This window comes from uncultured Stenotrophomonas sp. (assembly GCF_963519925.1).
Taxonomy (GTDB): Bacteria; Pseudomonadota; Gammaproteobacteria; order Xanthomonadales; family Xanthomonadaceae; genus Stenotrophomonas; species Stenotrophomonas maltophilia_AE.
The window spans coordinates 1-57103 of the sequence record NZ_CAUQPH010000001.1 but is presented as its reverse complement, the minus strand read 5'-3'; the positions used below and the strand labels follow the sequence as shown (position 1 = coordinate 57103).

The following is a 57103-nucleotide window of genomic DNA, read 5'->3' as shown; positions in this document are numbered from 1 at the left end:
GATCGAAGATGGGCTTGAAGTCCGCCTTCTTGCCATAACCCAGGATCTGCGCCAGCTCGATTTCCGTGCGCACGTAGGCCAGCAGGGCGCTGAGCTCCTCGCTCTGTTTGGCATTGCGCTTGCCGGTCTCGGCCAGCTTTTCCGCTTTTGCCATCGCGGCTTCGGCCCGTAGCACGGGCAGAGGAAAGGCGACCGAGGTCCTCACCAGCGTGTTCAGCGCTCGGGCGAGCACCGCCTTGGCATCGTCAATCTTGCCGCTGTCGATGAGCCGTGCGGCCGAATTGATCGCTGCCGGGTACGTTGCCATCGGCAGGTTGTCGGTTTCGATCACGATTTCGCTGGCAAGATTGGCAATAATGGGCCGTGCCTTTTGCACCTCGCCATCATCCAACAACTCCCGAGACAACTTGACCGCTTTCTTGACCGATTCCACGTTGGCGTGGATATCGTGGGTGATGACGCGTACATCGACCGGCGCCAAAGCAAGTTTTGGGTCACGCGCCAATACCAGTTCCAGCTTTCCGCTGGCCAGTTCCAGCGCAGCGAGCGCCTCCTTGGTCTTCCTTGCATCAAGGAGGATCAATGCCTCATGGGTCTTGGCCAGCGCAGTGATTGCATCTTGGGCGAGTTTGGCGCGCTTTTTATCGGCTTCCCGGGCGGCCTTGTCATCTACCTGTGGCTGCGCCGCTTTGGATGCGGCAGAGGGTGCTGCAGCACCTGGGCTAGAACCTGCCGCCGATTGGGCCAGAGCCGGTCCGCTCAGTCCGACGACGACCGCCAGGGCAAGTGCGGAGAAGGTTGATTGGGGCTGTTTGATATTCATGATCTTGGGTTCCTAGTTAAAGTTAGTTGACTGAGATTTCAATCTGTTTCGGTTTGGCTTGCTCGGCCTTGACAAGCCGCACTTCCAGCGCGCCGTCTTTCATCGAAGCCGTCACCTTGGTCGGATCAACGTTGTCAGGCAAGACAAAGCTGCGCACAAAGCGGCCATACGCACGTTCGATGCGGTGGAACTTCTTGCCCTGCTCCTCTTTTTCCAGTTTGCGCTCGCCGCTGATGGTGAGCACACCGTTTTCCGCGCTGACGCGCACGGCATCCTTGGGGACCTCCGGCAGATCCAGTTTGAGGATGAATGCGTTCTCATCCTCGCTGATGTCCACCATTGGTGCCCAGTCCGCCGTGGTCATGGCTTCGTTGCCGGTACGGGCGCCCTGTCGCTGGGGTGTCCGTCCCAACATCGTCGCCAGGCGGTTTTGCAATTCATCCAGTTCCCGGAAGGGGTCCCACGGAGTCAATGCAGACATATCGGTTCTCCTTGAACAATTCCGGCGAATTGGATGACGCACCGAACAGAGCCGCCGGCTCACTCTGAATAGCGCCTACTACTTTTCGTTTCCATCAAGAACAAGTCCTTGGGTCAATTGAAGGATGTCGTTCTCGTCGAGCGTTTCCCGCGCCAGCAGTTCGCGCGCACAACGCTCCAGCACCGCGCGGTTGGTGTCGAGAATCCGGTAGGCGCGCTCGAACACGCCCATCACGATGTCGCGGATGGCCTGATCGATGCGCGCCTGGGTCGATTCCGCCACCCGGCAGCCGCCGCTGGCCAACTCGGGCGTGTCGAGGAAGCGCGGCCGCTGCGCCTCGAAGGCGATGTAGCCCAAGCCTTCGTCCATACCGAAGCGGGTGATCATGTCGCGGGCGATGTCGGTGGCCCGCGCCAGGTCGTCGGCCGCCCCCGTGGAGAGTTCGCCAAACACCAGCTTCTCGGCCGCGCGTCCGCCCAGGAGCACGGCGATCTTGTGTTCCAGATCGCTGCGCGTCATCAGGAAACGGTCTTCGGTCGGGCGCTGCAGGGTGTAGCCCAAGGCGCCGATGCCACGCGGGATGATGGAAATCTTGTGCACCGGGTCAGTGCCCGGCAGCGCCAGCGCCACCAGCGCATGGCCCATCTCGTGATAGGCCACGGTCTCGCGCTCCTTGGGGTTGAGCACGCGGTTTTTCTTTTCCAGCCCCGCCACGATGCGCTCGATGGCGGCGGTGAAGTCCTGCAGCTCCACGGCCTGCGAGCGGCGGCGCGTCGCGGCCAGCGCCGCCTCGTTGACCAGATTGGCCAGATCCGCCCCCGAGAAGCCGGTGGTCAGCGCGGCCACCTGCTCGAGGTCGACCTCGGGTGCCAGCGTGACTTTCTTGACATGCACCTTTAGGATGTCGAGCCGGCCCTTCTTGTCGGGGCGGTCCACCAGCACCTGGCGGTCGAAGCGGCCGGCGCGCAAGAGCGCCTGATCGAGGATTTCGGGCCGGTTGGTCGCGGCCAGAATGATGAGCCCCACGGAGGCATCGAAACCGTCCAACTCGGTCAGCAACTGGTTGAGCGTCTGCTCGCGTTCGTCATGACCGCCGATCGGGCCGCCGACGCCGCGCGCACGGCCCAGCGCGTCGAGCTCGTCGATGAAGATGATGGCCGGCGCCTGGCCGCGGGCCTGCTCGAAAAGGTCGCGCACCCGCGCCGCGCCCACGCCGACGAACATCTCGACGAATTCCGAACCCGAGATGGAGAAAAACGGTACGCCCGCTTCACCGGCGACCGCCTTGGCCAGCAAGGTCTTGCCGGTGCCGGGCGGCCCCACCAGCAGCACACCCTTGGGGATGCGCGCCCCGAGACGGCCATAGTCCTGCGGATTCTTCAGGAAATCGACGATCTCGACCAGCTCCGCCTTGGCCTCATCCACCCCCGCGACATCGGCGAACGTCACACCGGTGTTCTTTTCCACGAACACCTTGGCGCGGCTCTTACCGATGTTGAGAAACCCGCCCATGCCCTGCTTCTCGGCGAAGCGGCGGAACAGGAAGAACCAGACGCCAAAGAAGGCTACCGCTGGCAGGATCCACGACAGCACATCGCGCAGCCAGGTGCTCTCCAACACGCGGGCATAGGGCACGTCGTACTTCGACAGGCGATCGGCAAGATCGGGTTCGACCCTCGTTGCCACGATCGTCGTCTTGCCCCGGCTGTCCGGCGACTTCAGGCGCCCGGTCACCGTACGATCCGACACCAGCACTTCGGCCACGCGACCCTCGGCCAGCGCCTTCTCGAACTCGCTGTAGGGCACCGGCTCGACGGTGTTCGCCGTCTGCCAGTAGCTCTGCAAACTCAACAACAGCAGGACGGCAACGATCCAGTAGCCGGTATTCCATTGATTCTTTTTTTCCATGGGCCGTGTTCCTCGAAAGTCGAGTCGCCAGAGGATCAGGTGAACAGACGGGCCGCGCCGTCACGCAAACGGATGGCCAGCGAGCGGGAGGGCAGTGCCGCCGCTGATGAGCAGCCCCCACGGCGTGGCCGACCGCGGATCACGCTTGTAGACGACCGCGTGACCCGCGGCCACGACCGCCACCGCGATCGAGGCCAGGGAAGCTGCCCATGCCAGGCCGATGGGATCGGACACGGCAGCCTCTCCCAACATTAAGACGCGTCGCTCGCCGACTTCTTCTTGCGAGAGCCCTTACTCGCGTCGCCATGCGGCGCCTCGGCCGCCTTCGCGGCATCCGGCTGCTCTGGCTCGGCCGGAGTCTGCGGTGACTCATGGCGTTCGAACACCACGCGTTCGGCCTTGTCGTCCCAGCGTGCGCTGGCGTGATCGCCCTTGCCGATTCCGCCGCCGAGCATCTCGCGTGCCAGCGCGGTTTCCAGCTCGCTGCGGATCAGGCGCTTGAGTTCACGCGCACCGAACTCCGGCTTGTAGCCTTCCTCCGCGAAATGATCGATCAGGGTCTGATCGAATCTGAGCGTCACGCCCTGGCTGGCGGCGCTGCGTGCCACGCGATCAAGCTGCAGGCCGACGATGTGGCGAATCTCCTCCTTGCCCAGCGCATGGAAGACGATGATCTCGTCGATGCGGTTGATGAACTCGGGACGGAAGTGGCCGCGCAGCACGTCCATCACCTCGGCCTTGGTCTTTTCGTACTCCTCGCCGGCCGCCCCGCGCGCCTTCAGCCGTCGCTGGATGATGTCCGAACCCAGGTTGGACGTGGCGATGATGATGGTGTTGGTGAAATCCACCACCCGGCCCTTGCCGTCGGTGAGGCGGCCGTCATCGAACACCTGCAGCAGGATGTTGTAGACGTCGGGGTGTGCCTTCTCGATCTCGTCGAGCAGCAGCACACTGTAGGGCTTGCGCCGCACCTTCTCGGTGAGCTGACCGCCTTCGTCGTAACCGACATAGCCCGGAGGCGCGCCCACCAGCCGCGCCACGGTGTGGCGTTCACCATATTCCGACATGTCGATGCGCAACAGGGCGTGCTCATCGCCGTAGATCGATTCGGCCAATGCCTTGGCGAGCTCGGTCTTGCCCACCCCGGTCGGGCCCAGGAACAGGAAGGTAGCCACCGGTTTGCTGCCTTCGCGCAGACCGGCGCGAGACAGCCGCACGGCATCGGCCACGGCACGGACCGCCTCGTCTTGTCCCACCAGGCGCTCGTGCAGCCGTTGCTCCAAGTGCAGCAGCTTCTCGCGTTCTTCCACCGTCAGCTCGTTGACCGGAATGCCGGTCAGGCGCGAGACGATCTGCGCGACATGCTCGGCTTTGACTTCGGCACTGCCCGAGGCGCGCTCGCGTTCCCATTCCTCGACAAGCTTCTTGAGTTCGGCCTCTTTGGCCTCGATGTGCTTGCCCAGCTCGGCGGCCTTGTCGTATTGCTTGCGCGAGGCCACATAGCCCTGCTCACGCCGCAGCTGGTGCAGTTCGGACTCCAGCTCCTGCACCGCCACCGGGCGGGCCGTGGCCGACAGCTTCACGCGTGCGGCAGCCTGGTCGAGCAGGTCGATGGCCTTGTCCGGCAAAAAGCGCGCGGTGATGTAGCGGTCCGACAACTCGGCGGCGGCGATGATCGCATCCTCGGTGATGCTGACCTTGTGGTGCGCCTCGAAGGTGTCGCGCAGGCCGCGCAGGATCATCATGGTCTGCGCCACGGTCGGCTCGGGCACCATCACCGGCTGGAAGCGACGCTCCAGCGCGGCGTCCTTCTCGATGTACTTCTGATACTCGTTGAGCGTGGTGGCGCCGATCAGGTTCAGTTCGCCGCGCGCCATCATCGGCTTGAACACGTTGGCCACGTCCAGCCCGCCTTCGCCGCCACCCTGGCCGGCACCGACGATGGTGTGCACCTCGTCGATGAAGAGAATCAGCTCACCCTGGTGCTCGGTCACTTCCTTGAGCACCTTCTGCACGCGCTCCTCGAACTCGCCGCGGTACTTGGCGCCGGCCACCATGGCATTGATGTTGAGTTCCACCAGGCGCTTGTCGCGCAGCGTCTCGGGCACTTCGCCGGCGACCATGCGCTGCGCCAGCCCTTCGACGATGGCGGTCTTGCCGACGCCGGGCTCGCCGATCAGCACCGGGTTGTTCTTCTTGCGCCGGGCCAGCACTTCGATGGTCGTCTCGATCTCCTGCGCGCGGCCGATGACCGGATCGAGCTTGCCCTCGCGCGCCATCTTGGTGAGGTCGCGCGAATACTTGTCGAGTTCCGGCGTGTTGGTCGGCGTCTCGGCGCGGCCATCCTCGGCCCCTTTGCCGACCACCTTGCTTACCTGCTGGCGCAGCGCTTGCGGCGTGAGGCCGTAACGGCGCAGCAGGTTGGCCGCCAAACCTTCGCCTTCCTCGGCGAGCCCGATCAGGAAATGCTCCGGCCCGACATAAGAGTGGCCGAGTTCGTTGGAGGCCACGAAAGCACGGCTGAGCGCGTCCTTGACCCGGGGCGACACGCCGATCTCGCCCTCGAACGGCTTATCGCCGCGCTTGGCTTCGGATTCGATCTGGCGCTTGAGGTCATCGACCTTGATCTTGAACTGCCCCAGGATGGTCTTGACCACGTCGCTGTCGGATAGCGCCAGGAGCAGGTGTTCGGTATCGACTTCGGCGCGCCCGAACTCTGCAGCGTGTCGGGCGGCCTCCTGCAATAGGGCCTCGGACTGTTCGCTGATACGGCTGGCGAGCCCACTGCCGCGACGGCGCGCGGTGCCCGTACCGGCCGGGGCGGGTTCGCCGAACGAGGCATCGACGACCTCGTCGGTATCGGCCGCCATGGACGGTGCGTCGTCACCGATGCGGAAGAAGTCGCTGCCAAGGAAGTCTTCGAACAGCCCGCTGCGCGAGCCGAACAAGGCTTCCAGCGGTGAGACGGTGCGCTTTTGCTGGCGCACCAGTTGGCGATAGTGATCGTCACACAACAGCATGGTGCTGTGGCGACCATTGAGATTGGCTTCCACCCGCACCGTGGCGGGCTGGCCGCAGACTTGGCATTGTTTTCTGGCCATGCTGATGCTCCTGTAAAGATTGATCTGACGAGGCACCGCCGATCACGGTGCCTCATCTCTTTGTGGTTTTTGAGAAAAACGCGCTGCCCCGCGTCAGCCGTTGATCGGGATCGAGCGCCCCTGCTTGGGCGTACTGGCCTCGCGCTTTTCCATCGTGATCGTGAGCACGCCGTTCTTGAAAGCGGCCTTGATCGTGTCCTGGTTGGCATCGGCCGGCAGGTTCAGAGCGCGCTGAAAGCTGCCGTAGGAGCGCTCCACCCGGTGGAAACCGCCGTCTTTCGTTTCCTGCTCCTGACGCTTTTCACCGCACACCAGCAGCACGTCGTTGTCGAGCGTGATCTGGATGTCTTTTTCCTCGATGCCGGGTACTTCCAGGGCGATCTTGTACTGCTTGTCGGTCTCCTGGATGTCCAGCGCCGGCTTCAGCATGCCCGGCCAGTCCGACGGCCAGCGTGGCATGGCCAGCGTCGGGAAACCGAAGCCTCGAAACGCGTCGTCGAACAGGCGGTCGATCTCGCGATGCAATTGCAGGATGGGACTGACGGGTCCACCCGCCACCGGCAGGTCATTGCGCTGCACCGGGAGCGAGGCAGTGCTCTGTTGTTCTTCCTGCTCCTTCTTGAACCAGTTCCAGGGAGCCAATTTCTTGAAATCAATGTCCATGTCACACCTCCAGACGAAAAATTGAAGACTCTCGCTCACTCCGTTTGCCTGCGGCGACGGACAGCGCGCCCAGACGACACGGAGTGTTCCGCTGACTTTGGCTGCTCATCTGTGCGTATCACCTCCTTCTTTCTGCCTGCTTGGATCTGATCATTGATCCATCGATCGATTTCACTTTGACGAAACCGCCACGTCCCGCCGACCTTGAAGGCCGGAATCTCCCCGTGCGAGGCGAGCCGGTAAAGCGTCCGCTTGCCGACTTTCAAGTAGGCAGCCAACTCGTCGAGTGTGAAGATCGCCTGCTGGCGCGCTGTCATACCACCCCCACAAGTTCCGTCGTCACGCGGCCTCGCCTGAGGAAGTTCTTGCAAGACTTTGCAAGATATTGCGCCTAACATGCCGAAAGTCAAGAGGCAACATCTCGCGATCTGCTGGGCAATTGATGTGACTTAAATTTCCAGAGAGGGTGTTCTGGGGCAGTCCGATCCGGCGATAGGTAAAGGTTTGATCGGGAGCCTACAAGTGCTGCGGGCAGCCGCAGCCAAACGCCGGTCCTCACGTTGTAACCGAGCGCCCGCAGCCCCTTGTTCGTCCGCATGTTCCTTGGTGGAAACTCATCCGGGCGCGCCCAGTCGACGATTTCCCCGAGGCTGCTCAGGCCAACGTGCGGAATTGCCCAGTCGTCGCTGCGGATCGCGTTCCAGAGTCGGGCCGAAACACTTCCGTTGCCCCAGACAGCGTAGTTCAACAGTATCCGTCCGGCCAACACACCTTCCCGACACCGCCGCCGAAGGCCATGGTGTCCACCTAATTTAAGTGGACACCATTTCTGGCCCATCAAGCGGATTTTCCATGCCCCCTCAGCGCCGTACCTACAGCAAATCTTTCAAGGCCCAGGTCATTCAGGAGTGTTCTGAACCCGGTGCCTCCATCGCAAACTGGACCGGCCAGACTTCCGTAGACATTCATGAGCCGCTTTGCGCGTAGCGCCGTTCAAACTCTACAGGGGCCAGGTTGCCAGCGAAACCATGCCGGCGAATTGGGTTGTAGAACATCTCAATGTAATTGAATACATCCGAGCGTGCCTCGTCCCGGGTGGGGTAGATCCGTCGCTTGATCCGCTCTTTCTTCAGTGCACTGAAAAAGCTCTCAGCCACCGCGTTGTCATGGCAGTTCCCGCGTCGACTCATGCTTGGGATCATGCCATGCTGCTTCAACAACGATAGCCAGTCGCTGCTCGTGAACTGGCTGCCTTGGTCAGAGTGGATGATCAAGCCCGCAGCAGGCTTTCGCTTACATACCGCAGATACCAGTGCCTGTAGCACAAGGTCGGTGGTCATCTGGGACTGCATCGCCCAGCCCACCACCTGCCGTGAGTAAAGTTCGACGATCACTGCCAGGAAACTCCAGCCCTCGTAGGTTCGGATGTACGTGATGTCGGTGACCCATACCTTGTTTGGTGCAGTGGGCGAGAAGTCGCGATTGACGACGTTTTCAACCATCCCAGGCGGACCACCTCGATGGCGCGGCTTGGTGCCGTAGCCAATTTCTGCCCTTATGCCCTCTGCCTTCATCAGACGTCGAACACGATGGTGGCTGCAACGTTCACCGGCCTCACGAAGTTCCCGGGTGATCTTGCGGTAGCCGTACACCGTTCCGCTTGCCAGCCACGCGTGCTTGATAAGGCCGCGCAGACGATCATCCTCACGACGACGCGGCCTGCCCGAATTGCCCGCCCATGCGTAGTAGCCACTGCGGTTAACCCCAAGCACTCGACACATGGCCGTCAGCCTGAACTCGCCCAAGTGCTCACGCATGAAAGCGTACTTCGCCGTCACCCCTTGGCGAAGTACGCCGCGGCTTTTTCTAGGATGTCGCGCTCTTCAGTCAGACGTTTCACCTCGGCCTTCAACCGACGCACCTCGGCTGAGTCCTTGGGCGTCGGCAACATCGACCCCTCTGGTGTGCCCGCCAAGGCCTCGCTCTTGGCCTTGCGGAGCCATTGGTAAAGGCTGTGGGATGAGACCCCCAGCCGCTTGGCAACCTCGGCTACAGCAAAACCTCTTTCGGTAACCTGCTTGACCGCCTCGGCCTTGAACTCATCCGTGTACTGCTTGCTCACCATAGACACCTCTCTCGCTTCCATTGATTATGGCTCTGAGATGTCTACGAAATCCTGGCCGGTCCACACGCCTCTTGAACTCCTCCAGCGCGTCACGTGCGGCCGCAAGATCATCCTGTCCCATGTGCCACTCAATAATGTAAGTGATGAAGGACGTATTGATTGGCTGGTACGCGTCCATGGCCTTCAACACTTCTCCAAAGCGGCCCTTTTCGGTTCGGTAGGGATTGAGGTCGTACTGCATCTGTTGAGCCGTTAGTGCCGCCTGGAAGATCTCTGCAGCTGGCTTCTTGCTCATGACGATACGGTAGTACGGGCGGATTGCCGCCTTCTTCTCGTTTTCAATTTTGAGTGCTGCGTAGTCCATACCACGATGGAAGCTGGCCTGATTGAGCAACCGCGTGTTGTACATCTCTAGCATCTGCTCAAAGATGCTTTGAGCATGAGCCTCAGACATGCCAACGGCCAGGACCACCACGCGGTACTCACCTCCAAGTCGTTCGCGGACGAACCACTCCCAGGCGATACCTCCGTTCTTCTGCCACGCAAAAACACCGCGCCCGTATCCCGCGTAAAACGGCACACCCTCCCCGTCCACATGCAGCCACGCGTAGTTCTTGGTGCAGTGTGGACCTGACATCCACTGGGTCTGTGTCACGCACGCATCGTTGCTGTACGACGCGAGCAACGGCACGTCCACGCTGATCTTGCTTACGCCCGACGCTTTGGCCTGTGCAATCAACTCTTCAACGTCAACGAGCTTGAACGTCACTGTCCGTCTCCCAATGCGTACACCTTGAGCACCTTGCCGGTTTGGACGTCCACGACCGCAATCTTGAGCAAGCGTCCTTCAATGAAGTGCTGCTCGTCCTCGTAGTGGGTTGGACGATCAATAGTCGGGTATTCGCGTTCAGTGTCCTGTGTGATGAGTGGCGGGACAACTTCGTACTGGAACACCTGCGTCAGACGGCCCTTGTAAGAGCGAGCGTCTGCGGGTTCCATTTGAAGAATGGCATCGACGGTTTCATAGTCCGTTTCCAAGCCCTGTGTATGGGAGACAGCAGTGATGAGTGCTTTTTGTGGTAGCGCCACTTGGTAGGTTTGCCGCTCAGTTTTGGGGATGCGCGCACTCACACCGTAGGCATTGGTGCCTATGTAAGAACTCTCACGCCTCTTCGTCTCCTTTCCATAAAGGGGAGCGTAGTAGCCACCCACACGATGCATCTTTAGATACAGCACATCCCCTTCGTACTGCTTCTTCTCAGCGTTGTACTTCCACGTGTTGTCCAGCGCCCTAATCACCATGCTTCCAGCGCACAGTTGGCCCGTAGCGATGGCCGCAGGAAGTGCAGCAACCGCGCCCTTGGAGCGTGTGGCGTGATCTGCCTCACTCTCAAATTCGTCCTTCCCAGGTATCGACTTCAATGCGTTGTACACCGCCACCATGTCGTGCCCAGCAAAGGTCGGTGGGAGCGTCGCCCCCTCTTCCAGCGTGCACGCCGTTGAGAGCGGCAAGGGCGCGGCGGACAGACTTCCACACCCCATCAATGCTGCTACAGCGAAGATCCTTTTCACTCGTTTTCCCCTGTGGTGGCCTTAGATATCTTGGATTACGGATAAAGATGGGTGAGCTACCCTTTCAGATCATCGGGTATGGACTGAACCCCAAACGACACGGATCGGGCACTATCTTTTTCGGCACGCTGCACTTCAGCTCGATGCATTGCAAGGCTCAGGTACACGATTGCAGAACGTGCCATAGTCAAGACACGCAAGGCTTTGGCTTGGAACTCGTCAAACGTCATCTGTTCCGACAGTCGGTCGTGGTGCATTGATGTTTCGTCACACTCGGAGCGGGTCCAAACAATCTTGAAGAACCGATGCTCCAAGGCATTACGTACGACGTGCAGTTCTTGAGCGTCCGGAGATGCGTATTGTCTAATGTCCTCGTTGAAGATATCTTCGGACAGGCTGTACAGCGCGTGCAGCCATATATTTTGACTGCCTTCAAACTCCGGGCGAATGGTTGTCTCTGTGCCCTTCTTGGGTTCAGTCCGCCACAGTCGTGCGAAGTCAGCCGATTTGCGTTTAGCACCAATCTCCCAGCGGTCACGCACAAAGTACGCAACCTTGTCCAATAGCGAGTAGGCGGCACGGAACGCGGACTTGGTCTGCTCAATTGCGATGCTGTAGCGCGCACTGTCGGCGTTGGACGACAACATTACCTCGCGGTCGGCCGGGTGCGTTGCCTGTCCATCTTGCCCAGCGAACAAGCACCAGCGGGCGTAGATGTACTCCTGCTTGAGTTGGTTGAACGCTGCGAGGTACGAGATCCCAACACCATCCGCACGATGGGTCGGAAGCGCAAGGGAGTCGGTTGCGGCCACAGACCGTGTGTACCCATCGTTCATCGGGTTGAGGAACAGCCTGTTGTCCAGGCACCAACGGCGATACTGCTTCTCCTGGTAGCTCCTGCCAAGTGAGAACTTGTCCATCCAGGCGAGATCCGGATTGCGGTCAATACCATACTGATCCATGCGCTTCTCAACTGTTTCCAGCATCCATTGGAAGCGTTCTGCGGCCTCAAAATATGTAGCGCCATGCGCTCCAATGGCAACGGCCCCGCGCAGTTGGGCGCGGCCCTCAATGCAGATCCATTCGCTGTGCCCCGAGTCATACAGGTTGCGGGCATAGAACAGCAACGCGCCACCCATATTGCCTTGCGCCATCGCCAGCATCGGGTCAAGAGTCAGGGCTTTTCGCCACTGTTCAAGTGCGTCAAACACGCGACCAGTCTTGTTGAATGCGTTACCCAGGTTGGAGTGGATCTGCGCACGATACTCAGCTGAGTGTTCCGAATAGCCCTCATGCGCGATAGCCGAGCGCAATTGATAGATCTGAGCGGTGTTGTCCGGCTGGTTCCACGACAATGCGTTGTCATCGGTACGACGATGTATGTACAACCATCCCAAAGCGTTGGCGTGGAAGTAATGCAGCATGCACCCATGCCGCTGGTGGTCCAACTCGCCAAACTCTCCGATCACCTTAACGCAACGCATCAACAAATCAAGGTCTTTGCTTTCACCCGCTGCATCGATGAGCGCGCCCAGTTGATCGATCTGTGTGGACGTAATCGAGCCATCCACTGCCCGAATGGACAGTTGGTCAGCAAGCGCAAACATCTGTTCATGGGTCAAAATAAGCGCGGTCAATGCGTTCTCCGAACGTCAGCGTGTAGCATGGCTTCCTAGTCTCCATTACACACCGACATGAGCCTAATTTCGACCGTTTTGCTTCTGGCGGCTGTTGGGAACCCCTCGCCCCCAGTTCCCGTGGAGTCCAGCGTGCTGGTTGCTTCGTACGCGCGCGACAGTGCCAGCGCTGACAAGAGGTACAAGGGCGCGAGGCTTCGCGTGAGGGGGGTCGTAGCCAAAGAGCCTGATCTCTACAGGCGCTCGCCCTCCGTGGCGCTTGAAGGCTCTGAGATCTACAACCGGCCTGTGGCCGTGTTGGACCCAGCCCGTAAGGATGAGCTCGCCGGTTTGCGCGCTGGACAGTCGGTCACCCTCGATTGCCCGGGCGACGGCCACGTCTCCGGCACGCCGATGCTCATAAAGTGCACGATGGTTCAGCCTGTGCCCGACCACAGCCGCTAGGGTTGTAGGCCACTCCACAGCCGAAAACTTAGTGGTTGGTTGCTTCACTACCACCCAAGCATCCACTGATGTGCTGTTTAACGGCTGCTTGTGCGCGACTTTTTTATCGCATATACCTACATCGGCCCCTTCCACGGGAGACGACGATGGCTAAGAAAACAGTACCCAAAAAGTTTCATGACATTGACGAACGCTTTATGCACTCCATGGCACGGATTGCCAAGGATCATGAGGACGGTGCAAGCCTCACCAATATCGCAATGACTTGCAACAGCAAAGCGAAAGGCATTGACATTGATGAGGAGTTCTTGGAAAAGGTGCTGGCATTGCGCGAGTGCAATCGCACGCACACCATCTACACAATTCGCGACCAAATGAACACACAGCGCATCATCAAGGAAGTGAAGTCGGAACCCGCAGCGGATCTGCCGACGTACTCGGAGGACGAACTGGACTGCTTCACCACTGTCTTTGAAGACTAACGTCCCTATTAACCAAAAGCCCGCACAATGCGGGCTTTTCTTTAGACGTTACATTCGCCGTTTTACGCGACTGGGTTCATCCTCTAATCCTACCGCGTCGGCCAACAACTTACGCTGGTGCTCAGCCACAATTCGTGGAGCACGATCAGCAAGATCACGCCACACAAATTTACGATCCCGGTAGACCATGTACTCATCGGATGTCTTCATTCCGTATTCCGGGTTTTTAATCGTTGGATCTGCACCAAATTGAACAAGCATCTCCTGCATTCGGCGTGACTTGGCCAAGTACAAAAGCTCGCCGTCAATTTGGAAATTCCCCCGAAGCATGCGCTCAAGCAAAACCCTGGCGTACTCACAGTTGTCATCCATCACCGTGACTTCCAGAATTCCACGATCAAACGCCCCAGGCTGGTTGAAGTACGAAACGTCCGCAAGATCTTTGAAAATCTCATACCAGTTACAGAAGTAAGCCACCCACAGCGGATGCCTTTCTAGCAATTCACCGTCGCCGTCGCGAAAATCAAAACTATATGAATAGTTCTTAAGCAGGAAACGGGCAATATTCGGTTTTCTCTTGATAATTAAAAAGGATAGAAGCGGATAACCATTTTTAAACATCATATTTACATCCGCGCCTTGAGACACAAGAAGCTTTGCCATCGCATTTGACTTCGTACACAGAAGCGGACAGATCTCGGTTTCGTGCACACTATTCGGATTTGCTCCCGCTGCTAACAGGATTTTTGCAATAGCAATGTTGTCGTTGGTCGCTGCAACACACAACGGCGTGCTTCCATTGCTATCCACCGCACTGTAATCAGCTCCAGCTTTAATCAACAGTTCTACGAGGTCGATCCTGCCAACTTGGACTGCTGAGTGAAGGGGTGTCTTATTCAAGGACTCATACTCTGTAGGTTCACCCAAACACTCAAGGCCAACATTTGGATCTGCGCCGTGTCCAATCAAAACGCTCGCGAATTCATACGCCCCATCCTTAATGCACTCGTGCAACAAAGTGGCGTTCTTACAATGACTCTTGTCGCTGACGACGCCGCCCGATTCATAGTTGACGTCACCGCACGCCGAAACGATCTGAGTAAAGTCTTCAAGACTCTGACGCAAGTACGCGTCACGCGCCCAGTAGACACCCACTGATTTACGCTCAGATTGCTCTATTGCCTTGAGAACATACACCACATGTTCGTCCTGGACAGCATCCTCATCGATTGACTCAGTCTTTAATCGACTTTCCCCCTTTTTTCGAAATCTGTAAAAGTAATATGCGGTATAGCTACACGCACCAACAATAAATCCAAATACAGAGAAAGTGATAAATTCAATTATTCCCATGAAACCCCCTTGTTAGTAGTAATGAATTCAGGGAAACATGGAATTCAACATTGTCAAGCTATGCGCAAATTGTTTTTCAGCAACGCAACTCGCACTACGTTGACAGAGTCAATTATTGCTGATGTAGCTGGCGAAACGGACAGGGAGGTATACATATGAACTTACTCGAAAGCACCGGCCGAACCATTATCAGCAGCGGCCAGGACACATCCAATCTGCTCAGCGAAGCAACGCAGCGCGCTGCCCATGCCAACGAGCTTAAGAAGATCAAACTTGATCAGCAGGAGGCACGTCTAAGTGATCTTCAACACCGCAATGCAATGGAGAACGTACAGAAGATCCAGCAGCAATCTCGACTGATCGAAGAACTGCAAAACAAGTTGCGGCGTTCCGAGTACAAAAGAGAAGTGCTGCGCGATCTGGCCGCAGACGTGATCATTGATCGTGCAACCGTTTCCCGCAGCATTCAGACCTTGAAGCTCAAATGGTCGCGGCCAGAGCAGCACGAACAATTTCAGCAGGATTACGTGACCGCGCGCAATGAAGAAAAGGTAAGCATTGAAGGTGACGCGTTACGCCAACATAAAGCCTATGACCTTGTGGATGACGTCGCCGCAAGCTGGTCCAATCCTGAGTCTGTTCGCCGCCGCCGCCAGCCCAAACTGCCAGCATCTACGCCTCCTCCCATCCCTACGTCCAACACCTAAAAGTTTTGGCTCTGTTAGCGTTGGGTGTTGGTTTTCAAACGCACGCAAGAAAAAGGGCTTGATTCCAAGCCCTTTTCAAATCAGATAGTTAGGCCAAAATTCTCTACTTTCCAGGGCGCTTTTTGGCTTTCTTCGCAGCGGATTTCCGTAGCCCAGCCAGCCAGGTTTCCATCAAGGCGTCGGCGTCCTCACGGATCTTATCGACAAGCACGCCTCGCTTCGTTGCGTCTGCTTCCTCGTGGGCAGCCTCGACCTCTCTGGCAAGGTCAACATGGGACTGATTGGCCGGGTCAAACTTCGGCAACCGCATGTGCTTGAAGATGTCGCCGACCTGGATGGCAACATTGTGGCTCTCGACGAACTCAGCCACCGTCGTCGAGTTCAAAATGCCGCACAGGTAGTGGGCTTCTACCTTGTCGTCCATGGCCACAAAGAAAATCTTGTGATCCGGAACATACGGGCGTTTTCCAATCAGTGGGACATCGGCACTACCAGCCACTGCAGCGCTGAACTTGCCGGACATCTCCGCCCAGATGACCTTCCACTTCTTGAAGGTGAAGTCGCCGACATTGTAGATGGCGTAGTAGGGGGCGCCCATTGCCAGCATGCGGCCACGGTAAGTGGAGCGCTGTTCTAGTAGTTCGTTTCCCTTCTTGTTGAAGTGATCAAGATAGCCCTTCGTCTTCTTCAACGACTGGTATTCAAGTTTTGCCTTCTCAAAATCCGCCTTCTTGATCCCCTTGTTGGGAACGATCGCAAACAGTTCTTCGACGGGCTTCAAGTAGCAAGGCTGGAAGTCGGCGGCACCCTTGATTAGTGGATAGAGCCAGTCTGGCTCTATCCACGCCTTACGAGCAGGGCCAATATCTGTTCGTCCGGCTTTCGGCCTGGATTCGATCTGGACAAGTTTGTCGTTCTTGTTCTCGTCGAGAACCCTGACGAAATAGATGCCGTTGAGGTCAACAGTGATCCCCTTGCGACCCTCAACCCAAGGCAATTCTTCCACTTCGGCCATGGGCTGCAAAATGGCAAACCGGCCGGCGGGCAAGATTGCCCATGGTGATCCTCCGCCAGAGATCGGATCGGCGGCCATGTCGGTGCGAACCGTAAGACTCTTTACCTTGTCTAGCGTCAACGCGGGATTGATCGACCGGCTTTCCCGCTTCTTGCGTCCGTGCGTGTCAACCTCGTCCTTTTCCTTGGCGTCCCAAACACAATACGGAACTGGATACTTCGGTGCGCGCTTGGTCTTCTCAAATACGGCCACCGCAGTCTTGTTGGCTGCGTCCGGGAAAGGTTTCAGGGCCTTCAAGTCGTCAACACTGATAGGCACGAGATTGCCTGTCTCATTGATCCGGAAGTTGCGGAACCCAGCCGAGGACGGGTTCTGGAACACAGCCTGGGTGATAACGAACGCCAGTTTGCCGCCATCCTTCAGCCACTTGTCGCCCGTGGTGTAGGTGATCATGGCGGAGATATCCAGCTCGTTGCCACCGTGATGTTTGGTCTTGGAAAAGATGTCGTAGCCTTCGCAAACCGACTTGACGCGATTGCGGTAGGCCTCCGGAAGACTGGACCAGCGCACCCAGGGTGGGTTGCCAACAATGGCGTCGAACTTCCCAGCAGTGGCAGACCAGAAGAAGTTGCGAACGATCCGGAACCAAATGCCATTCCAGTTCTTGCGATGAAGGTTGAGCACCTGATCATAGGTTTCGTGTAGCGGCAGCGCCCATTCCTTTCCTTCTTCGTCCGAGACAAGCCCCGAGGACAGCAGCAATGCCTGGACGGTATGGAACTCCTGGTCTTGCTCGACTTGCTCCCCCATCACTTCAAGCACTTCATCCAAGCGCTCACGATTGAAAGCAAGTGCTGCGGGAAGTTTGATCTTCAGGTTGGCTTCACTACTGCCGATCTCGTATGGCACTACCTTCTGCCCGTCGATTGGATCGGGCGCGGGCGAATAGATGGCGTCCGCGAGCAAAACGGGGATTTCAACCGGGGTGCCTGGCGCTTGCTTGAGTAGATCGGCGATCTCCATCAGGAAGTTGACGCGCGCGGTTTGGACCGCCAGTGGGTTGAGGTCAAACCCCCACACTTCGCTACAAAGTGCTTCGATTGTGGGCAAAACACCAAGGCCTTTGCTCATTGCTTCCTTCTTCTTGCGCCTCAATACCGAAATCAGGAAAGCACCGGACCCGCAGGTGGGATCGAGATAACGCTTACCGAGCCAGTCTCCGTCCTTGACTTGATCAACGGTAAAGTCAACCAGCCAGTCGGGGGTGTAGAACTCGCCCAGACTCTTGCGCAGGGTTTCGGGCACCAGATCTTGGTAGAAGTCGCGCAGCGTATCGCGCTGGCGATCCAGATGATCGGTGCGATACAGGGACAATTTGCCCAGCAGCGCCTTCAACGACTGAACCAAGTTCGCTTGAAAGCGCTTGTCCTTGCCTGCTTCCAGATACCAACTGAAGATGGCTTCTTCGACGAACCCATTGATGTTTGACGCACTGAAAAGTTGACCGCCTTCGATGTCCGTTTCGAGTTTCTGGAGCAACTTGTCTGGCGTGAGCAGGGCGCACATGGCTTCAGCGGGGGCTTTCTCCGCAGCAAGGTTGTGCGCAGAGACGATCTCCGCAGCAAGCAACTTGATCAATAGCGAGTTATAGGAGTGGATAACGAATAGTCGCCCCGACAAACTCTGTTCTGTCGGCCCCGTCCAAGTGAAGTTCAGGGTCTTGTTGATGGCTTCCTTCTGGTCTGTCGTCAGGTCCGCAACCTGACCGTAGAGGCTCTTCCATTCCTCATAAAGCATCTTGATCTTCGAACGCTTGGAATCTTTTAGAGCCGCCGAAAGTGCGTCGGCAAACACTTGCATGACATCGGTTGCCACGGGCGAGCCATGGCCAAAGTCCCGGATGAGGTTCGCGGATTCAACTGCTGGGCGAATGCTGTCCAGGCAAGCGTCAACTACCAGACCAAAGGACTGGATCGAGAACGGCAGGAGGTGGCCGGCGTGGATGGCACCGTCCCGCACCTGGGTAAAGCAGATATGTTCGCCGTCGATGGCAATGCCGATGAAGTCGGCCTCGGGAAGTCCTTGCTGGGCGGCCAACTTCGTGATGTAGGGCAACAAACGCTTGTCTGTTGCCTCAATGAACTTGGCGCTCTTGTCGCTGCCCTTGAATAGCCCTGGGCCTTTGAACTCGATGACCACATTGTTGTAGCTGCTGTCGCGCTTCTGCCGTTCGGCGTCAAAATCAAGACCGGTGGCCTGTTCCAGCGCGCTAACCCAAGCCAGCCGAACTTCCTCTTCCCCATGCCAAGGCTTTCGCCGCTTGCGGTCGATGTCCTTGAACGCCTTCAAGACAGCCGCCGGATCGGCTACGAGTGCGACAACAGGTTTTCCAGCCATGGGGGCTTCTCGGTAGTGAACTCTCATCTTTCTACCGGAAATCTGGCCAGTGTCAATGGCCAGGACTAATCCCCTAGCGCCCCCGTGAGGAACTTGCGAGGTGTCGGGCGGTTTTTCGGCACATCCAAGTAGCGGTGCCAACCCAGATAGTTCGGCAGGTTCTTCGTGGCCACGCCCCGGAACCGAAACATCCAACGCTTCAAGCGGCTGTCGTAAGCGTTGACATTCTGGATGTGGTAGACCTCGCCCTTGCGCTTCTTCTTGGGGTTGGCGGGCACGCAGCGCAGCTCAATCTCCATGGCCTTGGCCAGCGTGCGATAAGCGCTGGCGTTGTCCGAACACAACACAACATCCGTAGCCAGAACGGGAACCAGAGCCTTGCCAATATCCTTGGCCGTGCGCGAGGGGAGCACCTTGGTCAAGGTCTTGCCGGTGGAGCGGTCGCGAGCGACCAGCACGGGGATTTGCTCACGCGACAGGCCTCGCTGGCTGGCGGGTTCGCCACGGTGTTTGGCCGGACGGGGCATGTCCTTTCTCCGGCCCTTGAAACTTTCCTTGAAGAAGGTTTCGTCGGCTTCCACGATCCCAGACAACTCGACAGGGTTCATCTGGCTCATGGCTTCCAGGAACCGATGACGCCAGCGGAAGGCGGTAGGAACACTCACGCCCAACCGTTTCGCCGTCTCGCGAACCGTCATCCCTGCCACCATGCATTTCGCATTGGCGATGTGCTTCTCGCTATGGCGCAACCCGACAAGTGGCGTTCCCGTGATGGGGGAAAAGGTCTTGGCGCAATCGTGGCAGCGAAAGCGCTGGTTGCCCTTATAGCGTCCCCACTTCTGGAAGGAGACGCTACCGCAGTGCGGACAGCCCTTGATGTTTTCCGCACGCTTTTGGAGGACGACGGAGCCTTCCACCTGGCTTTCCCGCGCCTTCAACGCCTGCTTCAACTTCGAGCACTCTTCCGCCGTCAGGTTGCCAATGGCCGGAAGGATCTTTTCAACTCGGGACTTCTTCGGCACTTGCCTTTTCCCAGCCCGCAAAAGGGGCAGGTTGAAAGTCTATCAACTCAACTCACAACCAACACTGAACGCTAACAGAGCAAAAGTTTTAGGGACACGGGTTACACACACACGCACTCCCTTGCGCGTATAGATTTGCCAGCGCTCAGCGCGCTGTCAAAATCTCATCCCAACGGGTCGTGAAGGAACGTGACAAGTGCTCTTGGCGCATCGCCCAGGCTGCGGTGGTGTCTGGCGCTGTGCTTGATGAAGCAAACGACATGCTGCCGCGTCCAAATTTCTGGTTCGCCTGATCCAGCACGGCCATCAACCGTTCGGATTTGGGGTTGCGCACCTGGGCGAACAAATCGGCTTGCTGGACGTGCTCGGCGCTCAGATCCACAAGCCCTACACCGGCCTTCTTCCACGCGATGTTTGGACGGTACATAGCCGCTGTTGCGGCTTGCGCTGCTTCCAAAATGGTCCGCGAGTCGGACGTAGGCATCACCAGCCGAACCGTACGGGATGGGTGGTACTGCTGCGCATTTCCAAATGGGTTGGTGTGCAGGAACACCCACACCCCGTGCGCTGTCAGCTTGCGGGCTCGCAACTTCTCTGCGGCACGCTGAGCGAACGTAGCCACTGCTTGCGCCAGGTCGTTTTGGGAGTGGATCTCGGAGCCAAAGGAGCGCGAGACAACGATCTGTTGTCGTTCGGGCTCAGCGTCCTGCAGCTCGGCGCACCGCACTCCGTTGAGTTCGGTTTGCGTGCGCACCAGAACGACTCCGTAACGGTCTTGAATGGCTCTAGGATCGGCTGCAACCAGATCAGCTGCGGTGGTGATCCCTTCGGCCAACAGGCGTGCTGCGAACTTGCGGCCAACACCCCACACGTCGCCAATAGGGAACTTGCCCAGGTCGGTGCGGCGGACGTTCCACACGCCCTGCTCCGTACCTTTGGCGATCTTGTTGCCCATCTTAGCCAGCGTCTTGGTGGGCCCGATCCCAACACAGCACGGAACCCCGACCCATCTCAGAATGCGTGCGCGGGCTTCTGCGGCCACCTTGCGCCTGTCCTGCGCGCGGATGCCTTTGAACGATACGAAGCTCTCGTCAATGGAGTACACCTCCACGTCGGCGAACAGGTCGCGCAGGATCGTTGCAATGCGTGCGGATATGTCGCCGTACAAGGCGAAGTTGGCGCTGCGCACATGCAGTTGCTTACGGATATGCGGTGGAATTTGGTGGATAGGTTGCCCCATGGTGACACCAAGGGCTTTCGCTTCGTTTGAACGGGCAATAGCGCAACCGTCGTTGTTCGACATCACAAGCATGGGGACGTTGCTCAACGATGGATCAAAGATGCGTTCGACGGAACAGTAGAAGTTGTTCCCATCGACCAAGCCAAATGGAGACGGCGACGTACTCATTACATCTTTCTCTTTGGTTTAGGGGTGTCTTCGCTCTGCACAAGACCATCGTCCGCAAGCGCTTGGGTGATATTTGCAGCGTCACGTTCGGCAATACGACGTTCGCCCTCATCTATTTCAGAATGGATGTATGCAACCGCACGAATTCCTTGCCCGTTGTATTGGTGCGATGGACGCTCGACACACACCCCCCACTCGATCAAGTCTGAAATCAACCCAGTGCAGTTGTTGAAAAAAAATGTCTCGGGGGCCACAGGAGGGCCGCCATGGAAGTTGCATCCATTCTCATACATGATTCGAAGAACGTCATGCACTGCCTCCGCTGGCGAGTGTGTCAATTGGTCAAGCAGCATGGTGTAGCAAAGATCACTACACCGATGAATAATGGCGACTATCAACTGCTCAATACGGGCGTGACTGCTTTTGTTGAAGGCGAGGTACGATAATTTTGCAAGAACGTCGCCTATATCAATGCGGCGATCAAGAACCCCCATGCCAACCAAGGATAGGGCAATGTCAACATTCTTTTCAAAGTCAGGACGATCTGGATCCAGACTGCGGAGATGCATGATAAAGCAATGCTCATTCGCGTTTGCGGCCAGATTTAGAATTTCCAGACGGTCACCGTATTCCAAAGCAGTCTTGAAAACCCAGGCAACCTCCCACCCGTTGCATTTCAACAGCCTCCGCCTGATTTCCTCAATGTCGTTTTCGCGCACAAGATCATCTACTGACATGCTCGCAACAGGCTGCTGATTACACTTAACAACCAAAGGGGCATTGGCAACCCCACCAAAACCTGCGCCAGTCAAAAAATCCTTAATTTTTTGAAACACCCCCATATCAACCCCCTTTTATTTGCCTTGAATACACTCAGGCAAACACAGAAGCCAATATTGTCAAGCGTGCCGGGTAAACGACCACGTGACCACGCCCCACACATCCAATTCAATGTCGGGCGGCACGATGATGGGAGCAATGTCTTCTGCGGACGAATGCAATTCAAATTGTCCGCGTCGCTGAACCAACTTCTTCACGGTGAACCCACCTTCCCAGTTCACAAGGACGATGTCCCCATGCCGTGCGGTTCGCGAACGGTCCACCACCAGCGTGTCCCCAGGATGGATGCCAAAGCCCACCATCGACGTGCCGGTGTCCGCGTGGGCGAAGAACGTAGCGACCGGATTGGAGATGCAGTGGCGGTTGAGATCCAGCCCGTCTCCGTCGCCGTAGAAGTCCTCAGCGGGGCTCGGGAAGCCACACGTCACATTGACAGGCAGGACCGGGGCGCAGGCCTCAGCGGGCTGCGGGTGGGCTTTGGTGTGAGTGCTGGTGGCCATGCTCGTGCCTTGGCTGTGGCCCGGTATGGTACAGCCATCGTTAGCAGCATTACTAACGGCTTGGCCTGAACGGCTTCACATCCGCCCGCTTGGGCGCTCTCCTACTTGGCCCCTAGACAACCGCCTACTCTTTATCGAACGCCTGCGCGCCATACGGCGTCTGTGCGCACAACGCCGCAAACGCCTTGACCATGATGTCCTCCAATGAGGGCTGGTGCACAGCCTGCTCATACGCCGCGAAGACACCCTGGTCGAACGTCAAAAGAAGATCCGTATCCCCTGCTGCAATGGTCTTGATCGCGCGCGTGTAGACAGAATGATCGAACCACAGCCCCTTTGCGTAGTCCACAAGCGTTTCGCGATTGCGCGTGGCCTGGCCCTCCAGCTGGTAGTTCAGATGCATGTAGTCACGTTCACCTGAACCCTCACGCTTCAACTCATTGCGCAAGATGGCAACCACACGTTCCTTGCCCTGCTTCAACTGCGGACTCTGTTGGAGCAACAGAGGCGGATACCGACCACTGGCGGTCTTGAACTGTGTGGAGCGCAGAGTGTCGTGAAAAGCAGAGCCGACAATCCACTTGTCAATTTCGGCGTTCAGCTTTTCGTCCGCGCGCATGGATTGCGCGGTCTGATCAACAACCGACTGATCACCTGACAGCTTCTCAAATGCGGCCCGTTTGGCCTGCAAAACACACCACAATTGAATGACCTCCTCAGCATGGCGCGGCCCCTCTCGCAACAGGCAGCGCTCCCAACCCTCAGCGGCAACTCGGTGGCGAGTCTGCGCCTCGATATCCAAGGTTTGGTTCATTGAAGAACGTCGCTGGATCTCGGCGGTTCGCGCACGCGACCGCAACAAGAACAGCGACACCTGTGTATCCATATCCGGCACGTGCGTCACTGTCATCTCCTGTTGAAATTGTATGAAAGGGCGGGCCGACATGATCCGTTGAGCAGCCGCGCCACCGCTATGAGGTTGGTGATGCCATCATTGATTGGAAAGCCTTTTGATCATCTGCACCGTCATAGAAACCAAAGCGCTCCAGTGAGATGCGAAGCGCAATGCCGCAAAGCTGCTGAGCAACCTGACGCAGTTCTGCAAAAGATTTCAGCCTGTCCACGTGGTTGCCGTGCAGAATTTGAGAGCGGCCATACTCGTAAATCTCTTCCACCAATTTTTCCAACGTCTTTGGCTCCGGCCACCTCGTTACAATCGCACTGCCATCTGCGCCTAAAAGACAGCATACAGTTTTCAGAATTCCAGCTCTTTTGCCGCCACCAGACAGGACGTCCAGGGATGTACCTATTTTCGCGACCGCAACCGCATCATCGGTTTCGCGGCAACCTTCTGCAAACCAATGAAGCGCCATAGACCAGCGTGCGCACAACTGGGGTTGCGCAACATCAGGATCAGTCAAAACCGCCTTGACCACTTTGGAAATGGAACTCCCCAAGTCGCTAACGCGCTCCAAAACGGCCACCAACCTTGCGCCCGCAAGCATAGGCCTTAGCTTTCTGTTTCCGGCGATATTTAGAAATCCATCGATCTCGCTTAGCGTACGCGTCTCAAGTGGCTGCACTCGATCTTCAAGAAGCCCCTGAGTGACGAAAGTATCCGGCGTTTCATGAAGCAGCGAGAGGATGTCGAGGCAATTCTTTGATGCGATGTGCGCGAGTTTTCTTGAGAACTCCCCCTCAAAGCCCTCTATCGTCACGATGACAACAGCGTTGCATGTCCCCACAGCCTCCTCGACCGCATCAACCAAAAGGGATGCCCGCGCATCATCAGGTTTTGGGACAAGCCCTTGTACGGCTTGCTTCCATGAAGCGTCCATACAGACATCATCCGGGCCGGAATAGATCTCAACAGTCTTCAACCAATCCGACACAGCCAACACCTTCACCGGCCCAAGAAGCACAGACCCTTTTCGCTCAAGCCCACTGGTCCAAGCTGGAAAAACGTGGGTGATAGGTGCAGCAGCCTGCTTGATTCTGTCCTCAAGCCGTTCAAGCAACACGCGTTTGCCCGCGCGTATTGAAGCTTTGTCCCCACGAACCAACAGCCCGTCAGCGTAAGCATAGGCCGCCACAGTGCGAAGCATTTTGATCAACTCAACGGACTCAATGCGTGGCACTGACACCGATCTGTTGCCGTGGATCAATCGTCCGATCTTGGTCAGGCTCAACTGTGCTTGGGTGGAAAAGTGGCACTGACCACCCGGCACAGTCACGAAATTCGGGAATTCGCTCTCGGTACTCCAATCGAACTCTTCGGAATTCACCCGTTGCAACTGCGCAATCAAGTTATCAATTTCGTCGTCCATGCGCGCACCCTCACTCAGGCAAGCGGGCTTTGTACGGAGCAAGCTTCACGAAACCGTCTTGATCCAGCCCAACGATTTTTGATACGAGCGCGTACTGATTGAGATAGATCTTAACTGGACGATCCTCAACAGTTGCCCATGGGCGAGCAACCCCGTAGGCAACCGCATCCTTCTCACCATCGGTACGGAACTCAAGGCGGTCGTGTCGGTAGTGCAACCCCAAGACCTCGGCCTCATCGCTGCCCCCACAGGCCATGATCAACTCGCGCTCGGAACCCGCGCTGAAAGACTTGAAGTCATCCAGGGCGAACGGCGGCAGTTCGTCAAACCACTTGACCCGTCGTTGCTCACGGGTGAGAAGCACACGATCCGCAACTGCGTCCACCACCTGTCGCAGCGCGGCAATCTCTCGACTCTGCTGACCGGACTGTTCCCGCAGTTCACCGATCACCCTGTCCCTGGACGCTGCAACCTTGAACAAGACCACGAGTACAAGCACCAGAACCACGAACCCAACGGAACCACCCATAGCGCCCCTCCCTTGAGATGCCAGTCTAGCGGCTTAGTGCCCGAAGACTGTAGCCCCAGATATGATGAGGACTGGCGCACGCGCAGTGGACAAGGATTGTGCAATGAATACCGAAGATCTGACGGATAGACAATTGCTGGATCTCCATTGCACCGTCATGGATGCACTGCGGCAGCGGGGGGTCATACGCTCTTCGAACAACCCAGTGGCCGACTACACGGAGACATTGGTGGCGCGTGCACTCAATGCCACCTTGGCGGTGGGATCTCAGGCAGGATTTGATGCAGTCGGCCAAGATGGAACACGGTATCAGATCAAAGGCAGAAGACTGACCGCCGCCAACAAAAGCACGCAATTGAGCGCGTTACGGAACCTTGCATCAGGGCCATTTGATCAACTCGCCGCAGTGGTCTTCAACAGCAATCTGATTGTTGAGTACGCTGCATTGATCCCGTTGGATGTGGTTCAGAAGTTAGGGCGATATCGCGCGCATACCAACAGCCACACGTTGTATTTTCGGCGCTCACTTTTCGAAGAGCCAGGCGTGACCAACGTTACGGACTTGATCATTGCAGCCACAACAATCACGCACAAACCACAATCAATATCAATTTGATCGATCTGTCACGATTGTAAATATTGGCGTAGAAATCATGAGACATCATTTCACAAAGATCATTGAAAACAAGGCGCGCACAAAGCAGTCCGAATTGCAGAACTACCGGATGACCAACACCATCGTTATCACGTACAAAGATGCGAACACACCAAGCCCAAAGTATTTCGTACTGGCGTGCTTCTTGAACGCCGACACGATGAGCGACGCCGCTGCCGAAGCAGTCGAGCGAAACTTGACCGTACTGCAAGTTCTAACGCCCGTGTTCGATGCTATGTTTCAAGACACAACATATCGTCCTGCAACAATGGTCAGATCCGTTCATAATAGTTTTGAAACAGGCATTGAACTCTGCGAGGATGTTGCAAGTTTTGAAGACATCCCCACAGACGCTCGATATACAGGCTTCATGGGATCGTGCTATGGACGTGAGTACATCCACTTAGTCTACAAGTTGCTGCACACCGACATCGAGAAAATTTCAGCCACTGTCACAGTCTGAGCATTGTGATCGAGGAACGAAGCTGGCTTACGAAAACACTGTCGCCCCTCGATCCTTCACTTGACCACAAAGGGCTTCTTGATTGAAGACGGCCCCAGGCTCCTGAGATCACCATTATTGGTGTTAGAACTGGTGGATGCCGAAGGTTGCTGCCCGGCCAGATCGAACACTTTCAAAATTAGACCAGTGCGAACGTTGATGACAGCAAACTTCTTGAGGGATGCGGTTACCAGCGTCTGTTTTTCTTCCGACTCAAAGGGCCAATCAATTTTCGGGAACTCATACTCAGAGTGGCTACCCACATACGGGCGAACAACACCGTACAAATACACTACATCAATATCATCCTTTTGAGCGCGTGCATCAGCACCACTCATTTCCACGTCAGCTCTCAGTGAAAGCTCCTTGTACGAAAGCCCTGGAAGCTCTCCGGCCTCCACCACTGATTGCTTGTCAAAGGCCACGTAATAGGCGTCCCGCTTCTTCTTTGTGACAGACACCGACACCCCATAGGCGTTGCTTGCGTCGTAGACGCTTCTGCGAACGTTTCTTTCACCCCCGTAGACCTTGGCGATATCGTGGTATTTCTCGCCATCAAACCATCGGCTGCTGTACGTACCAAGTGTGCGCACCCGCAGCACTTGTGCGTCCGCATCGAAGTCATCCGTCAAACGCGCACCGGCACTGATCACACATAGATGATCGTCACGCAAAGCAGATGGCTTAGTGGACAGCACATTCTCCGTGCGCATCTTGAACTCATCGTTGGTTTCGTACTGATCTTTAGGCGGGATATTTCCTATCGCCGCAACCACCGCCATGACCGAATGCCCCTTGAAGTTGGGACCGAGCGTCATCCCCTCCTCCAACACGCAGCCTTGTGTCAAAGGCATGTACCCTCCGGCTGGGCCTTGGGCATTGGACTTAGGCGCACCAACACCATCGGGAATTACAGCCATCCCGATGCACAACAGCATCAAACGCTTGAACACTGATAACTCCTCGATACACTGCCCGCTTACAGCTGACTGTGCTTAAGCAGAAAAATTAGCCAAGGATAAGGTAGGCAATTCCAACAACGACTGCACCGATGGCAAAATAACGCCAAAACGTTGCGCCTTGGCCACCTCGTCCCTCAGCCACAAACTGGTTGAACGTGGACACGCGAAAGGCGTACATCGAGTGGGCAATCATCAGGATTGCCGTCACGTAGGATTGGTCACTGTCAAAGCTCGATTTGTACTGCATGTCTTTGAGCAGCAAGTTGACCGCCGCCCCGGAAATTGCCTTGGACTTGGCGTCGTTGACTTGCTGCATTGACAACATCGTGAAGGCTTGGGACGCATCTGCGGCGTCCTTGAAAGAGTAATTAAACTCTCCACGATTGTACGAAAGCGCGACACTGCTCAACCGCCCTGCAAAATACTCAGCGAAAGCATGGTTGTGTGTTCGCACAATGCTTTGGCTGGCAGCGAACGCAGCTGCAACAGTGTGAGGGTCCGCCCCAGGCTCGTTTGCCTTGTCCATCAACGGTTGCAGCCGCACAAGATCCTGTGCCAGCTCCGGCGTCATCTTCATATGGTCGTCCTTGTCCCCTAGTCCGCTCATGATAGCCCAGAGCAGAGGAACCAAGCCGGTCACACCGCCTCAAGCGCATACTGCGTCACCGGTAGCACAACACGTACGTCTGGCTGTGGTGGGCTTTGGTCGGTGACAGCCATCGTCACCAGTGCTTTTAGCTCCGTAATCTGGACTGCATCACATCCTACGCGGCCTGCTTTCAGCGGCCTTAGCGCTGCGGACAGCGCGTTCCAATAGGATCTTTTGGCGCTGCTCAGGCGTGCTTTGAGCCAGGGCATCTATGTACGGCCACAGCAAGCGGATGGGTTGGACCTGGCTCTCCAATGGGTGCTCACCCACGTCAGTTCCCATCAAACGGTAGAAGGACCCCGCCATTGCGTTTGCCAGATCATCCAGTTTTGCGGTTCTGCCATCGACGGAAAAGAAGACATAGCCGCAGGCACGGCGTTGCAAATACCGTCCGATCAGCCGATATCGCACATCGTCGAACGAAAATATCTCATCCCAAATCGCATCGTTCGATTCAGAAATCGTTCGAAGCGTTTCTAAAGTGCTCACATTCGCCGAACCTGCACGGCCCGCTGCACATCACCGACAGACTGAACTTCGTTTACGCTTTGGGAGATCCGCAAGCGCTGGAATTCATCATCAAGATTGTTGACAACAGACACATAGTCGGCGATGGAGTGAACGGGGATTATGGAGTCAGAGTCACGCTCCATGAAGTAATAGGGTGCAGGATCTTCTAGGACCGTCGGACCCTTGTAGTCGAATTCTGCGAACTTACGCGTGCATAAATAATAACCGCCAGCCAACTCTTGAAGTTGGCATGCACCAACCATTTCAAAGGTCAATTCAGCATCACGCGCTGTAGAGGGAATGACTTGATGATCAACAGTGCACCCCAAATCATAGATCCGCGAGTCGATTGCGTCCTCGAAAGCGCTGCTTACGCACTCATACAGATAGTCGCTGGCCATATCATCGTCCATAAGAGAGTCTGGACCATCAAAGTGCAGGCCCCGATCATTTAAGACTGCCTCAAACCATTCCACGCACTCGTCGCCGTCATCATCAAGGTACTCGACTTTACAGACAGCACTCAACTGCTCGATGACGAATTGATCCTCATAATCTTCATCGAATGACATTGCGGGATTGAACGCGACGACGGTCAGCCACTCCCTATCACCAGACCCCTCGATTTCATTCGCTTCATGTTCATTACTGACCATACGACCTCCTGATTGATTGATATACAACCAATCAAACACGGAACTCAATATTGTCAAGCTTGAAGTTCGCAAAGGAATGGATTTGGATCGGTGAATGAGTGTTCGCCCCTTACGCTTGAAGCGTGCTGTCATTGCCGTCGTGCTCGGAACGCAGCAACGCAAGCAAGTGCAAATGAACTGTACTCACCAATGATGCGAGCACAAAAACTGCTGCAAATACCAGATGACCCAGCTGCGGATCGATGAGTGCGTTGCATGCGACAACTGCAAACAATGCAACCAACACTGCTTGCTTAAATAGGAAGTAGCGACCTTGGGCTGCCATAGCCAGAATGGAAAGCGCGCAGACGGCGTTTGTCAAAAGTAAAGCCAGAACATCACGGGGCTGCAAATATGAAAAGGCATTGAAGATAGATACGACTTGAACGAGAACCCCAAGAAGAGGTGAAAGAACAGTAACGAACAAGAACAATAATGGTGGAACCCGACTTGACTTAGCATTCATACAACCCCCTATTTGATTGGTGTACCTCCAATCAAACACGGATGCCAATATTGTCAAGACAAAAAAAGGACGCATTTCTGCGTCCTTTTAATCCATCCCACTTGAGTACGATCAATACACCACCGTAACTTCTAATGAGCCGCTGTACGTTCCGCTCTGAGGAACCTTTTGGGCACCCTGTGACATATCCATATTGAACGCAACTTGGAATTGATGCATCTGGCTTTGACCATTGCCGACTCCTGCGATAGCGCCACTGTTTGCATCGGTACTAAAGATTGCGCCACCTCCAGGCAGAATGCCCTGGGTGATTTTAACTGGATACGATTTACCGGTATTGTCATCCGTTACAGTGATTTCACCAGCGGCAGAAGTATCAGCTTCCAATTTGTAAGGCAGTTGGTCGTTGCAAGTGACAAACACGCTCCCTGGTACGGATTGTCCACGCTGGGACAACGATACGTCGATAACAGTTGCGCCGTTAAAGTTCTGAATGTCACACTCAGATGTCACATTGACAGTGACAGGAATTGAAACACTTTGTGCAGCGTAGGCCGAACCAGAAGCAGCCAACAGCAATGCAGACGCCAAGATAGTTGATTTGTACATTTTTACCCCCTTAAGAATGATTGAAAAAGTATAGCGATAATGTTCGCTCAACTCATTTAATCAAAAACATATAGTCTGTCAAGCTTATTTACACTCAATATCAGAAATAGAATACAAATCTGCATCGACCACCAACTCCGCCTCGCACGATCCATCAGGTGTGACGGCGACAACAACAGAATTGGCCTCAGGGTTATCCAAAACAAAGTAGCCTTCGCTCACCCGCACATCGCTGCCTTTATAGGCCAATTTATCAACCGCGTATGGCGCACCATGACGCACAATTTGGTATTGGCGCATCGTGTTGTTGCGTGTCGGGAAATCAATCAACGCACCACCTCGGCGTGGAGCCGTGAAGCCAACCTTGCCGCTTTCTATGAGAACGTCGTCAGGAAGTGTTCGCTGATCCAAAAACGCTGTGTTGCGGTGCAGGCCAACCAAGTTGCTGAGTACAGCCGTGCCGTTCTTGTTTGTGATCGCTCGTTGCCCTGCGGCGGTCAGGCTGACGTTGCTTTGCCCTGGAACGCGCACAACAGCCCATGATCCGTAAGAACGGCGGGTGGGTACGAAACCGCCCTCCCCGATCCATACCGCACCGCTTGCGCGCGCGTGCCCCATCGGCGACGCCCCTACTGACGCCCCTGCCGTCACGTCTGCCGTTTTGAACTGAGCAGAACCCGATGCATAGGTAGTCCTGCCCGCGCCAATGTCGGTATTAGACGCCTGCCAAGTGACCGGCACACCGGCAACCACACCCCTTCCATTGAGTTGGCCATTGATCGTCAGGTCGGGGGCGGCGCGGGCTATCACGTTGCTTGTGGTTGTTCCCCATCGATGACGCCACGACAGCATCACATCCTTGGTGGAGCTTGCAGGCTCGTACCGAGCGTACAAACTCAGTTCATCGCTTGTCGAAATCCTGTAGCGAAGCCGTGCGGTGAAATATTCACGTGCAGCCCTCTCCTCCTGGTACAGGATTTCCGTGTAGTTGAGATCCCCGGACACCTTCCCGACAAAGCCTCCCACTCCCAATGTCGTGGTTCGCATGGGGATTGACGACCAACCGCGTGGATCCGAAAGCTGCCAGTAGTCCCCCCAAACGCGCGTCTGACTGGCGTGGACCGACCACGCCCTGCTGCGTCGCTCGTAAGCCAATGTTGCAGCGGAACCCGAGCCGGATTTGGCGATTGATAACGAAAGCGCGCCACCGACACCCATATTCCACGTGTTGCCCAGTTGGATGTTTGTTTCGCCCTGCGACCTTACGATCCCGCCACTGACGGTCCACCGGTCCGTCAGGCCGCGTGCGTAGAACGCGCTTGCGGCAAAGGCTCCGTACGCGTTGCCCAATGAGCCCTCACGAACAAGACCCGCTTGCGCGCCCCATTCACTCAACCCACCCTTCAAAGAATTCGGCAACACATAAAAGCTTCGTACAACTCTCGCCTCACGACCAAACTCATCACGGACGACCAGCGACAGGTCATTCAGTCCCGTCGTGTACGACAAATTTGAGAATTGGTAAGGGCCAGGCTTTAGCTCTGCTGATGCACTCCGATCATTCACGATGATCTCGGCCGTGGAGCGTGTATCCGCAACGCCGCCAACGACAGGAACAGGATAAAACGGAGATCCGGACAACTGCCGATCGGTGCCAATGGAAAGCCCCGCAAGATTGACGGTGCGAACCAAGTTTGAATAGGGATTGGTCGCAAATACGTCACCGGCTTGTAGCTGCAATCGGCGTTGGTAGAAGTCCTTGCTCCACGTCGTCAGTGCACGGCTGTGCTGGCGACTGGAAGGCGCAACATTGAATTGGGCGGTATACAGAAGAAAGCCGCCCAGGATGTCTGATTGGATGTCATAGCCAAGGGAGCCAAACGTTTGTGAGTCCTGTTGCAGCACCGCGACGTCATACCCGAGCATCACGCCCATTGCAGGTTTGGTGATTTCTGTTGAAAGTCCCACAGACGCGCCAATGTCTTGATTGGGCAAGAATTTCGCTGGAACGGACACTTCATACGTTTGAGTCGATCCATTGAAGTGAACTTGCGCGCCGATATCACGTGTATAGACCACCTCGCCTGGAACATCGCTTGAAAGAACCACGCCGAACTCTTGCCAACGCGCACGGGTAAATCCAATGGCACCATTGCTGGACAACTGCACCAATTCAACGGTGCTTACACGCTTGCCGTTGATATCAATGGCTGCAAGTGTCGTCTCCGATATGTCTGCCCCGCGCGCGTTTGTAGCCACCCCTAAGATGAAAGACAACGACAACGCCACGGCGAATGCGGTGGCGTTAATTTTCATCTTTCACTGATCTCCATCCGTTGACCATTGACAATTGCGCTCACCGGCCCACCAGAGAGATTGGGCACCTGAAACACACGGGTTTCACCCGGCAGCACGTACCCCATCAATCCAGACTGAGTGGATCCACCCGTCGTTGGAGACACAATTTGGGCTGTGGCGTCACCACTGTTTGTCACAGACCATTGCTTCGCGTTTAAGCGCCCCACCAAGATCGGCTTTGAAGAGTCTTTGCGCCAAATCCATGACAAGTCTTGATGTGCAAGCGTCTGAATTCCTTTCGCGCCAGGATTAGGCAGCTGGGTCATCTTGATCCGATAGACCTCCTCAGAAGCTCCTGAACTACCGCGCAGGTAGCGAACGGTCTGAGTCTTTCCGGGCTGCACGGTAATGAGTGCGGGGGCAAAACGGATCTTGTTGCTGGGCTGGCGCACAGACTTACTGTCTATCACCACAACCTCATCAACAGATATTCGGTAAGTCACCTCACCATCCCCATTACTGTTGTCAACAGTGAGTACCCCTGTTGTTTCGGATGGGCTGTACACGGCCGACGTGGGACCAACTGACACGGCCATCGCTGAGCACGAGACAGTCAATAAGCACGCACCTAACAGAACTCGATATATCATTTCTCACCTCCATTTATAGTTGTATTTAAATCAATCACGGATCCCAATATTGTCAACACCACAACATGAGAAATTTCTAAGGCCATTGACGCAGTTCTCCATAATTTGCCGTGATGATGAACGGCCCTGTGTTTGCAACGCACTCCTCGCGGTTGCACCACAACGGAAGATCTTCGCCGCTGTAGGCATCTGCATTTCGCTTGACGCTGAAATAGATTGGCAACTGCTGTCGATCAACGCGTTCGTTATCACAATTGAGGTATTGGGCCGCTTCTCCACTGAGATAGGCGCACGTCTCGGAAACGGACAAGTACGATCCAATTGGGGATGATTGGGCACCGATAGCAAGCATGGGTACAGCACTTAGAGCAAAGATCACGTTTTTCATGTCAAACCTCCTGGTCAGTGTTGTGTGTTGTCAAGCGGGCTAGTTCGACCCAACAGCACATTGATGTACCGCCGGAGCATTGATTGCGGCTGCTGTGTCAGTTCACAGGGAACCTCTTGGGGGATCACAGGTTCGTCCTGACAGCTCGCAATGTCGGCAGGCTCTACAGGTTTGGTTTTTTCAACCTGCTCAACACCCAGGCCCGCAAACGAATTGACATGTCCGTGCTGAGCCGCAACTTCAATTGGCGTTACACCCGCATGATCTGGTGTGTCTGCATTGCAGCCCCACTTGACCAACCGCGCAATGAGCTCTTGGTCGTCGTACAAAGCACAGCACCAGTGCAAGAGGGTCATGCCCCGTGCGTCTGATCCCGCGATGTTTGCATTGAAGTCCATGCACACTTGCAATACGTCACGTGCACGGGCGATTTCCTCGATTTTGGCATCACTGTAGTTGTCCGGCTGGGACACCACTATTGAAGCGAACATGTCGAACAGTGCGGCGCTCACCGCGTTGGTGTACGAATCCGGGCCCACGCGCACCACGTTTGCGTCGGCGCTTGAAATTGGCGTGAATCCCGCCAGGCCCAACCACTTAACCGACTTCATGTCATCAACCGGAAGCAAGTCGGCGAGAAATCCGCTCGCCTTATCAATCTGACTGCACGCGTTGTGCGCCTGCACCTCGTCCGCAGACACAAACAGTTGTGCGGTCCACACCCGATTTGTAATTTTGAATAATGGACTTGGATCTGCGTTGTTGATCAGCGCCCGTCGCACAGACACAGGGTCAATCTCTGCGATGGCCCGAATGTAGGCTTTGGTTTGATTATTGTCGTATTTTTTATTCATAGAACTCCTTGATTTAGTAGATGATCACAGTGATCAATCGTTGAATTTTCAATCCTTGGCTGATGAACTCAGCACTTTCTTTACGGACAACAGGCTCCCGCATCCCCGCAGTACATTTGAAGACACCTGCATCAAGAACGAGGCACGACTCAGCTATCGTCATTGAGACAAGAAAACTCCCCCGTGCGGATTGAGCAAAGGATGACTCAGATAACAACCCGAGAATGATAAAAATCAGCGCCCTCATAAATCCTCCCTGTTATTCATCGATGTAATTTCAATCAAACATGGATCCGAATATTGTCAAGCCCACAACTTGACAAATAGGGCAAGCGATCCAAACCCGAAGGGCCGCGACCGTGGCGCGGATTGAAAATTGGGAGCGCGGTCCGGAGGATGACCCATAAAAAAAGCCCCTAACCTGGGGCTTATCTGAATTGCTCAATTTTTTCTAACTCAAACGCGAACGCAGCACATAACGCAGCAAGCTCGATTTCGTCACTCCGTACTTGTTTGCCAGCGCCTCAAACTTTTCAACGACAAGTCTTGCATCTGGAAACGCCGATATCGCGTGCTCTCGAAGTTCCCTGCCCCGATCCTTTCCTGTTTTTGGCCCTCTCATCTGCGCATCGCAACGTAAGCGAATGAACTCTTTATGATTGAAATAAGGATCTTCAATATAGTCCCAGACCATTTCCCGAAATTTTACCGCCATACGCTTGCCTTCCTGCGACGCGACATCGTCCAACGCCATGTAATACGAAATCGTCTCGTACATCATTGGATACCCGCAGAAGGCCTTAGAACCTTCTCGTTGCCTCTTCGTTTGCAACGTTTTCTCACCATCTTTAGTCATACCACCCCCATAATTTTTGTGCTCAGCCACTCGGCTTTAGTGAAATTCTTTCTGAGCCCTGTCCAACCGATCATCTTCATGTAACGGCGAGTCATCTCCTCCCGAATTAAACAATCGTGGACTTTTTTAGGCTGCCAAAAACTTGCACCCGACGCATGGTTCCACAAGAAATATGTATTCTTTTTCATAAAACCCTCCCTTGCCTTAACTCATACAATCACAATTGCTAACATTGTCAATACGTGCAATTACCAATCAGATCCTTCGCCTTGGGAATTCAACACCTTCACTCGACGCGACACTCTGCTGCAATCTAACCGCCTGGGCCGCACGGCACTTTGATATATACAAGGAAAGCAATTCAACAACCTCCATACATTCAACAGCCTCCGCAGCGAGTAGCGTTGACTCAACTTCATACATTGCGACCGCGCCCTCCTCATCGAGAATGCGTTGCATAAGGTGAAGAGCATTGGGATCCATTGCACCTTGCAAAAAACCTTCTTTACACATCAACCAAAGAACATGCGGCGGCAATTTCTCACCCCGACTCATCATTGCGTCAATCATCGTCAAAATGTATTCGGATCCCAAAAGGATCATCTTGCCCATTGCGTGTTGGCAAATCTTGTTCCCGCGCCCAGGAAAATCTTCATGTGCTAAGCGCACGTACCAGCGCACGGCTTCAGGACAACTGGGCTGACGCGCTATCGCCTTTGACAACGCCAATTCGTTTCGATCAAGTCTCTCCATCCCCGCTCTCCTCTCACAATGAAATCCTCTGAAAAAGCTCTATAAAGGTAACTACGCTCCCGAAGGCCGCTACCGCGATGCCAGCAAACAATGCCGGAAGAGTGATTGCCTTTATTGGAAGCAGCTGCGCGCAGGTAACTGCCACAGCACTGGTCCACCAAAAAGACAGCTTGAGCGCAGCCAATGTGATCCACAGTGCATTGAGGTCTTCACAAAACCAAAAACAAGTCTTTGCAACGGTTATGATGACCACCCATGGAACTGTGGAAAAGGCAACCATTGCCAATGATGATTTCCAGTTTCGGCGAACCCCGTAACGTACTGCCGCAACAAAGTAGAAGCCGAACGCAGCAAGACTCATAGCATTCACAACAGCGATATCAGCCCAATTGAACATATCAACCGCCGTTTGCGCGTTCGCTGATGTTTTGAAGCGAGACTTGAATGGTGTCCACCTTCTCAAACGCCTCGCCCGCGTAGTGCAGAACAAAAAGCGGCAGACCCACGTATAAAATGTATTTCGCCAATTGCTTGCGCATGTAGTTCATAAAGCCCCCTTGTTATTCTTAGATGTAATTCCAATCAATCATGGAACCCAATATTGTCAAGCCTTAGACTTGATATAAAAAAACCCCCGATGATCGGGGGCTTCAGTCTCAACATGGACGATCTTCATCGCGACTGATATGCGATTGGCACGGGGATAACGCGCAGGTCTTTTCCTCTGCCGCTCAACAACACCCGCTGCCCTTGCTCGATGTCAACGTCGGCGTCCTGGACGACAGAGATCACGCTCTGCTGGCCATTACGTGCTTGTGTGCGAATGAAGATCTCCAGACCCTGGCGACCTGTCATGGCGCGCTGTACGGCTCCACCAGCAACAGCACCTGCGGTTGTGCCAACAATCCGTGCTGCGGTCCGTGCGTCGCGGTTCTTGACGCTCTGCGCTGCGCCAGCTCCTATTGCAGCCCCTAAAGCCGTCCCTGTATTGACCTTGGAGCGGTTATCAATGTGCACGGGGCGAACCATGACGACCACACCCTCCTGAATGTCACGAACCGTGAGTGTTTGTTCGCGGCTGTAGTTTTTTGACGATGTATTAGAGCCAGCTACTGCAACACCGGACATCAGTACCGAACCCAAGACAAATGCTGTAAGAATTAAACGCATAACACCCCCTTCGTATTGAAAAATTTAATCAAACACCTTTTGCAATTTTGTCAAGCTCGCTGAAAATCCGCCAAGATCTTTCTACGCTCTTGATCAAATATCCGTACATACTGAGAGGGATGTATCGCAAAAGGTTGGCCGGGACTCTCTATCTGCTGCACATACGACTTCCAGTAAAACGCGATCACGCTTGTGCGCAAGCGCCACTCACGCTCCTCAAGCACACGGCAATCGGCGTAGTCCATTGGAGTCTTCCCGTGCTTATCTTTTGCGAGCGGATTTGCCCCGTATGCAACAAGTGCGTCAGCGACATCGAACCTTTTATTGAGAACAGCCCAATGAAGGGCCGTGCGCCCCTGGGCGTCTTGCGCGGACACCAACTTTGTTGGTGATACGTTTAACAGAACACGCACGTATTGACGGGTCAGATTTTCCATATACAACTCCTAGAGTGAATTGCATTTAGAAAAGCAGATCGAAAGGGGTTGTCAATAGCCCTCACCTGTCAAATCAACATCTGCTGTTGCGTCGTTTTTCGTGTTTTGTAACTCAAGTTCATCTGTGACAATGCGGCCGACAACGTGATGCAGTTGCCTGACCCTTCCAATCGAATTTCCTTGGAAGGTAGGAACCAGCGATTTTCTTCGTCCGCTGGAACGTTGAACTCGATGCGGTCACCGTCAATGTTGGCGATCTTTATGTGTTGCCGTTCCCCACCCTCTTGCTCAACTGTCGCCACATAGTTGCTTCCCAGGTTGAAACGGTTCGATAGTCGCCCCATGAAAATGTCACACAAAATTGGCATGAAAGTGGGGATGCTCAAGTCCATCAGGTCCGCGTAACGTTCAGTGAGTTGACGCCTGAACTCGGTACCACCAACACCTTTACAGCACACGATCTCATTGCCGATTTCCACATCGCTCAATCCTTTACACCGTGCGATGACCACATCTTTACTGTGGGAAGGCTCCTCCGACACGACCTTGGAACGGAAGCGTAAACCCACGAGTTCGCACACACCGTCCACCATCCGTTTCAAGTCAGATTGCTCACGCGTTTGTGCGTACATCCTCGCCGCTTCCTTAACCCCTCGGGTGAGCATCAATTCGTCTTCAAATGTTGGCTTTTCCACACTCAATCTCCCAGTAATCACACTGCCATTTCAATGGCTCTCGGGCCTCTAACAACCTGAATTTTTGGTCGCTCGGCGGGCTCACTCGATGGTTGCACCTCATTGTCGTCCCGCTCCATTTCAAAGGCTGTACGTGTGTACTCCTTGACGTTGTAAAACGCCGCCACCTTCTCAGCTTCTGCAAAGGCAGTGAAGATAAGGGAGTGATCATCCTTAAGCACTTTGATCCACGACTGTAGGTACGCGATGTGATTGCCGGGATCGTAATCGCGGTCCATGGACAAGCCCAATCGATCAGCTACAATGAGAGAAAAGCACTCAGCTATGAGTTCTTCTTTGGCGTACTTCTCCGATCCGAACTTGCCGGAGAGATCTCGACACAACCGGCTTGGATGTCCGCTGGCGTGTCCTGTCTCATGCAGCGCAACTGCATAGAACCCCTCCATGCTTCGGAATTGCTCTTTGGTAGGAAGTTGAACAAAATCCTGCGCCATCGTATAGAACGCCGCGTTCCCGCCAAACCGGTATTGCACACCGCTGTCGCGCATCAAGCGCTCGGCCTGCTCGTGGCTCCACTCAACCGGTTTTGGTGTTTTAGTTTCACGAATCGGTAGTCCATCGCACTGCTCACTGTTGAACACTGCGGACGTGATCAATGCAATCTTCTGCTTTCCATTTACGTCAAGCACTGGATGGCCTTGCTTGTCATTGACTTTGATGACACGGATTACTTTGGATGACTTTTCTCCCTTGCGAACAGTTGCGTTCAAGGCCTTTGCCTGATTGAAAGTCAGCCAGCCATTGCTTTGATACCCCTGCGCTGCCTGCGCCATCATGAGCATCATGACGTTGCTGCCGTGGTAGGTGTTGCCACGGGCATAGTTGTACGGAAGGCTGCCAAACGCACACGTGGCGCTTTGCTGTTTCCAGTCGCGCCGCCACGGGATTACACCCTGCTGCATCTGCTCGATGATATATTCGGCGGCAATGCTCCGCGCTTCGTCTTGCTTACTCATTGCCACCTCACATTGTCAGTGTTTGTTCTTTCTTGCGCACGCCATTGATTCTTTTGACCGCCGCACTCTTGACCGACTTCCCCACTTCTTTACTGGGCTTATCGGCGACGTGAACCACCTGTATCTTTTCGTCCACGAACTTTTGAACAGGATCTGTCTGCGGTTGAGCCTGGTCTTGCTCGGCGGGCTTAACGGTCGGACGGAACGCCTCCGAAGCTTCCTGCTTCCAGACCTTTGAGCGCACTGGTTCCTGCTGGACCTCAGGAACACCAATGTTCTTGATAATGGCCTCTGCAGCTCGTCCGGCGCGCTCCAACTCTTGCCAGTTGGGACGGCTTTCGACGTAGTTTTTCGCCCACCCGCTGTCGTCGGGCTCGTAGGTCATTCCCAAACGGCTTGCCATTTGCAGCAACGCCAACTGGCGTCCAAGGCGGTACTGGCTGTCCTGCTCACTGCCCTGTTCCCCAGGTTGAACGCCCTGGTAACGGCTGGGGTGTGTTGCCCAGTCGGCCAACAGGAACATCATGTCTTCGTAGTAGCCGCTTACGCCTTTTGGGTGCTTTGATGCGTATTCGGATTGCGGACGCATATACAGCGTATCTGTGTAGCGCTCGTAGTACGGTGCGTTGTTGGTGTCAAAGGATACGGTGGCACCCGACTTCGCTATCAGATCTTCCAGGAATGCATTTCGACTGTCCGCGCGGCCCTGCCACACACGTGTGTGCTCAGATCTTGGAAGATTTTTGATCTGGTCGCCGTTGAAGCAAACGGACATCACCGACTTCAATTCGCCGTCTTCCTGCTTGTATGTGCTCTCAATTTTTGTGGCTTTGGCTTCACCCTTTGCAATGTAGTAGCCGTTTTTCTTGATCTGCTCAGACTTCATAAACACTGCGCTCGTAAAACCACGGTCCAGCGCCACAGTCATGAGTTGCAGAGCGTTAAAATCTTTAAATGCATAGCCACTGGATCCGATGGGCCATCCACCGATGACAGGCAAGGGCGTTTCCTTTTCGTTAAACCCGTAGTCCAAGACGGAACGACGTTCTTTAAGCTGGTCGTAGAATTTCTCTGCAATGTCTTGCTTGAGTTCGTTTGCAGCGCTCATATGTATTTCTCCAAACTGATACGAATGATTACTCCACGCTCCAACGCTTGTCGGATCCGGTGAAGTACGTCGTCAATTGTTTGAAGCTCAATAGTGGAGTCATCAAAATCGTGGTGCAGCAAAATCTTCACCTCACCGTTGACACGATGCACAGCAAAGCGTTCCGCTGAGATCAGGTCGTCCCACCAATCCTCTTCATGATCCATGTCGATATTTCCAATTAACGTGAAATCATTAAACGAGCGGAAAATTGGAAGTCAAGCTCAAAGAAAAATGAAATTTACTTTTTTTTCAAAAAACAAAAAGCCGCATTTCGGCGGCTTGTTCTTGTTCTGCTTTGCAATTGAGTTACCCCACGCCACTGGGCGCACAATGTTTATTCAACGTGTTCAGAAGATTGATTGCATGTCCATGATTGGCCTTACTGTAAACAAGCTCAAGCAATCGCACATCCAATTCGGGAGTGGTTTTCCCATGCCCCACTTTGAATTCATAACGCTGCAAAATAAGAGCATCCTAGGTAGCGCTGCCACCTACCTTTTGATCGTCAAGATAAAAGAAACCACGTGCAACCCACTTAGCCCGTTCCAGAAGTTCATCACCGTCATCAAAAAGATGACTGAATGCCGCGCAAAAAGCTTCTTCAATGTCTTTATTAGTGCACATATCAAAAGCTCCACTGTTCATCGGAAAAGTCCTTATCGGGCAGCGTAATCAGCATCGGTTCGTTGTCAGCCGCCTTTGGTTCAACAGTTGGCGGCGCGCTCTTGATAGGCCGTTGGACAATGATTTCCCCAGTTGGAAGTTCCCAAGAAATTTCCGCAGGAATGCGTGCGCGTACGCAGTTGACCTGGACCCCCGCAATACGCTGTGTGTCGCCCCGCGCAGACTGCGGGCGTTCAAATCCTGGCATGGCCCAAAAGCGCGTCCAAAATTGAGGTGCGCTGAGCACATAGCGCCCATCCCCTTCGCAGAACTGGACGTACGACTTGTACACATCCTTCTTGGGTGTCAGGGTTTGGGCGTCGGGAACAATTCCCACCTCTTCACGCCACGCGCCCACGCAATCGTTTTTATTACGAATGGATTTCTTGAACATCTGTGTAGCTTCGGGCCATTCGTTTTCTGGCAAAAAGCCACCGCGTTTGACAATGCGACTGACCCCTTCCAAAAGCCAATCGAGAACAATGTGCGCTTCTTCTTTCAGAATGCGTTCGGCAAGGTTGGGGATCTTGACGTACGTGCCGTGGCGTTGGTTCCACTTCACCACACACAAGCGGCGATACATGCCGTCGGTTGCGTCGGTAATCATGGGTTCGTCGTTGGAACTGACGATGTGGCAGGATGTATTAACGAATTCAATCATGTCTCGATACAAGAATTTGGCTGTCAGCAAATCGCCGCCGCTGAGCGCTTTAAATGCCTCTTGATCGATACCGCGTGCGCCCCTTTTCACTTCGGGAGTGAAAATCAGACTTGAATTGATGCAGCTTGCCAACGCTTGCGGCTCGCCACACTTATCCAGCCAGATTTGCGCCGTGCGGTGGTGAAAGCCGCGAACAATGGACGACATCACGCCCTTGCCGTTGCCTCCGGTGCCCACCCACCACCAGACCAGCTGATGAGGACCGGGGATCAGCGTCAAGGCGCACTGCTCTTGCACCAGGGCGCGAATATCCAAATCAGGCAATGCGCTGGCAAGGAAGCGCCCAAACAGCGAGTTGGCGGGAACCGCTTGAGGTGTGTGGCGCTTGTTGTAAGACGTACTGACAGTGGCGTTTACGCCGAACGTGAGCCCGAGCTTTTTGTCGGCGGGGAGAACTGAAATCGCACCATCTTTGCCCACGTGCAGGTAACCGTTCTTTGCAGCGATGACAAAGGTGGATCCGTCCCGCTCAGGAAGTGGTTCAAGCGAATTGACGGCGAATTTGAAGCAGTCCATGGACGCGGCGTTGGTGGCCTTGTCCGGCATATGATTGAACAGGAACCGGGATGCCAACGCGGTGCCTTCGGACAGCGATACCGTATCCCAAAACACGCCGTTCCATTTGTACGCCAGCCCATTGGCCTTCGCCCAATCGCCACACTTCCCACTGTTCAAATAATTCAACCAATTCCACGCGGGTGTATTTGATGGGATGATATTGGCGCTATTGATCTTCTTGATTTTCGGCTGACCAGCCTTAGGCTTGGTTTGCTTTACAACCGTGGGGGACGGGGTTGACACAACTGCACTATTTGATAGTGTGTTCGTAGACATTTGTTTCTCCTATAGTTATACCTCTTATGAACCGCTTGGTAGCAGCCAAGCGGTTTATTTATGCTTTTTTGGTGGACTCAAACAGCCAAGTGTCACGCACGGCCAAGTCGGTAAGCTCACGGATGTATTGTGAAACCGTCATTCCGCTGCGCCGTGCAACTTCTTCTAATAAAGCCAACTTCTCCTGATCAAACCGCATTGTGCGACTGACCTTTTGTGGGCGAGCGCGACGCCGGTATGGCTTACGCTTTTTCGCCACGGTGAATTGCAGAACATCGCCCATATACATCCTCCGAAATAATTCAAACATGAATTTGTTTTAATACATAACTTCCTTTTGTCAATAGTATTTTGCAAGACAAAATTCAAAAGGCTTAGACCACAAAGGATTCGGATTGTTTTCAAATCAAAATATCATGTCAAATGCCGTCACTTTTGCGGCCGTTTTTTTTCAATCCACAAACAACAGCCCAAATCCATTGCAGCAGTAAGGATCAGCCGATTTTTACCCTATATTCTGCAAGACAAAATATTGCGTGAGTAGGGCAATGAGTAGGGGTTGAGTAGGGTCTTTAGAAATCACCCTACTCATCCAAAACCATTGCCACATATATCTTTTAAACAATTTGAGTAGGGTGAGTAGGGTCAACTCAATTAAACTTTCATTTGAATACGTCATTATGGCTTATTTCTGCTTTTTTCCTTATATATATCTCAACAATCACCCCACTCACCAACTCATTACCTACAGCCTTACTGCCACAATGATTTCATTGAGTAGGGTCACATTTGAATCACCCTACTTAATGAATAATTTGTATTGCGTTTTTCAACTAACCCCATTTTCGAGCCACTATTTTTGAAAAAAATTATTCCGGTTATGCTCCCAGTAGTCTCCAAACCCCTGGACAATAGATGATCGGTCCGAGTGACGAATGTAGTAGCGCACCCAATTGTCGTCTGGCGACACCGTGCACCGCGTATACCGCATCAAGAACCTAATGCGCCTGCTGCGAATTTGCGGAGTTGGATGGTCGTGCGTTGAGAACGCCTTAATTGCGGCCACAAACGCCGCATCACTTGCTGCGAACAACGCCATCCATTCAGCCGACGATTTATTGTGCGCATCAATTTTGCTTCCACAGAAAAAGCTGTAAACGGCCATTCGTATATCCTTTGCAGTTGAGGAGTGAATATGATGCGCATGCAGCAGTTGATCGGCCACAAAAAAAAAGCCCCCAAATTGGGGGCTGCAATGGACTGCAAGGGACAACTAGGGACTGGGGCTTAACGCCGCCTTATCTCAATGCGTTCGTGATGACGCTCCTCTCCTGCGCAGCAATACGCTCCTGCACCACATCACGCTGCTGCTGTTGCTCATCCAACAACGCCTGTTGTGCTTCGATCATCATTTCTGTGGTACCCCACACACACTCTGTGAGCAAATCAAAAATACAGCCCACAACTGTGCTGTCGTCCAGAACATTTGTGTTGTTCACGATGATCCCGTTTGCCATTTGGAACGCATGCAATTGCACGCTGGGCATTACGGGATGCTGTAGCCATGCGTCCACGTCGCTCTTTCTATAGCGCACTGGCGTAGTGGACCAACGCTCGTCAGTGCGTGCAGGGCGCTCCCCGATGGGCGGCGGCGGCATACCTTGATTGCGCAGGCGCTGCAACGTCTTGGTGCTGACCTGCATCAACACAGCGGCTTGTGCAGCGGTAAGGTGAAGATCCCCAGGTGCTTGGGCCAGCGCTTGGCGCTGTTGTTCGTCAACCTTCGCCATCGCCGCATCCAACGTGACTCATCAGTTCGTGCCGCTGGACCCTGGACACGCGCAACTCGTCCAAATCCTGCGTTCCAGAGGTCAGAGCAACATGGACGGCTTCTGCCCACTGCACGAACGCATTGATATCAGCCCACTGCAGCTCCAAGGCTTCCAGCGCCGTCAGGTGCTCAACCTGCGCCTTCCTGAGCGCGGACTGCACCTGCGTGTCGGTAAGGTCGTATACCGTGCCCAGGACGCGTCCCTGCTCGTCCAGCACCCAAGAGATATCTGCGGTTGCGTCGTGGATCCCAGCAAAGCCCATTGATTTCTTGGACAACAGCCTTTTAAGTCGAGCGACTTCTGCGTTGAGCTCTTTGACTTCGATCTCAAGTCGCAGTGTTTCCACTTCTTTGTGCTTTGCTCCGGCTTCCATCTTCAACTTGCGTTCTTTGAATGATGAGGACGAAAGACCCTCGCGCCACTCATCCAAATCCTCAAGGCGATAGAACACCTTGGCCGATTGCCCCATCCCTCCTCCGCTGCTCAGGCTGTTGGACTTCGGACCAATGCCTTGTGCGTTGTAACGCGAGAGCGTGCGGGTGTGGATCTTGAGATAGAACGCCGCTGCTTCACGGCCTACCGATTGAATTGATCCAGCCCGTGCACGCTCAATCTCTTCTTCAAGTGCAGCGTTGCGTAATGACTGATACTGCGGTCCATCGCGCTGAATTGTGATGTCGTTCAATTCAAATCTCCTGAACTTGCAAGTCAATGCCAATGCTTTGAATTTCGTCAAGTATGCACGACAGGCTCGAAATCACCGCGCCCATCTTACCTGTGAGACTGTTCTTGCGCTTCACGGTCAGTGCGTTGGAAAAGTTCTCCAAGATCCAGCTGCGCGACCTTCGTATGTCGTCATTGTCGAGCAACTTAAGCCGCTCATCAAGAACGCTAAAGTTCCGCCTCAACTCTTGAAATCTGGAATGGGCAAAGGCTGTGTAAGTTGTGTCAGCGGTTCGCTTATCCATCCTTTTCGCATCCTCAACCAAACGCTTGAAATCCCGCACGTCGCTGTAAAGCACGCGCAATTCTTCAACCGTGTGATCTCTGCACTTCTTTTTTTCAAACGCTGCTTGAACCAACAACAGGCTATCCATCATTCTTCCTCGCTATCGTCCTTGATTTTGCGGCCACGCTGACCCGAATGCACAGCAGGGGGCGCGTCGTTGACTTCATCCAAAAAAGGCCTATCTGTCCCTTTCAAAATGTTCCACACGCGCGGACTGGTGGAGATCATTACCTCCTCCACTTTTGCAAAGGCATCACGCAGCACACCCCATTCCTGCTCATTGTACAGATCAGTAACGTTTGCCGTCCCGTTGTGAACTTTGTGGTTAAGCATGTCTGAAACAATTCGACCAGTCAAAAGTGCTTCTGCAAAGCGTCCCAGCGTTCGGCGCAGATCATGTGGTGTCAACCCAACATCGATCTCTTGGCGCAAATCCAACATCCCGGCGTCCACGCGGACGTTTTTAATGATGGACTTGCTGTCACTGTAGTACCCATCTTTAGATCGTGTGGAACGCGCGGGAAATACCCATTTCATTCGGTCCGCCTTTTGCTCAACGCGGTGCACCTCACGCTGAGCTTTGGCAATACGCATGTAGTCACTCGTTTCTTTTTTAACTTCACGAACACCCTGCTCGGCGCGCGCAAGGTCTGTCGGCAATTGCTGCTCGATTTCCATGGCATCTTGCCTGCGCTGGATCAACACGCGCTCGGCAAAATATGCAACCGGCAAGAAGCGCACTTCGCCATTCTTTGTATCGTGGAAAAACACTTGCGAGCCAGGACGTTTCGTGGTCGGGTTGATTTCACTGTGTGACTTTGCAAGCCACACCCACGATACTCTTTCGTTCGCAATGTCGTCTTTACTGGCCTTATCGTACCACTGCAATTGCGCCGCCTCATTTCGACGCGCGCCCCACAGCAATGTGAGAAGCAAATAGTCAACCGCAACAGCGTTGTGCTTGTTTTGCAAATTGCGGCGGAACACCAATGTTTTGAGAACGGCGGGCAGCGATCCATCCTCCTTGCCCAATGGATTGCGCACTTGCGCCTTTCGATAGTGCTCGCGCTTTTCTTTTGCCCCCCGCCACAACTCCAAATCAAACAACGCTTCAACGGGGTTGTGTTCAATTACCACCTTTCGCCCCTCGCGCTGCGCGTCCATACGCTCTTGACGCAGAACCAGTTCAATGGCTCGATTGAGATCTGCAAATGTGTGTTCAACGGCCTCAATACCCGCCGACTTTGCCCGCTGTACGTATTTCCCGCTCAACCCCATTGCGGTGTATTCGTCCATGGTTAGCGCCCACCACTTCTCTTTTTTTGCAAGCAATGGCTTGATGTCGGCCGGAATGCGATTTGATTTAAGCATCGCCGATGTCCGCAAAGCATTCCAAGCACTCGCGATTTGGTCTTGATTCAAATCACGGATCTGCAACTCAGCTAAGCCGACCTCGTCGCGCGCGAGGCGGGCGAGACTGTTGTGAATAGCTTTTGCGCTGTTGGCTTTGCGCTTACCCGTTTCCACCTGTGCTTCCATGCGCTGGATGTAACGCTCCAGGCATTCACGCACAGTGATGTGCTTTGCTTTTGTTTCGCGGCGGATCTGTTCGTCCCGGCGCTTAGGGCTCTCGCCCCCTGTCTCCATGATGTACGCCAATTGCGCACGGGCCTTTTCATGAGCTTGGGCAATTGTCATGTCATCGACAGAACCCAGCGATAGGCGTACCCCGCGCTCCCCGACTCTCTTGCGGATCTCATATGAATTTCCGCTCTTCCCAACGTAGATGCCAAAGCCGGTGGGAGCCCCAGGTGTTCCATCCTGAAAGCGGTAGGGTTTAGGGTCAGGATTTGGCTCAATGACCGTCTTCCCCTGCTTATCCAGTGTCGGCCGTTCATTCGTTGTCAGTGCTCTCAACTGCCGCTCGTTGAGCCGGTATCCCTGTTTGCTCATCTCTGTCACCCTTGTCATTGAACGCCATGAGATGTGTCCACGGCCCCCCAGCACACGCCTACCTTACTATGCTGGACGCCCATGGACACACGCTTTGGGGCACGTGAGCTTCTGTGGACACTGCATGGACACTTTTCGCTGCGCAAGTCGCCTAAAGTCGTCCCGAACTGTCTCAAGCTGTCACCCGCCACCGCCGTATAACCTGTTGAATTTCCGATATATTCTATGCAAAACAATGACTTGAAAAGTCATACACCCGCCATGAAGCAGTTCTTTGCAGCCAAGTCCGACTACCCGGACCTGCTGCTGTTCTTCCGCATGGGCGACTTCTACGAGCTGTTCTACGACGACGCGCGCAAGGCGGCGCGGCTGCTGGACATCACCCTGACCCAGCGCGGCAGCTCCGGCGGCGCGCCGATCCCGATGGCCGGGGTGCCGGTGCATGCCTACGAAGGCTACCTGGCGCGGCTGGTGGCGCTGGGCGAGTCGGTGGCGATCTGCGAACAGATCGGCGACCCGGCCCTGGCCAAGGGCCTGGTGGAGCGCAAGGTGGTGCGCATCGTCACCCCCGGCACCGTCACCGACGAGGCGCTGCTGGACGAGCGCCGCGACACCCTGCTGATGGCGCTGTCGCGCGGCAAGAATGGCTACGGGCTGGCCTGGGCCGACCTGGCCGGCGGCCGCTTCCTGGTCAACGAGGTCGATACCGACGACGCGCTGGAAGCCGAACTGGCCCGCCTGGAACCTGCCGAACTGCTGGTGCCGGACGAAGAGAACTGGCCGGACTTCCTGAAACAGCGCAGCGGTATCCGCCGCCGTGCGCCGTGGCTGTTCGACGCCGACAGCGGTCGCCGGCAGTTGCTGGCGTTCTTCAAACTGCACGACCTCACCGGTTTCGGCATCGACGACAAGCCGCGCGCCACCGCGGCGGCTGGCGCACTGCTGGGGTACGTGGAAGAAACCCAGAAGCAACGCCTGCCGCACCTGACCGCCATCGCCACGGAAAACGCCAGCGAAGCGATTGCGATGAACGCGGCCACGCGCCGCCACCTGGAGCTGGACACGCGCGTGGATGGCGACACCCGCAACACGCTGCTGGGTGTGCTCGACACCACGGTCACGCCGATGGGCGGGCGCCTGCTGCGGCGCTGGCTGCACCGCCCGCTGCGCCTGCGCGAGGTGCTGGTGCAGCGCCACGACGCGGTGGCCACGTTGATCGACCGCGGTGCCGACGGCGATGTGCGCGAGGCGTTCCGTGCGCTGGGCGACCTCGAACGCATCCTCACCCGCGTGGCGCTGCGTTCGGCGCGCCCGCGCGATTTCTCCACCCTGCGCGACGGCCTGGGCCTGCTGCCGGAGGTGCGCGCGGTGCTGGCGCCGCTGGATTCGCCACGGCTGGTGGCGTTGCGCGACGCGCTGGGTTCGCATGACGAATGCGCGCACCTGCTGGCCTCGGCCATCGCCCCCACTCCGCCGATGAAGCTCAGCGATGGCGGCGTCATCGCCGAAGGCTACGACGCCGAACTGGACGAGCTGCGCCGCCTGTCCACCCACGCCGACCAGTTCCTGATCGACCTGGAGCAGCGCGAACGTGCCAGCAGCGGCATCGCGACGTTGAAGGTCGGCTACAACCGCGTGCACGGCTACTACATCGAAATCAGCAAGGGCCAGAGCGACAAGGCACCGGTGCACTACACCCGCCGCCAGACCCTGACCAATGCCGAGCGCTACATCACCGAAGAACTGAAGTCGTTCGAAGACAAGGTGCTGTCGGCGCGCGAACGGTCGCTGTCGCGCGAGAAGCTGCTGTACGAACAGCTGCTGGACACGCTGGGCAGCGAACTGGAACCGCTCAAGCAGTGCGCGGCCGCGCTCAGCGAGCTGGACGTGCTGGCCGGTTTCGCCGAACGCGCGCAGGCGCTGGACTGGGCGCGCCCGGAACTGGACACCGGCGCGTGCCTGCGCATCGAGCGCGGCCGCCACCCGGTGGTGGAAGCGGTGCGCGAGCAGCCGTTCGAACCCAACGACCTGGACCTGCATCCGGACCGGCGCATGCTGGTGATCACCGGTCCGAACATGGGCGGTAAATCCACCTACATGCGCCAGAACGCGTTGATCGTGCTGCTGGCCCACATCGGCAGCTTCGTGCCGGCCAGTCGGGCGGTGATCGGGCCGATCGACCGCATCCTGACCCGTATCGGCGCCGGCGACGACCTCGCGCGCGGGCAGTCCACCTTCATGGTGGAAATGAGCGAAACAAGCTACATCCTGCACCACGCCACCGCGCAGTCGCTGGTGCTGATGGACGAGATTGGCCGCGGCACCTCCACTTACGACGGCCTGGCGCTGGCCGATGCGGTGGCGCGCCACCTCGCTTACGAGAACCGCTGTTACACCCTGTTCGCCACGCACTACTTCGAACTGACCGCACTCGCCGACGAGCAGCACCAGGGCGGCCCCAGCGGCATCGCCAACGTGCACCTGGACGCGGTGGAACATGGCGAGGCGCTGGTGTTCATGCATGCGGTGAAGGACGGCCCGGCCAACCGCAGCTTCGGCCTGCAGGTGGCGGCGCTGGCCGGCCTGCCGCGTGCCACCGTGGCCCAGGCGCGGCGCCGGCTGGCCGAACTGGAGCAGCGGGGCGGCGAGACCGTGGCCGCGACCATGGCCCCGCAGGCGCTGGACGCGCCGCAGCAGTTCGGGCTGTTCACCGCGCCCTCGACCAAGGCGCAGGAGGCCCTGGCCGCGCTGGATCCGGATGAGCTGACCCCGAAGCAGGCGCTGGAGGCGTTGTACCGGTTGAAGGCGCTGGTTTGAGGCGTCACGACCAACGGTCGTGACCTACCAGTCAGGCGTCACGACCAACGGTCGTGACCTACCGCCTTCGCGGGCTGTGAGCCCCGGTAGCGCCGGCCGTTGGCCGGCCTACGCCATCCTGGGGCCGGCCAACGGCCGGCGCTACCAGGCTCTCGTCCCGCGTGAAGGCTTCGCATTTTCTTCGTGCAGGCGGCGTTATGCTCCGGCGGCCCCATCCCGGGGCAAAGGAGTCGATCGTGAATACGAACTCGCTCACCGAAACGTTGTTGTCGCAGCTGCAGGGTCCCGGCGTACAGCAGGTGTCCCGGCAGCTCGGGCTGGACCAGGACCAGGCGTCGCAGGCGGTCACCGCAGCCCTGCCCCTGTTGATGGGCGCACTGGGCAGGAATGCCAGCCAGCCCCAAGGCGCCCAGTCGCTGCTCAATGCGCTTCAGAAGGACCACCTGGCCGGCGGCGGCGGCGGCGGCGGAGGCTTCGACCTCGGCAGCATCCTCGGCGCGGTGTTGGGCGGTGGCGGCGGCAGTGCCACCAACGGTGCCGGTATCCTCGGCCATGTGTTTGGCGGCCAGACCCCGCAGGCCGCGCAGGCGCTGGGCCAGCAGACCGGCCTGGACAGCGGTCGCTCCGGCCAGCTGCTGGCGATCCTGGCCCCGATCGTAATGTCGTTCCTGGCCCAACGGTTCGCCCAGCAGGGCAATGCCGGCCAACTCAGCCAAGCCCTCGAACAGGAAGCACCGCCTGCTGGCAGTGGTGGCATCGGCGGTCTGCTGGGCGGCATGCTCGATCAGAATGGCGATGGAAAGACCGATGTGACGGACGTGTTGGGCTTCCTCAGTAAGCGCTGAGCGTGACCGCACGCGCCGGGCCAGCCCGCCCGGCGGTTTGATAGTCCCACCCTATCGGTTCGGTTGAATCATTCACTTTTACCAATCACTCCACCCTGCTTAACGTAAAGGCGCTCCCTCTGCGTCTCCCCCGAGAGGCCATTCCCTCATTCGCCAGTCCACAGGTAACAGCCCATGAAAAGCGAAGCGAAGTGCCCGTTCAACCACGCCCTCGTCGGCGATGCCACCACCAATCGCGACTGGTGGCCGAACCAGCTCCGTGTTGACCTGCTCAACCAGCATTCGTCCCGTTCGCACCCGCTGGATGCGGACTTCGACTACGCCAAGGCCTTCGCCGGGCTCGACTACGCCGCACTCAAGGCCGACCTGACCGCGCTGATGACCGACTCGCAGGACTGGTGGCCGGCCGACTTCGGCCATTACGGCGGCCTGTTCGTGCGCATGGCCTGGCATAGCGCCGGCACTTACCGTATCGGCGACGGGCGCGGCGGCGGCGGTCGTGGCCAGCAGCGTTTCGCCCCGCTCAACAGCTGGCCGGACAACGTCAGCCTGGACAAGGCGCGCCGCCTGTTGTGGCCGATCAAGCAGAAGTACGGCCAGGCCATCTCCTGGTCCGACCTGCTGATCCTCACCGGCAACGTCGCGCTGGAGTCGATGGGCTTCAAGACGCTCGGCTTCGCCGGCGGGCGCCCGGATACCTGGGAACCGGACCAGGACGTGTACTGGGGCCGCGAAACCACCTGGCTGGGTGGCGACGTGCGCTATGCGCATGGCTCCGAGGGCGTGGTCGAAGACCATGGCGTGCTGGTGTCCGATGACGACGCCGACGGCGACATCCATTCGCGCAATCTGGAAAACCCTCTCGCCGCCGTGCAGATGGGCCTGATCTACGTGAACCCCGAAGGCCCGGACGGCAATCCGGACCCGATCAAGGCCGCCATCGACATCCGCGACACCTTCGGCCGCATGGCCATGGATGATGAAGAGACCGTGGCGCTGATCGCCGGCGGCCACAGCTTCGGCAAGACCCATGGTGCCGGCCCGGCCGACAACGTGGACGTGGAACCGGAAGCCGCAGGACTGGAACACCAGGGCCTGGGCTGGGCCAACAGCTTCCGCAGCGGCAAGGGCGGCGACACCATCACCAGCGGCCTGGAAGTCACCTGGACGCGCACCCCGGCGCAGTGGAGCCACGACTTCTTCGAGATCCTGTTCGGCAACGAATGGGAACTGACCAAGAGCCCGGCGGGTGCGCACCAGTGGGTGGCCAAGGACGCCGAGGCGGTCATTCCGGACGCGCACGACCCCTCGAAGAAGCACCGCCCCACCATGCTCACCACCGATCTGTCGCTGCGCATGGACCCGGCCTACGAGAAGATCTCGCGGCGCTTCCTGGAGAACCCGCAGCTGTTTGCCGATGCGTTCGGGCGCGCCTGGTTCAAGCTGACGCATCGCGACATGGGCCCGCGCGCACGCTACCTCGGTCCGGAAGTGCCGGCGGAAACGTTCATCTGGCAGGACCCGGTGCCGGACGCGCCGACGACCGTGATCAGCGCGCAGGACATCAGCACGCTCAAGCAGCAGATCGCCGCTTCCGGGCTGAGCGTGGCGGAGCTGGTCTCCACCGCATGGGCCTCGGCGTCCACCTTCCGCGGCTCGGACAAGCGCGGCGGTGCCAATGGCGCGCGCATCCGCCTGGCCCCGCAGAAGAACTGGGCAGTGAACCAGCCGCAGCAGCTGGCCAGGGTGCTGGCCGCGCTGGAAAACATCCAGGCCGGCTTCAAGGGTGACGGCGGCGCGCAGGTGTCGCTGGCGGACCTGATCGTGCTGGCAGGCAACGTCGGCGTGGAGCCGGCGGCCACGACGTCAGCGTGCCGTTCACGCCGGGCCGCACCGATGCCAGCCAGGACCAGACCGACGTGGAATCGTTCGCGGTGCTGGAGCCGTACGCTGATGGTTTCCGCAACTACGTGAAGGGCCGTTACAGCGTGCCCGCCGAAGCGCTGCTGATCGACAAGGCGCAGCTGCTGACGCTCACCGGCCCGGAACTGACCGCGCTGGTCGGCGGCCTGCGTGTGCTCGGCGCCAACGTGGACGGCAACACGCAGGGCGTGCTGACCGATCGACCGGGCACGCTGAGCAACGACTTCTTCGTCAACCTGCTGGACATGCGCACGCAGTGGAAGGCCAGCGGCGATGGGTATGAAGGCGTGGACCGCAACGGCAGCGGCAAGCGCTGGACCGGCAGCCGCGCCGACCTGGTGTTCGGCTCGAACTCGGTGCTGCGTGCGATTGCCGAGGTGTATGCGAGTGCGGATGGCGAAAAGAAGTTCGTCAATGACTTCGTCGCTGCCTGGGCACGGGTGATGGAGCTGGACCGGTACGATCTGCACCGGTGATTACGGTTCTGCGGGCGCACGACCAACGGTCGTGCGCTACCCGGGAGTTGTTGCGGTGGCGCCGGCCGTTGGCCTGCATTGGAACCGCTTGGGCCGGCCAACGGCCGGCGCTACCGTGTTGCTTCGCGCGTCGGCATCACGTTGCGTCACCGTGTTACGTCGCGCCCGTGCATCACATGGCGTCGAGATCGCCCAGGGCCTTGATCAGTCGGCGCGCGCGCTTGTCGGGGCGATGCTCCGGCGGCAGGTAGCCGTTCTTCATGGCCGCGCGCTGCGCACGCTGCTCCGCCCTTCGCGCGCGCGAGGCTTCGCTTTCCTCGTACAGCTGCTGCGCCACCGGCGCCGGGCCGCGCAGGTCGCTCAGGCCGCGCACCTGTACGTCATACACCTCATCGCCGCGGCTGATCTGCAGCTGCTCGCCCACGCGCACCGCGCGCGAGGATTTCGGCCGCTGCCCGGCCACGTCGACCTTGCCGGTTTCCACCGCCTGCTTGGCCAGGCTGCGGGTCTTGTAGAAGCGTGCGGCCCACAGCCACACGTCCAGCCGCACGGAGGCGGCGACCAACGGTTGTGCTTCTGTCATGCGGGTGGTTCAGCTCCCCGGCTCGGCCGGTCGTCGATTCAGCGGTTGCGGTGCCGACGGGTTGCCACGGCAACCGGTGCCACCGATCAGCACGGGCACGCCCGCATCCAGATCGCGGCGCTGGCTGCCGACCTGGCATTCGGGTCGGTCCATGGGCCGTACCTGCGCGTCGCGCAGGCGGTCATCCGTACTCGAACATGCGGGCAGCGCGGCGGCAATCAAGAGCGCCAGCACGGCGGGGATGAACCGGTCAGCCGGACGGGTCGGGCGCCGGCGCGCGACCGGAACGTCCGGCGCGGCGGTCGTGCAGTGGGACGCGGAGTGGCGCATCGCAATATCCCGTTGATGGGCGTGGTGCTAGTGTGCCGCTGTCCACGCCTGATCTCCATAGCACATGGCCAAAGCGCCGCTTGACCTCACCACCGGCCCGATCGGGCGCAATCTGTTCCTGTTCGCCCTGCCGATCCTGGCCGGCAACATCGCCCAGTCGCTGAACGGGTCGGTGAATGCGATATGGGTGGGGCGCTTCCTCGGCGAGGCGGCGCTGACCGCGACCGCGAACGCCAACAACATCATGTTCTTCCTGATCGGGTCGGTGTTCGGCATCGGCATGGCCGCCACCATCCTGATCGGCCAGGCGATGGGGGCGCGCGACATCCCGCAGGCGCGGCGGGTGATGGGCACCAGTGCCACCTTCTTCATCGGGCTGTCGGTGGTGATCGCGGTAGCCGGCTGGTGGCTGTCGCACCCGCTGCTGGCGGCGATGGGCACCCCCGCCGCGTCGCTGCCACTGGCCGAGGCCTACCTGAAGGTGATCTTCCTGGCGATGCCGACGCTGTACGCGTTCGCCTTCCTCAGCTCGGCGCTGCGCGGCGTGGGCGATTCGCGCACGCCGTTCCGGTTCCTGCTGCTGTCGGTGGTGCTGGACATCGGTTTCAATCCGCTGCTGATCTTCGGCATCGGGCCGTTCCCGCAGCTGGGCATCGCCGGCGCGGCGTGGGCAACGCTGATCGCACAGACGCTGTCGCTGGCCGGCCTGCTCTGGTACATGCGCAACAAGCGCCATGTGCTGTGGCTGGGGCGCAAGGACATGCACCTGTTCAAGGTGGACTTGGAGATCCTGCGCGCGCTGGTGGTCAAGGGCGTGCCGATGGGGCTGCAGATGGTGCTGATTTCGCTGTCGATGATCATGATGATGACCATGGTCAACAGCTACGGTACCGATACCGCAGCGGCCTATGGCGCGTCACTGCAGTTGTGGACGTACGTGCAGATGCCGGCGATGGCGATCGGTGCGGCCTGCTCGTCGATGGCAGCGCAGAACGTGGGCGCGGGCAACTGGTCGCGCGTGCGCGGGACCGCGCGCAGCGGCGTGCTGTACAACTTCCTGCTCACCGGCGTGCTGATCCTGCCGTTGATCCTGCTCGACCGCTACACGCTGGCGCTGTTCCTGCCCAGCGGCAGCGCGGCGCTGGACGTGGCGCGCCACCTCAACCACATCGCGGTGTGGTCGTTCCTGTTCTTCGGCGTGAACTTCGTGATCTCCGGCGTGGTGCGCTCCACCGGCGCGGTGATTCCGCCGCTGCTGATCCTGGCCGCGTCGTTGTGGGGAATCCGGGTCCCGTTCGCCGAGCTGCTGCAGGACCGCTGGGGCGCCGATGCGGTGTGGTGGAGTTTCCCGGTCAGCTCGTTCTGCGCGATGCTGATGTCACTGGCGTATTACCGCTGGGGCGGCTGGCGCAAGGCGCGCATGTTGCCTGCCCATCGCCAGGAAGTGGCGGCCCCCGCGGAAATTCCGGCATCGCCGCCGTCGCCGGTCGCCGATCCCGCACCGCCGATTGCCGGGGTCGAACGCGGTTAGATGGCGTGGACACGCATGGCGTGTCCCTACGCGACCATCCAACGCACCACGCACCACGCGCCACCGCGTAGCGACACGCCATGCGTGTCCCACGGAACCCAAAACGCAACGCACGACGCCCCACCGCGTAGCGACACGCCATGCGTGTCCCACGGGGCCTGAAACGCAGACGGCCACCCGAAGGTGGCCGTCTGGTTGGGTAGGTACCGACCGTTGGTCGGTACCCCACGCCGGAATTACTGGGCAGCCTTGGCGGCCAGGCGCGCGGCCTTGGCCTGCGCTGCAGCAGCCAGATCTTCCTTGATGCGGGCAGCCTTGCCTTCCAGGCCACGCAGGTAGTACAGCTTGCCGGCGCGGACCTTACCACGACGCTTCACTTCGACCGAGTCGATGATGGCGCTGTGGGTCTGGAAGACGCGCTCGACGCCGTAGCCGTGCGAGATCTTGCGGACGGTGAAAGCCGAGTTCAGGCCGGCGTTCTTGGTGCCGATGACGACGCCTTCGTAAGCCTGCACGCGCTCACGGTTGCCTTCCTTCACCTTCACGTTGACGACGATGGTGTCACCCTGGCTGAACTGCGGCAGCTCACGGGTAATCTGGGCGGATTCGAAATCCGAAAGAATGGTCTTGTTCAGCTTGCTCATGGGTGCACCGATAGTAGTTCGGGTGGTCGTGTCGTTCGACAACGTGGGCTCATGCAGTCACCGGACTGTGCTGCACGTTTTTTGTAGGGATTCCTGCCATCGGGCCGGTGAGGCCTGATGGGAATCCGGGATTTTAACCAGTTTCTGGATCTGTTACCAGTCCGGTAGCGCCGGCCGGTGGCCGGCCCCCCCGCCCCCCGGGGCCCCCCCCCCGCGGGGCCCCCCGGGGGGGGGGCGGGGGCGGGGCCCCCGGGGGGGGGGCGGGGCCCCTATCGTTTAAAACAAACACCGCC

The 57103-nt window shown here is 56.8% G+C and carries 59 protein-coding genes and 2 pseudogenes (1 of these 61 cut by a window edge); 8 read left to right on the top strand and 53 right to left on the bottom strand.

The window, feature by feature from the left end; all coding sequences use genetic code 11:
- The 12 genes and pseudogenes from yfdX1 to RWO33_RS00250 all read right to left on the bottom strand — a co-directional run.
- Window positions 1-823, bottom strand: partial view of a heat resistance protein YfdX1 gene (gene yfdX1, locus RWO33_RS00305; RefSeq protein ID WP_282270882.1) — the 5' portion only. The gene continues 92 nt to the left of window position 1, outside the view; only the first 823 of its 915 coding nucleotides appear in the window; it begins with the start codon at window positions 821-823; its stop codon lies beyond the left edge, outside the window.
- Window positions 824-845: 22 nt separating this feature from the next.
- On the bottom strand, window positions 846-1304 hold the full coding sequence (gene hsp20-GI, locus RWO33_RS00300) for a small heat shock protein sHSP20-GI (protein WP_262252121.1): 459 nt from the start codon (window positions 1302-1304) through the stop codon (window positions 846-848).
- A gap of 78 nt (window positions 1305-1382) precedes the next feature.
- Window positions 1383-3212, bottom strand: coding sequence for an ATP-dependent zinc metalloprotease FtsH (gene ftsH / locus RWO33_RS00295; protein WP_314100830.1), 1830 nt, complete (start codon window positions 3210-3212; stop codon window positions 1383-1385).
- A 60-nt stretch (window positions 3213-3272) separates the two neighbouring features.
- The gene (locus RWO33_RS00290; protein ID WP_312553988.1) at window positions 3273-3446 is read right to left on the bottom strand and encodes a hypothetical protein; all 174 of its coding nucleotides are present in this window, start codon (window positions 3444-3446) and stop codon (window positions 3273-3275) included.
- A gap of 17 nt (window positions 3447-3463) precedes the next feature.
- Window positions 3464-6313 (bottom strand): heat shock survival AAA family ATPase ClpK, encoded by a 2850-nt coding sequence (gene clpK / locus RWO33_RS00285; protein ID WP_314100826.1) that lies wholly within the window; start codon window positions 6311-6313, stop codon window positions 3464-3466.
- A 93-nt stretch (window positions 6314-6406) separates the two neighbouring features.
- Window positions 6407-6976, bottom strand: a complete 570-nt coding sequence (locus RWO33_RS00280) for an Hsp20/alpha crystallin family protein (protein WP_314100824.1) — start codon at window positions 6974-6976, stop codon at window positions 6407-6409.
- A gap of 35 nt (window positions 6977-7011) precedes the next feature.
- Entirely contained in the window at window positions 7012-7293 is a 282-nt protein-coding gene (locus RWO33_RS00275; RefSeq protein WP_012761384.1) for a helix-turn-helix domain-containing protein, read from the bottom strand.
- Window positions 7294-7520: 227 nt separating this feature from the next.
- Window positions 7521-7814, bottom strand: a pseudogene (locus RWO33_RS00270) (hypothetical protein); the annotation flags it as partial.
- A 127-nt stretch (window positions 7815-7941) separates the two neighbouring features.
- Window positions 7942-9101 (bottom strand): IS3 family transposase gene (locus RWO33_RS00265; RefSeq protein WP_314101045.1). Its coding sequence is split into 2 segments (ribosomal slippage): window positions 7942-8843 and window positions 8843-9101, totalling 1161 coding nucleotides; the frame shifts between segments, so codons are not numbered across the junction.
- Window positions 9076-9870 carry a hypothetical protein gene (locus tag RWO33_RS00260; protein WP_314100817.1) on the bottom strand — a complete coding sequence of 265 codons (795 nt, stop codon included), beginning with the start codon at window positions 9868-9870 and terminating at the stop codon, window positions 9076-9078. Before RWO33_RS00260 ends, RWO33_RS00265 begins: the two co-directional genes overlap by 26 nt.
- Window positions 9867-10673 carry a hypothetical protein gene (locus RWO33_RS00255; protein ID WP_314100816.1) on the bottom strand — a complete coding sequence of 269 codons (807 nt, stop codon included), beginning with the start codon at window positions 10671-10673 and terminating at the stop codon, window positions 9867-9869. Before RWO33_RS00255 ends, RWO33_RS00260 begins: the two co-directional genes overlap by 4 nt.
- Window positions 10674-10729: 56 nt before the next feature.
- Window positions 10730-12310: an LA2681 family HEPN domain-containing protein gene (locus RWO33_RS00250; RefSeq protein ID WP_314100814.1), complete on the bottom strand. Its 1581-nt coding sequence runs from the start codon at window positions 12308-12310 to the stop codon at window positions 10730-10732.
- A 590-nt stretch (window positions 12311-12900) separates the two neighbouring features.
- On the opposite strand from RWO33_RS00250, the gene RWO33_RS00245 reads away from it, so the two are divergent.
- Window positions 12901-13236, top strand: coding sequence for a hypothetical protein (locus tag RWO33_RS00245; protein ID WP_282257743.1), 336 nt, complete (start codon window positions 12901-12903; stop codon window positions 13234-13236).
- Between the two features lie 48 nt (window positions 13237-13284).
- Here the strand turns inward: RWO33_RS00245 and RWO33_RS00240 are convergent, their stop codons facing one another.
- Window positions 13285-14589, bottom strand: a complete 1305-nt coding sequence (locus RWO33_RS00240) for an ankyrin repeat domain-containing protein (protein WP_282257744.1) — start codon at window positions 14587-14589, stop codon at window positions 13285-13287.
- A gap of 155 nt (window positions 14590-14744) precedes the next feature.
- On the opposite strand from RWO33_RS00240, the gene RWO33_RS00235 reads away from it, so the two are divergent.
- Complete coding sequence (locus RWO33_RS00235; RefSeq protein ID WP_282257745.1) at window positions 14745-15296, top strand: hypothetical protein; 552 nt, start codon at window positions 14745-14747, stop codon at window positions 15294-15296.
- 103 nt (window positions 15297-15399) lie between these two features.
- On the opposite strand, the gene RWO33_RS00230 is transcribed toward RWO33_RS00235, so the two are convergent.
- From RWO33_RS00230 to RWO33_RS00195, 8 genes are all read right to left on the bottom strand, one after another.
- Entirely contained in the window at window positions 15400-18708 is a 3309-nt protein-coding gene (locus RWO33_RS00230; protein WP_314100811.1) for an N-6 DNA methylase, read from the bottom strand.
- Window positions 18709-18773: 65 nt separating this feature from the next.
- On the bottom strand, window positions 18774-19730 hold the full coding sequence (locus RWO33_RS00225; RefSeq protein WP_314100809.1) for an IS1595 family transposase: 957 nt from the start codon (window positions 19728-19730) through the stop codon (window positions 18774-18776).
- Between the two features lie 145 nt (window positions 19731-19875).
- The gene (locus tag RWO33_RS00220; RefSeq protein ID WP_314100808.1) at window positions 19876-21138 is read right to left on the bottom strand and encodes a Y-family DNA polymerase; all 1263 of its coding nucleotides are present in this window, start codon (window positions 21136-21138) and stop codon (window positions 19876-19878) included.
- The gene (locus tag RWO33_RS00215) at window positions 21138-21980 is read right to left on the bottom strand and encodes a hypothetical protein (RefSeq protein ID WP_314100807.1); all 843 of its coding nucleotides are present in this window, start codon (window positions 21978-21980) and stop codon (window positions 21138-21140) included. Before RWO33_RS00215 ends, RWO33_RS00220 begins: the two co-directional genes overlap by 1 nt.
- A gap of 57 nt (window positions 21981-22037) precedes the next feature.
- Window positions 22038-22478, bottom strand: coding sequence for a translesion error-prone DNA polymerase V autoproteolytic subunit (gene umuD, locus RWO33_RS00210; RefSeq protein WP_314100806.1), 441 nt, complete (start codon window positions 22476-22478; stop codon window positions 22038-22040).
- A gap of 124 nt (window positions 22479-22602) precedes the next feature.
- The gene (locus RWO33_RS00205; protein WP_314100804.1) at window positions 22603-23382 is read right to left on the bottom strand and encodes a hypothetical protein; all 780 of its coding nucleotides are present in this window, start codon (window positions 23380-23382) and stop codon (window positions 22603-22605) included.
- Window positions 23383-23449: 67 nt separating this feature from the next.
- Complete coding sequence (locus RWO33_RS00200) at window positions 23450-24805, bottom strand: hypothetical protein (RefSeq protein ID WP_314100802.1); 1356 nt, start codon at window positions 24803-24805, stop codon at window positions 23450-23452.
- A 10-nt stretch (window positions 24806-24815) separates the two neighbouring features.
- Entirely contained in the window at window positions 24816-25334 is a 519-nt protein-coding gene (locus RWO33_RS00195; protein WP_314100800.1) for a hypothetical protein, read from the bottom strand.
- Window positions 25335-25437: 103 nt separating this feature from the next.
- On the opposite strand from RWO33_RS00195, the gene RWO33_RS00190 reads away from it, so the two are divergent.
- Together RWO33_RS00190 and RWO33_RS00185 are read left to right on the top strand one after the other, a co-directional pair.
- Complete coding sequence (locus tag RWO33_RS00190; protein WP_314100798.1) at window positions 25438-25950, top strand: hypothetical protein; 513 nt, start codon at window positions 25438-25440, stop codon at window positions 25948-25950.
- A 109-nt stretch (window positions 25951-26059) separates the two neighbouring features.
- Window positions 26060-26452: a hypothetical protein gene (locus tag RWO33_RS00185; protein WP_314100797.1), complete on the top strand. Its 393-nt coding sequence runs from the start codon at window positions 26060-26062 to the stop codon at window positions 26450-26452.
- Between the two features lie 56 nt (window positions 26453-26508).
- Here the strand turns inward: RWO33_RS00185 and RWO33_RS00180 are convergent, their stop codons facing one another.
- From RWO33_RS00180 to RWO33_RS00040, 29 genes are all read right to left on the bottom strand, one after another.
- On the bottom strand, window positions 26509-27444 hold the full coding sequence (locus RWO33_RS00180) for a hypothetical protein (protein WP_314100796.1): 936 nt from the start codon (window positions 27442-27444) through the stop codon (window positions 26509-26511).
- 55 nt (window positions 27445-27499) lie between these two features.
- Window positions 27500-28030, bottom strand: a complete 531-nt coding sequence (locus RWO33_RS00175) for a hypothetical protein (RefSeq protein WP_314100794.1) — start codon at window positions 28028-28030, stop codon at window positions 27500-27502.
- A gap of 180 nt (window positions 28031-28210) precedes the next feature.
- Window positions 28211-28591, bottom strand: a complete 381-nt coding sequence (locus RWO33_RS00170; protein WP_314100792.1) for a hypothetical protein — start codon at window positions 28589-28591, stop codon at window positions 28211-28213.
- Complete coding sequence (locus RWO33_RS00165; protein WP_314100790.1) at window positions 28588-29268, bottom strand: hypothetical protein; 681 nt, start codon at window positions 29266-29268, stop codon at window positions 28588-28590. Before RWO33_RS00165 ends, RWO33_RS00170 begins: the two co-directional genes overlap by 4 nt.
- Before the next feature lie 109 nt (window positions 29269-29377).
- The gene (locus RWO33_RS00160) at window positions 29378-29848 is read right to left on the bottom strand and encodes a hypothetical protein (RefSeq protein ID WP_314100789.1); all 471 of its coding nucleotides are present in this window, start codon (window positions 29846-29848) and stop codon (window positions 29378-29380) included.
- Between the two features lie 36 nt (window positions 29849-29884).
- Window positions 29885-30433 carry a hypothetical protein gene (locus RWO33_RS00155; RefSeq protein ID WP_314100788.1) on the bottom strand — a complete coding sequence of 183 codons (549 nt, stop codon included), beginning with the start codon at window positions 30431-30433 and terminating at the stop codon, window positions 29885-29887.
- Window positions 30434-30466: 33 nt separating this feature from the next.
- Entirely contained in the window at window positions 30467-32698 is a 2232-nt protein-coding gene (locus RWO33_RS00150) for a fimbria/pilus outer membrane usher protein (RefSeq protein ID WP_314100787.1), read from the bottom strand.
- Window positions 32695-33276, bottom strand: coding sequence for a fimbria/pilus periplasmic chaperone (locus RWO33_RS00145; RefSeq protein WP_282257766.1), 582 nt, complete (start codon window positions 33274-33276; stop codon window positions 32695-32697). The genes RWO33_RS00150 and RWO33_RS00145 overlap by 4 nt, the downstream gene beginning before the upstream one ends.
- A gap of 130 nt (window positions 33277-33406) precedes the next feature.
- Window positions 33407-33718, bottom strand: a complete 312-nt coding sequence (locus RWO33_RS00140; RefSeq protein WP_282257768.1) for a hypothetical protein — start codon at window positions 33716-33718, stop codon at window positions 33407-33409.
- Between the two features lie 14 nt (window positions 33719-33732).
- Window positions 33733-34572: an ankyrin repeat domain-containing protein gene (locus tag RWO33_RS00135; protein WP_282257770.1), complete on the bottom strand. Its 840-nt coding sequence runs from the start codon at window positions 34570-34572 to the stop codon at window positions 33733-33735.
- 13 nt (window positions 34573-34585) lie between these two features.
- Window positions 34586-34819 (bottom strand): hypothetical protein, encoded by a 234-nt coding sequence (locus RWO33_RS00130; RefSeq protein WP_314100785.1) that lies wholly within the window; start codon window positions 34817-34819, stop codon window positions 34586-34588.
- 204 nt (window positions 34820-35023) lie between these two features.
- Window positions 35024-35350: a hypothetical protein gene (locus RWO33_RS00125; RefSeq protein ID WP_314100783.1), complete on the bottom strand. Its 327-nt coding sequence runs from the start codon at window positions 35348-35350 to the stop codon at window positions 35024-35026.
- Between the two features lie 74 nt (window positions 35351-35424).
- Complete coding sequence (locus tag RWO33_RS00120) at window positions 35425-35616, bottom strand: hypothetical protein (RefSeq protein ID WP_282257776.1); 192 nt, start codon at window positions 35614-35616, stop codon at window positions 35425-35427.
- A 67-nt stretch (window positions 35617-35683) separates the two neighbouring features.
- Entirely contained in the window at window positions 35684-36181 is a 498-nt protein-coding gene (locus RWO33_RS00115; protein WP_314100782.1) for a hypothetical protein, read from the bottom strand.
- A 13-nt stretch (window positions 36182-36194) separates the two neighbouring features.
- Window positions 36195-36578, bottom strand: a complete 384-nt coding sequence (locus tag RWO33_RS00110; RefSeq protein WP_282257779.1) for a hypothetical protein — start codon at window positions 36576-36578, stop codon at window positions 36195-36197.
- Between the two features lies 1 nt (window position 36579).
- Window positions 36580-36729 (bottom strand): hypothetical protein, encoded by a 150-nt coding sequence (locus RWO33_RS00105; RefSeq protein WP_282257781.1) that lies wholly within the window; start codon window positions 36727-36729, stop codon window positions 36580-36582.
- Window positions 36730-36853: 124 nt separating this feature from the next.
- Window positions 36854-37351: a hypothetical protein gene (locus RWO33_RS00100; RefSeq protein WP_314100780.1), complete on the bottom strand. Its 498-nt coding sequence runs from the start codon at window positions 37349-37351 to the stop codon at window positions 36854-36856.
- Between the two features lie 50 nt (window positions 37352-37401).
- Window positions 37402-37788 carry an ankyrin repeat domain-containing protein gene (locus RWO33_RS00095; protein ID WP_314100779.1) on the bottom strand — a complete coding sequence of 129 codons (387 nt, stop codon included), beginning with the start codon at window positions 37786-37788 and terminating at the stop codon, window positions 37402-37404.
- A 68-nt stretch (window positions 37789-37856) separates the two neighbouring features.
- The gene (locus RWO33_RS00090) at window positions 37857-38483 is read right to left on the bottom strand and encodes a hypothetical protein (protein ID WP_282257786.1); all 627 of its coding nucleotides are present in this window, start codon (window positions 38481-38483) and stop codon (window positions 37857-37859) included.
- Between the two features lie 17 nt (window positions 38484-38500).
- Complete coding sequence (locus RWO33_RS00085) at window positions 38501-39499, bottom strand: zincin-like metallopeptidase domain-containing protein (RefSeq protein WP_314100777.1); 999 nt, start codon at window positions 39497-39499, stop codon at window positions 38501-38503.
- Window positions 39500-39506: 7 nt separating this feature from the next.
- Entirely contained in the window at window positions 39507-40607 is a 1101-nt protein-coding gene (locus tag RWO33_RS00080; RefSeq protein WP_314100775.1) for an ArdC-like ssDNA-binding domain-containing protein, read from the bottom strand.
- Window positions 40604-40813 (bottom strand): hypothetical protein, encoded by a 210-nt coding sequence (locus RWO33_RS00075; protein WP_282257791.1) that lies wholly within the window; start codon window positions 40811-40813, stop codon window positions 40604-40606. The genes RWO33_RS00080 and RWO33_RS00075 overlap by 4 nt, the downstream gene beginning before the upstream one ends.
- Window positions 40814-41123: 310 nt before the next feature.
- The gene (locus tag RWO33_RS00070) at window positions 41124-41294 is read right to left on the bottom strand and encodes a hypothetical protein (protein ID WP_314100773.1); all 171 of its coding nucleotides are present in this window, start codon (window positions 41292-41294) and stop codon (window positions 41124-41126) included.
- Window positions 41275-42867: a DUF5906 domain-containing protein gene (locus RWO33_RS00065; protein WP_314100771.1), complete on the bottom strand. Its 1593-nt coding sequence runs from the start codon at window positions 42865-42867 to the stop codon at window positions 41275-41277. The genes RWO33_RS00070 and RWO33_RS00065 overlap by 20 nt, the downstream gene beginning before the upstream one ends.
- Window positions 42868-42925: 58 nt before the next feature.
- Window positions 42926-43150: a hypothetical protein gene (locus tag RWO33_RS00060; protein WP_282257797.1), complete on the bottom strand. Its 225-nt coding sequence runs from the start codon at window positions 43148-43150 to the stop codon at window positions 42926-42928.
- A gap of 1015 nt (window positions 43151-44165) precedes the next feature.
- Window positions 44166-44657, bottom strand: coding sequence for a helix-turn-helix domain-containing protein (locus tag RWO33_RS00055; protein WP_314100769.1), 492 nt, complete (start codon window positions 44655-44657; stop codon window positions 44166-44168).
- Complete coding sequence (locus tag RWO33_RS00050) at window positions 44644-45384, bottom strand: hypothetical protein (RefSeq protein WP_314100768.1); 741 nt, start codon at window positions 45382-45384, stop codon at window positions 44644-44646. The genes RWO33_RS00055 and RWO33_RS00050 overlap by 14 nt, the downstream gene beginning before the upstream one ends.
- Window position 45385: 1 nt before the next feature.
- Window positions 45386-45796: a hypothetical protein gene (locus RWO33_RS00045; protein WP_314100766.1), complete on the bottom strand. Its 411-nt coding sequence runs from the start codon at window positions 45794-45796 to the stop codon at window positions 45386-45388.
- Complete coding sequence (locus RWO33_RS00040) at window positions 45796-47661, bottom strand: integrase family protein (RefSeq protein WP_314100764.1); 1866 nt, start codon at window positions 47659-47661, stop codon at window positions 45796-45798. The genes RWO33_RS00045 and RWO33_RS00040 overlap by 1 nt, the downstream gene beginning before the upstream one ends.
- Window positions 47662-47886: 225 nt before the next feature.
- Between RWO33_RS00040 and mutS the strand changes: the two genes are divergently transcribed.
- The 3 genes and pseudogenes from mutS to katG all read left to right on the top strand — a co-directional run bounded on the left by mutS (window position 47887) and on the right by katG (window position 53722).
- Window positions 47887-50478 (top strand): DNA mismatch repair protein MutS, encoded by a 2592-nt coding sequence (gene mutS, locus RWO33_RS00035; RefSeq protein WP_314100763.1) that lies wholly within the window; start codon window positions 47887-47889, stop codon window positions 50476-50478.
- 233 nt (window positions 50479-50711) lie between these two features.
- On the top strand, window positions 50712-51323 hold the full coding sequence (locus RWO33_RS00030; protein ID WP_314101043.1) for a DUF937 domain-containing protein: 612 nt from the start codon (window positions 50712-50714) through the stop codon (window positions 51321-51323).
- A gap of 174 nt (window positions 51324-51497) precedes the next feature.
- Window positions 51498-53722: pseudogene (gene katG / locus RWO33_RS00025) on the top strand (catalase/peroxidase HPI).
- 172 nt (window positions 53723-53894) lie between these two features.
- Here katG and RWO33_RS00020 read toward each other — a convergent pair.
- Complete coding sequence (locus RWO33_RS00020; RefSeq protein WP_145478221.1) at window positions 53895-54305, bottom strand: S4 domain-containing protein; 411 nt, start codon at window positions 54303-54305, stop codon at window positions 53895-53897.
- Between the two features lie 9 nt (window positions 54306-54314).
- Window positions 54315-54548, bottom strand: a complete 234-nt coding sequence (locus RWO33_RS00015; protein ID WP_083214258.1) for a hypothetical protein — start codon at window positions 54546-54548, stop codon at window positions 54315-54317.
- Between the two features lie 151 nt (window positions 54549-54699).
- On the opposite strand from RWO33_RS00015, the gene RWO33_RS00010 reads away from it, so the two are divergent.
- On the top strand, window positions 54700-56166 hold the full coding sequence (locus tag RWO33_RS00010; protein WP_314100761.1) for an MATE family efflux transporter: 1467 nt from the start codon (window positions 54700-54702) through the stop codon (window positions 56164-56166).
- 236 nt (window positions 56167-56402) lie between these two features.
- Here the strand turns inward: RWO33_RS00010 and rplS are convergent, their stop codons facing one another.
- Complete coding sequence (rplS, locus tag RWO33_RS00005; RefSeq protein WP_145478223.1) at window positions 56403-56810, bottom strand: 50S ribosomal protein L19; 408 nt, start codon at window positions 56808-56810, stop codon at window positions 56403-56405.
- Between the last annotated feature and the right edge of the window lie 293 nt (window positions 56811-57103).

What these genes read in the sequence shown, in the direction of transcription:
- mutS (WP_314100763.1), top strand. Translation starts at nt 47,887, where the DNA reads ATGCAAAACAATGACTTGAAAAGTCATACACCCGCCATGAAGCAGTTC.
- RWO33_RS00245 (WP_282257743.1), top strand. Translation starts at nt 12,901, where the DNA reads ATGGCTAAGAAAACAGTACCCAAAAAGTTTCATGACATTGACGAACGC.
- RWO33_RS00220 (WP_314100808.1), bottom strand. Translation starts at nt 21,138, where the DNA reads ATGAGTACGTCGCCGTCTCCATTTGGCTTGGTCGATGGGAACAACTTC.
- RWO33_RS00165 (WP_314100790.1), bottom strand. Translation starts at nt 29,268, where the DNA reads ATGGTCAGTAATGAACATGAAGCGAATGAAATCGAGGGGTCTGGTGAT.
- RWO33_RS00115 (WP_314100782.1), bottom strand. Translation starts at nt 36,181, where the DNA reads ATGGAGAGACTTGATCGAAACGAATTGGCGTTGTCAAAGGCGATAGCG.
- RWO33_RS00140 (WP_282257768.1), bottom strand. Translation starts at nt 33,718, where the DNA reads ATGAAAAACGTGATCTTTGCTCTAAGTGCTGTACCCATGCTTGCTATC.
- RWO33_RS00095 (WP_314100779.1), bottom strand. Translation starts at nt 37,788, where the DNA reads ATGGAAAATCTGACCCGTCAATACGTGCGTGTTCTGTTAAACGTATCA.
- RWO33_RS00275 (WP_012761384.1), bottom strand. Translation starts at nt 7,293, where the DNA reads ATGACAGCGCGCCAGCAGGCGATCTTCACACTCGACGAGTTGGCTGCC.
- RWO33_RS00055 (WP_314100769.1), bottom strand. Translation starts at nt 44,657, where the DNA reads ATGGCGAAGGTTGACGAACAACAGCGCCAAGCGCTGGCCCAAGCACCT.
- RWO33_RS00185 (WP_314100797.1), top strand. Translation starts at nt 26,060, where the DNA reads ATGACCAACACCATCGTTATCACGTACAAAGATGCGAACACACCAAGC.
- RWO33_RS00080 (WP_314100775.1), bottom strand. Translation starts at nt 40,607, where the DNA reads ATGAGCGCTGCAAACGAACTCAAGCAAGACATTGCAGAGAAATTCTAC.
- RWO33_RS00100 (WP_314100780.1), bottom strand. Translation starts at nt 37,351, where the DNA reads ATGCGTTTAATTCTTACAGCATTTGTCTTGGGTTCGGTACTGATGTCC.
- RWO33_RS00195 (WP_314100800.1), bottom strand. Translation starts at nt 25,334, where the DNA reads ATGGGTGGTTCCGTTGGGTTCGTGGTTCTGGTGCTTGTACTCGTGGTC.
- RWO33_RS00010 (WP_314100761.1), top strand. Translation starts at nt 54,700, where the DNA reads ATGGCCAAAGCGCCGCTTGACCTCACCACCGGCCCGATCGGGCGCAAT.
- RWO33_RS00105 (WP_282257781.1), bottom strand. Translation starts at nt 36,729, where the DNA reads ATGAACTACATGCGCAAGCAATTGGCGAAATACATTTTATACGTGGGT.
- rplS (WP_145478223.1), bottom strand. Translation starts at nt 56,810, where the DNA reads ATGAGCAAGCTGAACAAGACCATTCTTTCGGATTTCGAATCCGCCCAG.
- RWO33_RS00230 (WP_314100811.1), bottom strand. Translation starts at nt 18,708, where the DNA reads ATGGCTGGAAAACCTGTTGTCGCACTCGTAGCCGATCCGGCGGCTGTC.
- RWO33_RS00280 (WP_314100824.1), bottom strand. Translation starts at nt 6,976, where the DNA reads ATGGACATTGATTTCAAGAAATTGGCTCCCTGGAACTGGTTCAAGAAG.
- RWO33_RS00045 (WP_314100766.1), bottom strand. Translation starts at nt 45,796, where the DNA reads ATGGATAGCCTGTTGTTGGTTCAAGCAGCGTTTGAAAAAAAGAAGTGC.
- RWO33_RS00160 (WP_314100789.1), bottom strand. Translation starts at nt 29,848, where the DNA reads ATGCGTCCTTTTTTTGTCTTGACAATATTGGCATCCGTGTTTGATTGG.
- clpK (WP_314100826.1), bottom strand. Translation starts at nt 6,313, where the DNA reads ATGGCCAGAAAACAATGCCAAGTCTGCGGCCAGCCCGCCACGGTGCGG.
- RWO33_RS00135 (WP_282257770.1), bottom strand. Translation starts at nt 34,572, where the DNA reads ATGAATAAAAAATACGACAATAATCAAACCAAAGCCTACATTCGGGCC.
- RWO33_RS00215 (WP_314100807.1), bottom strand. Translation starts at nt 21,980, where the DNA reads ATGGGGGTGTTTCAAAAAATTAAGGATTTTTTGACTGGCGCAGGTTTT.
- RWO33_RS00175 (WP_314100794.1), bottom strand. Translation starts at nt 28,030, where the DNA reads ATGAAGATGACGCCGGAGCTGGCACAGGATCTTGTGCGGCTGCAACCG.
- RWO33_RS00065 (WP_314100771.1), bottom strand. Translation starts at nt 42,867, where the DNA reads ATGTCTACGAACACACTATCAAATAGTGCAGTTGTGTCAACCCCGTCC.
- RWO33_RS00040 (WP_314100764.1), bottom strand. Translation starts at nt 47,661, where the DNA reads ATGAGCAAACAGGGATACCGGCTCAACGAGCGGCAGTTGAGAGCACTG.
- RWO33_RS00020 (WP_145478221.1), bottom strand. Translation starts at nt 54,305, where the DNA reads ATGACAGAAGCACAACCGTTGGTCGCCGCCTCCGTGCGGCTGGACGTG.
- umuD (WP_314100806.1), bottom strand. Translation starts at nt 22,478, where the DNA reads ATGGCCACCAGCACTCACACCAAAGCCCACCCGCAGCCCGCTGAGGCC.
- RWO33_RS00145 (WP_282257766.1), bottom strand. Translation starts at nt 33,276, where the DNA reads ATGGCCGTGTCAGTTGGTCCCACGTCGGCCGTGTACAGCCCATCCGAA.
- RWO33_RS00235 (WP_282257745.1), top strand. Translation starts at nt 14,745, where the DNA reads ATGAACTTACTCGAAAGCACCGGCCGAACCATTATCAGCAGCGGCCAG.
- RWO33_RS00120 (WP_282257776.1), bottom strand. Translation starts at nt 35,616, where the DNA reads ATGAAAAAGAATACATATTTCTTGTGGAACCATGCGTCGGGTGCAAGT.
- RWO33_RS00085 (WP_314100777.1), bottom strand. Translation starts at nt 39,499, where the DNA reads ATGAGTAAGCAAGACGAAGCGCGGAGCATTGCCGCCGAATATATCATC.
- RWO33_RS00190 (WP_314100798.1), top strand. Translation starts at nt 25,438, where the DNA reads ATGAATACCGAAGATCTGACGGATAGACAATTGCTGGATCTCCATTGC.
- hsp20-GI (WP_262252121.1), bottom strand. Translation starts at nt 1,304, where the DNA reads ATGTCTGCATTGACTCCGTGGGACCCCTTCCGGGAACTGGATGAATTG.
- RWO33_RS00130 (WP_314100785.1), bottom strand. Translation starts at nt 34,819, where the DNA reads ATGAGGGCGCTGATTTTTATCATTCTCGGGTTGTTATCTGAGTCATCC.
- RWO33_RS00125 (WP_314100783.1), bottom strand. Translation starts at nt 35,350, where the DNA reads ATGTACGAGACGATTTCGTATTACATGGCGTTGGACGATGTCGCGTCG.
- RWO33_RS00150 (WP_314100787.1), bottom strand. Translation starts at nt 32,698, where the DNA reads ATGAAAATTAACGCCACCGCATTCGCCGTGGCGTTGTCGTTGTCTTTC.
- RWO33_RS00070 (WP_314100773.1), bottom strand. Translation starts at nt 41,294, where the DNA reads ATGAACAGTGGAGCTTTTGATATGTGCACTAATAAAGACATTGAAGAA.
- RWO33_RS00075 (WP_282257791.1), bottom strand. Translation starts at nt 40,813, where the DNA reads ATGGATCATGAAGAGGATTGGTGGGACGACCTGATCTCAGCGGAACGC.
- RWO33_RS00200 (WP_314100802.1), bottom strand. Translation starts at nt 24,805, where the DNA reads ATGGACGACGAAATTGATAACTTGATTGCGCAGTTGCAACGGGTGAAT.
- RWO33_RS00060 (WP_282257797.1), bottom strand. Translation starts at nt 43,150, where the DNA reads ATGGGCGATGTTCTGCAATTCACCGTGGCGAAAAAGCGTAAGCCATAC.
- RWO33_RS00110 (WP_282257779.1), bottom strand. Translation starts at nt 36,578, where the DNA reads ATGTTCAATTGGGCTGATATCGCTGTTGTGAATGCTATGAGTCTTGCT.
- RWO33_RS00240 (WP_282257744.1), bottom strand. Translation starts at nt 14,589, where the DNA reads ATGGGAATAATTGAATTTATCACTTTCTCTGTATTTGGATTTATTGTT.
- ftsH (WP_314100830.1), bottom strand. Translation starts at nt 3,212, where the DNA reads ATGGAAAAAAAGAATCAATGGAATACCGGCTACTGGATCGTTGCCGTC.